The sequence below is a fragment of the Paraburkholderia sprentiae WSM5005 genome, assembly GCF_001865575.2.
Lineage (GTDB): Bacteria > Pseudomonadota > Gammaproteobacteria > Burkholderiales > Burkholderiaceae > Paraburkholderia > Paraburkholderia sprentiae.
Window position 1 is genome coordinate 284424 of the sequence record NZ_CP017561.2, and the last position, 55244, is coordinate 339667.

General features: G+C 63.4%; 58 protein-coding genes, 1 tRNA gene and 1 pseudogene (2 of these 60 cut by a window edge). 33 read left to right on the forward strand and 27 right to left on the reverse strand.

Features of this window, described 5'->3' with window-relative positions; translation table 11 throughout:
- Together BJG93_RS01365 and BJG93_RS01370 are read left to right on the forward strand one after the other, a co-directional pair.
- On the forward strand, window positions 1–594 hold the 3' portion of the coding sequence (locus BJG93_RS01365) for an NAD(P)H-dependent glycerol-3-phosphate dehydrogenase (protein WP_027199580.1). Its footprint begins 405 nt before the window's first position; only the last 594 of its 999 coding nucleotides appear in the window; the start codon falls outside the window, past its left edge; the stop codon is at window positions 592–594.
- 96 nt (window positions 595–690) lie between these two features.
- Window positions 691–1251, forward strand: coding sequence for an O-acetyl-ADP-ribose deacetylase (locus BJG93_RS01370; protein WP_027199581.1), 561 nt, complete (start codon window positions 691–693; stop codon window positions 1249–1251).
- Here the strand turns inward: BJG93_RS01370 and trmL are convergent.
- Window positions 1224–1694 carry a tRNA (uridine(34)/cytosine(34)/5-carboxymethylaminomethyluridine(34)-2'-O)-methyltransferase TrmL gene (trmL, locus tag BJG93_RS01375; protein WP_027199582.1) on the reverse strand — a complete coding sequence of 157 codons (471 nt, stop codon included), beginning with the start codon at window positions 1692–1694 and terminating at the stop codon, window positions 1224–1226. The two genes, BJG93_RS01370 and trmL, sit on opposite strands and share 28 nt — an antisense overlap.
- 18 nt (window positions 1695–1712) lie before the next feature.
- Window positions 1713–2414, reverse strand: a complete 702-nt coding sequence (locus BJG93_RS01380) for a ComF family protein (RefSeq protein WP_231337420.1) — start codon at window positions 2412–2414, stop codon at window positions 1713–1715.
- Window positions 2415–2579: 165 nt separating this feature from the next.
- Here BJG93_RS01380 and BJG93_RS01385 point away from each other — a divergent pair, with 165 nt between their 5' ends.
- The 8 genes from BJG93_RS01385 to BJG93_RS01420 all read left to right on the forward strand — a co-directional run bounded on the left by BJG93_RS01385 (window position 2580) and on the right by BJG93_RS01420 (window position 9950).
- The gene (locus BJG93_RS01385) at window positions 2580–3545 is read left to right on the forward strand and encodes a methyltransferase domain-containing protein (protein ID WP_027199584.1); all 966 of its coding nucleotides are present in this window, start codon (window positions 2580–2582) and stop codon (window positions 3543–3545) included.
- A gap of 386 nt (window positions 3546–3931) precedes the next feature.
- Window positions 3932–4408: a DUF2244 domain-containing protein gene (locus BJG93_RS01390; RefSeq protein WP_027199585.1), complete on the forward strand. Its 477-nt coding sequence runs from the start codon at window positions 3932–3934 to the stop codon at window positions 4406–4408.
- 64 nt (window positions 4409–4472) lie between these two features.
- The gene (coxB, locus tag BJG93_RS01395; RefSeq protein ID WP_027199586.1) at window positions 4473–6119 is read left to right on the forward strand and encodes a cytochrome c oxidase subunit II; all 1647 of its coding nucleotides are present in this window, start codon (window positions 4473–4475) and stop codon (window positions 6117–6119) included.
- Window positions 6120–6163: 44 nt separating this feature from the next.
- Window positions 6164–7777 carry a cytochrome c oxidase subunit I gene (gene ctaD, locus BJG93_RS01400; RefSeq protein ID WP_027199587.1) on the forward strand — a complete coding sequence of 538 codons (1614 nt, stop codon included), beginning with the start codon at window positions 6164–6166 and terminating at the stop codon, window positions 7775–7777.
- 124 nt (window positions 7778–7901) lie between these two features.
- Complete coding sequence (locus BJG93_RS01405) at window positions 7902–8036, forward strand: cytochrome oxidase small assembly protein (protein ID WP_027199588.1); 135 nt, start codon at window positions 7902–7904, stop codon at window positions 8034–8036.
- A 42-nt stretch (window positions 8037–8078) separates the two neighbouring features.
- Window positions 8079–8708, forward strand: a complete 630-nt coding sequence (locus BJG93_RS01410; protein WP_027199589.1) for a cytochrome c oxidase assembly protein — start codon at window positions 8079–8081, stop codon at window positions 8706–8708.
- A 50-nt stretch (window positions 8709–8758) separates the two neighbouring features.
- On the forward strand, window positions 8759–8968 hold the full coding sequence (locus BJG93_RS01415) for a DUF2970 domain-containing protein (protein WP_027199590.1): 210 nt from the start codon (window positions 8759–8761) through the stop codon (window positions 8966–8968).
- A 124-nt stretch (window positions 8969–9092) separates the two neighbouring features.
- Window positions 9093–9950, forward strand: a complete 858-nt coding sequence (locus BJG93_RS01420; protein WP_027199591.1) for a cytochrome c oxidase subunit 3 — start codon at window positions 9093–9095, stop codon at window positions 9948–9950.
- A gap of 189 nt (window positions 9951–10139) precedes the next feature.
- On the opposite strand, the gene BJG93_RS01425 is transcribed toward BJG93_RS01420, so the two are convergent.
- The gene (locus BJG93_RS01425) at window positions 10140–10349 is read right to left on the reverse strand and encodes a twin transmembrane helix small protein (protein ID WP_008921867.1); all 210 of its coding nucleotides are present in this window, start codon (window positions 10347–10349) and stop codon (window positions 10140–10142) included.
- A 111-nt stretch (window positions 10350–10460) separates the two neighbouring features.
- Between BJG93_RS01425 and BJG93_RS01430 the strand changes: the two genes are divergently transcribed.
- From BJG93_RS01430 to BJG93_RS01450, 5 genes are read left to right on the forward strand one after another with little or no spacing between them, the layout of a single operon-like run.
- A complete protein-coding gene (locus BJG93_RS01430; RefSeq protein WP_027199592.1) occupies window positions 10461–11177 on the forward strand; it encodes an SURF1 family protein in 717 nt (238 codons plus the stop codon).
- 52 nt (window positions 11178–11229) lie between these two features.
- The gene (locus tag BJG93_RS01435) at window positions 11230–11904 is read left to right on the forward strand and encodes an SCO family protein (RefSeq protein WP_027199593.1); all 675 of its coding nucleotides are present in this window, start codon (window positions 11230–11232) and stop codon (window positions 11902–11904) included.
- A 22-nt stretch (window positions 11905–11926) separates the two neighbouring features.
- Window positions 11927–13036, forward strand: coding sequence for a COX15/CtaA family protein (locus tag BJG93_RS01440; protein ID WP_027199594.1), 1110 nt, complete (start codon window positions 11927–11929; stop codon window positions 13034–13036).
- A 5-nt stretch (window positions 13037–13041) separates the two neighbouring features.
- The gene (gene cyoE, locus BJG93_RS01445) at window positions 13042–13947 is read left to right on the forward strand and encodes a heme o synthase (RefSeq protein WP_027199595.1); all 906 of its coding nucleotides are present in this window, start codon (window positions 13042–13044) and stop codon (window positions 13945–13947) included.
- A 4-nt stretch (window positions 13948–13951) separates the two neighbouring features.
- Window positions 13952–14581: an SCO family protein gene (locus tag BJG93_RS01450; RefSeq protein ID WP_027199596.1), complete on the forward strand. Its 630-nt coding sequence runs from the start codon at window positions 13952–13954 to the stop codon at window positions 14579–14581.
- Between the two features lie 75 nt (window positions 14582–14656).
- Here the strand turns inward: BJG93_RS01450 and BJG93_RS01455 are convergent, their stop codons facing one another.
- Window positions 14657–14947: a YciI family protein gene (locus BJG93_RS01455; protein WP_027199597.1), complete on the reverse strand. Its 291-nt coding sequence runs from the start codon at window positions 14945–14947 to the stop codon at window positions 14657–14659.
- A gap of 265 nt (window positions 14948–15212) precedes the next feature.
- Here BJG93_RS01455 and BJG93_RS01460 point away from each other — a divergent pair, with 265 nt between their 5' ends.
- On the forward strand, window positions 15213–16025 hold the full coding sequence (locus BJG93_RS01460) for a MetQ/NlpA family ABC transporter substrate-binding protein (protein ID WP_027199598.1): 813 nt from the start codon (window positions 15213–15215) through the stop codon (window positions 16023–16025).
- Window positions 16026–16102: 77 nt separating this feature from the next.
- Here the strand turns inward: BJG93_RS01460 and BJG93_RS01465 are convergent, their stop codons facing one another.
- Window positions 16103–17029: a bifunctional helix-turn-helix transcriptional regulator/GNAT family N-acetyltransferase gene (locus BJG93_RS01465; protein ID WP_027199599.1), complete on the reverse strand. Its 927-nt coding sequence runs from the start codon at window positions 17027–17029 to the stop codon at window positions 16103–16105.
- A gap of 366 nt (window positions 17030–17395) precedes the next feature.
- Between BJG93_RS01465 and BJG93_RS01470 the strand changes: the two genes are divergently transcribed.
- From BJG93_RS01470 to nagE, 5 genes are all read left to right on the forward strand, one after another.
- A complete protein-coding gene (locus BJG93_RS01470) occupies window positions 17396–18130 on the forward strand; it encodes a GntR family transcriptional regulator (RefSeq protein WP_027199600.1) in 735 nt (244 codons plus the stop codon).
- Between the two features lie 75 nt (window positions 18131–18205).
- Window positions 18206–19309 (forward strand): N-acetylglucosamine-6-phosphate deacetylase, encoded by a 1104-nt coding sequence (nagA, locus tag BJG93_RS01475; protein WP_027199601.1) that lies wholly within the window; start codon window positions 18206–18208, stop codon window positions 19307–19309.
- Window positions 19293–20309: an SIS domain-containing protein gene (locus BJG93_RS01480; RefSeq protein ID WP_027199602.1), complete on the forward strand. Its 1017-nt coding sequence runs from the start codon at window positions 19293–19295 to the stop codon at window positions 20307–20309. The genes nagA and BJG93_RS01480 overlap by 17 nt, the downstream gene beginning before the upstream one ends.
- An 11-nt stretch (window positions 20310–20320) precedes the next feature.
- The gene (gene ptsP / locus BJG93_RS01485; protein WP_027199603.1) at window positions 20321–22927 is read left to right on the forward strand and encodes a phosphoenolpyruvate--protein phosphotransferase; all 2607 of its coding nucleotides are present in this window, start codon (window positions 20321–20323) and stop codon (window positions 22925–22927) included.
- A gap of 133 nt (window positions 22928–23060) precedes the next feature.
- The gene (gene nagE, locus BJG93_RS01490) at window positions 23061–24878 is read left to right on the forward strand and encodes an N-acetylglucosamine-specific PTS transporter subunit IIBC (RefSeq protein ID WP_027199604.1); all 1818 of its coding nucleotides are present in this window, start codon (window positions 23061–23063) and stop codon (window positions 24876–24878) included.
- A 100-nt stretch (window positions 24879–24978) separates the two neighbouring features.
- Here the strand turns inward: nagE and cydB are convergent, their stop codons facing one another.
- The 4 genes from cydB to rpoH all read right to left on the reverse strand — a co-directional run bounded on the left by cydB (window position 24979) and on the right by rpoH (window position 29270).
- Window positions 24979–26115, reverse strand: coding sequence for a cytochrome d ubiquinol oxidase subunit II (gene cydB / locus BJG93_RS01495; protein ID WP_027199605.1), 1137 nt, complete (start codon window positions 26113–26115; stop codon window positions 24979–24981).
- Between the two features lie 31 nt (window positions 26116–26146).
- Entirely contained in the window at window positions 26147–27739 is a 1593-nt protein-coding gene (locus BJG93_RS01500) for a cytochrome ubiquinol oxidase subunit I (RefSeq protein WP_027199606.1), read from the reverse strand.
- Window positions 27729–27989 carry a cytochrome oxidase putative small subunit CydP gene (cydP, locus tag BJG93_RS01505; RefSeq protein ID WP_027199607.1) on the reverse strand — a complete coding sequence of 87 codons (261 nt, stop codon included), beginning with the start codon at window positions 27987–27989 and terminating at the stop codon, window positions 27729–27731. The genes BJG93_RS01500 and cydP overlap by 11 nt, the downstream gene beginning before the upstream one ends.
- 345 nt (window positions 27990–28334) lie before the next feature.
- Window positions 28335–29270, reverse strand: a complete 936-nt coding sequence (gene rpoH, locus BJG93_RS01510; protein WP_027199608.1) for an RNA polymerase sigma factor RpoH — start codon at window positions 29268–29270, stop codon at window positions 28335–28337.
- Window positions 29271–29616: 346 nt separating this feature from the next.
- On the opposite strand from rpoH, the pseudogene BJG93_RS01515 reads away from it, so the two are divergent.
- Together BJG93_RS01515 and BJG93_RS01520 are read left to right on the forward strand one after the other, a co-directional pair.
- A pseudogene (locus tag BJG93_RS01515) lies at window positions 29617–29717 on the forward strand (acyloxyacyl hydrolase); the annotation flags it as partial.
- Window positions 29718–29758: 41 nt separating this feature from the next.
- Complete coding sequence (locus tag BJG93_RS01520) at window positions 29759–30142, forward strand: nuclear transport factor 2 family protein (protein WP_027199609.1); 384 nt, start codon at window positions 29759–29761, stop codon at window positions 30140–30142.
- 69 nt (window positions 30143–30211) lie between these two features.
- On the opposite strand, the gene ybiB is transcribed toward BJG93_RS01520, so the two are convergent.
- The gene (gene ybiB / locus BJG93_RS01525) at window positions 30212–31183 is read right to left on the reverse strand and encodes a DNA-binding protein YbiB (RefSeq protein ID WP_027199610.1); all 972 of its coding nucleotides are present in this window, start codon (window positions 31181–31183) and stop codon (window positions 30212–30214) included.
- Window positions 31184–31415: 232 nt separating this feature from the next.
- Between ybiB and BJG93_RS01530 the strand changes: the two genes are divergently transcribed.
- Entirely contained in the window at window positions 31416–32114 is a 699-nt protein-coding gene (locus BJG93_RS01530) for a fumarylacetoacetate hydrolase family protein (RefSeq protein WP_027199611.1), read from the forward strand.
- A gap of 34 nt (window positions 32115–32148) precedes the next feature.
- Window positions 32149–32793 carry a maleylacetoacetate isomerase gene (gene maiA / locus BJG93_RS01535; protein ID WP_027199612.1) on the forward strand — a complete coding sequence of 215 codons (645 nt, stop codon included), beginning with the start codon at window positions 32149–32151 and terminating at the stop codon, window positions 32791–32793.
- A gap of 94 nt (window positions 32794–32887) precedes the next feature.
- Here the strand turns inward: maiA and ftsY are convergent, their stop codons facing one another.
- Complete coding sequence (gene ftsY / locus BJG93_RS01540) at window positions 32888–34048, reverse strand: signal recognition particle-docking protein FtsY (RefSeq protein WP_027199613.1); 1161 nt, start codon at window positions 34046–34048, stop codon at window positions 32888–32890.
- A 250-nt stretch (window positions 34049–34298) separates the two neighbouring features.
- Between ftsY and rsmD the strand changes: the two genes are divergently transcribed.
- Together rsmD and coaD are read left to right on the forward strand one after the other, a co-directional pair.
- Complete coding sequence (gene rsmD, locus BJG93_RS01545; protein ID WP_027199614.1) at window positions 34299–34913, forward strand: 16S rRNA (guanine(966)-N(2))-methyltransferase RsmD; 615 nt, start codon at window positions 34299–34301, stop codon at window positions 34911–34913.
- A gap of 108 nt (window positions 34914–35021) precedes the next feature.
- Entirely contained in the window at window positions 35022–35531 is a 510-nt protein-coding gene (gene coaD / locus BJG93_RS01550; RefSeq protein WP_027199615.1) for a pantetheine-phosphate adenylyltransferase, read from the forward strand.
- Window positions 35532–35730: 199 nt separating this feature from the next.
- Here coaD and BJG93_RS01555 read toward each other — a convergent pair whose 3' ends face one another.
- Window positions 35731–36078 (reverse strand): transcriptional regulator, encoded by a 348-nt coding sequence (locus BJG93_RS01555; RefSeq protein ID WP_026228530.1) that lies wholly within the window; start codon window positions 36076–36078, stop codon window positions 35731–35733.
- 93 nt (window positions 36079–36171) lie between these two features.
- Between BJG93_RS01555 and BJG93_RS01560 the strand changes: the two genes are divergently transcribed.
- Both BJG93_RS01560 and BJG93_RS01565 read left to right on the forward strand, forming a co-directional pair.
- Entirely contained in the window at window positions 36172–36729 is a 558-nt protein-coding gene (locus BJG93_RS01560) for a hypothetical protein (protein ID WP_034479824.1), read from the forward strand.
- Window positions 36730–37952: 1223 nt separating this feature from the next.
- A complete protein-coding gene (locus tag BJG93_RS01565) occupies window positions 37953–38342 on the forward strand; it encodes a hypothetical protein (protein ID WP_231337421.1) in 390 nt (129 codons plus the stop codon).
- A gap of 109 nt (window positions 38343–38451) precedes the next feature.
- Here the strand turns inward: BJG93_RS01565 and BJG93_RS01570 are convergent, their stop codons facing one another.
- The gene (locus tag BJG93_RS01570; protein ID WP_063828930.1) at window positions 38452–40422 is read right to left on the reverse strand and encodes a hypothetical protein; all 1971 of its coding nucleotides are present in this window, start codon (window positions 40420–40422) and stop codon (window positions 38452–38454) included.
- 271 nt (window positions 40423–40693) lie between these two features.
- On the opposite strand from BJG93_RS01570, the gene BJG93_RS01575 reads away from it, so the two are divergent.
- Both BJG93_RS01575 and BJG93_RS01580 read left to right on the forward strand, forming a co-directional pair.
- Window positions 40694–40882 (forward strand): hypothetical protein, encoded by a 189-nt coding sequence (locus BJG93_RS01575; RefSeq protein WP_154671880.1) that lies wholly within the window; start codon window positions 40694–40696, stop codon window positions 40880–40882.
- A gap of 469 nt (window positions 40883–41351) precedes the next feature.
- A complete protein-coding gene (locus BJG93_RS01580) occupies window positions 41352–41609 on the forward strand; it encodes a YfhL family 4Fe-4S dicluster ferredoxin (protein WP_027199616.1) in 258 nt (85 codons plus the stop codon).
- A 79-nt stretch (window positions 41610–41688) separates the two neighbouring features.
- On the opposite strand, the gene hisC is transcribed toward BJG93_RS01580, so the two are convergent.
- The 8 genes from hisC to BJG93_RS01620 all read right to left on the reverse strand — a co-directional run bounded on the left by hisC (window position 41689) and on the right by BJG93_RS01620 (window position 48946).
- Complete coding sequence (hisC, locus tag BJG93_RS01585) at window positions 41689–42768, reverse strand: histidinol-phosphate transaminase (protein WP_027199617.1); 1080 nt, start codon at window positions 42766–42768, stop codon at window positions 41689–41691.
- 50 nt (window positions 42769–42818) lie between these two features.
- Window positions 42819–43424: an aminoacyl-tRNA hydrolase gene (pth, locus tag BJG93_RS01590; protein ID WP_027199618.1), complete on the reverse strand. Its 606-nt coding sequence runs from the start codon at window positions 43422–43424 to the stop codon at window positions 42819–42821.
- A gap of 149 nt (window positions 43425–43573) precedes the next feature.
- Complete coding sequence (locus tag BJG93_RS01595) at window positions 43574–44191, reverse strand: 50S ribosomal protein L25/general stress protein Ctc (RefSeq protein WP_027199619.1); 618 nt, start codon at window positions 44189–44191, stop codon at window positions 43574–43576.
- Between the two features lie 163 nt (window positions 44192–44354).
- Window positions 44355–45311: a ribose-phosphate pyrophosphokinase gene (locus tag BJG93_RS01600; RefSeq protein WP_027199620.1), complete on the reverse strand. Its 957-nt coding sequence runs from the start codon at window positions 45309–45311 to the stop codon at window positions 44355–44357.
- Between the two features lie 62 nt (window positions 45312–45373).
- Window positions 45374–45450: transfer RNA gene (locus BJG93_RS01605), tRNA-Gln, on the reverse strand.
- 52 nt (window positions 45451–45502) lie between these two features.
- The gene (ispE, locus tag BJG93_RS01610) at window positions 45503–46384 is read right to left on the reverse strand and encodes a 4-(cytidine 5'-diphospho)-2-C-methyl-D-erythritol kinase (protein ID WP_027199621.1); all 882 of its coding nucleotides are present in this window, start codon (window positions 46382–46384) and stop codon (window positions 45503–45505) included.
- A gap of 88 nt (window positions 46385–46472) precedes the next feature.
- Window positions 46473–47105, reverse strand: a complete 633-nt coding sequence (gene lolB, locus BJG93_RS01615; RefSeq protein ID WP_027199622.1) for a lipoprotein insertase outer membrane protein LolB — start codon at window positions 47103–47105, stop codon at window positions 46473–46475.
- A complete protein-coding gene (locus BJG93_RS01620; protein ID WP_027199623.1) occupies window positions 47105–48946 on the reverse strand; it encodes a tetratricopeptide repeat protein in 1842 nt (613 codons plus the stop codon). The genes lolB and BJG93_RS01620 overlap by 1 nt, the downstream gene beginning before the upstream one ends.
- An 87-nt stretch (window positions 48947–49033) precedes the next feature.
- Between BJG93_RS01620 and mutM the strand changes: the two genes are divergently transcribed.
- A complete protein-coding gene (gene mutM, locus BJG93_RS01625; RefSeq protein WP_027199624.1) occupies window positions 49034–49864 on the forward strand; it encodes a bifunctional DNA-formamidopyrimidine glycosylase/DNA-(apurinic or apyrimidinic site) lyase in 831 nt (276 codons plus the stop codon).
- 67 nt (window positions 49865–49931) lie between these two features.
- The gene (mutY, locus tag BJG93_RS01630) at window positions 49932–50993 is read left to right on the forward strand and encodes an A/G-specific adenine glycosylase (protein WP_034479827.1); all 1062 of its coding nucleotides are present in this window, start codon (window positions 49932–49934) and stop codon (window positions 50991–50993) included.
- 68 nt (window positions 50994–51061) lie between these two features.
- Here mutY and BJG93_RS01635 read toward each other — a convergent pair whose 3' ends face one another.
- The 6 genes from BJG93_RS01635 to BJG93_RS01660 all read right to left on the reverse strand — a co-directional run.
- Complete coding sequence (locus BJG93_RS01635) at window positions 51062–51697, reverse strand: LON peptidase substrate-binding domain-containing protein (RefSeq protein ID WP_027199626.1); 636 nt, start codon at window positions 51695–51697, stop codon at window positions 51062–51064.
- A 42-nt stretch (window positions 51698–51739) separates the two neighbouring features.
- Window positions 51740–52633: an RNase adapter RapZ gene (gene rapZ, locus BJG93_RS01640; protein WP_027199627.1), complete on the reverse strand. Its 894-nt coding sequence runs from the start codon at window positions 52631–52633 to the stop codon at window positions 51740–51742.
- Between the two features lie 98 nt (window positions 52634–52731).
- Window positions 52732–53700 (reverse strand): HPr(Ser) kinase/phosphatase, encoded by a 969-nt coding sequence (gene hprK, locus BJG93_RS01645; protein ID WP_008921706.1) that lies wholly within the window; start codon window positions 53698–53700, stop codon window positions 52732–52734.
- A 79-nt stretch (window positions 53701–53779) separates the two neighbouring features.
- A complete protein-coding gene (locus BJG93_RS01650; protein ID WP_083421008.1) occupies window positions 53780–54295 on the reverse strand; it encodes a PTS sugar transporter subunit IIA in 516 nt (171 codons plus the stop codon).
- Window positions 54296–54636: 341 nt separating this feature from the next.
- Window positions 54637–54993 (reverse strand): ribosome hibernation-promoting factor, HPF/YfiA family, encoded by a 357-nt coding sequence (gene hpf / locus BJG93_RS01655; RefSeq protein WP_027199628.1) that lies wholly within the window; start codon window positions 54991–54993, stop codon window positions 54637–54639.
- A 169-nt stretch (window positions 54994–55162) separates the two neighbouring features.
- Window positions 55163–55244, reverse strand: the end of a protein-coding gene (locus tag BJG93_RS01660; protein ID WP_027199629.1) for an RNA polymerase factor sigma-54. It continues 1436 nt past the right edge of the window; the window shows 82 of its 1518 coding nt (coding positions 1437–1518); its start codon lies beyond the right edge, outside the window — the gene reads right to left on this strand; the stop codon is at window positions 55163–55165.

Consider the following 55244-nt stretch of genomic DNA (forward strand, 5'->3'; position numbering starts at 1 on the left):
TCCGGACCGAGCTTCGCGCGCGAAGTCGGACAAGGGCTGCCGGTGGCGTTGACGATCGCGAGCTCATCGGCGGCGTGCCGCGGACGCACGGTCGCGGCGTTCCATCACGGCGCGATGCGCATCTATACCGGCGACGACGTCGTCGGCGTCGAAGTGGGCGGCGCGGTGAAAAACGTGCTCGCCATCGCGACGGGCATCGCGGATGGCCTCGGCCTCGGCCTCAATGCACGTGCGGCGCTGATCACGCGCGGCCTCGCCGAAATGTCGCGTCTTGGCGTGACGCTCGGTGGACGCGCGGAAACCTTTACCGGGCTGACCGGCCTCGGCGATCTGATTCTGACCGCTACCGGCGATCTGTCGCGCAACCGCACCGTGGGCCTGCAACTCGCCACGGGCCGCGCGCTGGAGGACATCCTCGGCGGCCTCGGTCACGTGGCCGAAGGCGTGCGCTGCGCGAAGGCGGTACTCGCGATCGCACGCGCTCATGGGATCGAGATGCCGATCACGCAAGCGGTCTGCGCGGTACTGTTCGACGGCGTGGCGCCGCGCGATGCGGTCAGCGCGCTGCTGCGGCGCGATTCGAAGGCCGAATAAAGCCCTGGCGCTTAACCGTTGAGCGCGAGCTCGCGTTGAACGGCCGACTCACCTGGCTGTCCACGTCGTAAACGACGTTCGGATCAGCGAGGTACCATGCCCACCTTCAATCTCAGTCACGGCACGTGCACGCTCGAAGCGCGCGTCGTCGATATCACGACGCTCGCCGTCGATGCGATCGTCAATGCCGCGAATACGTCGCTGCTCGGCGGCGGCGGTGTGGATGGCGCGATTCATCGCGCGGCCGGCAAAGCGTTGCTGCGTGAATGCGAAGCGCTCGGCGGCTGCGCGACCGGCGACGCGAAGATCACCGCTGGCTACAAGCTACCCGCCAAGCATGTGATTCATGCGGTCGGTCCAGTATGGCGCGGAGGCGCGCATGGGGAAGCCGACCTGCTCGCATCGTGCTATCAGCGCTCGCTCGAAGTCGCGCGCGACGCGCATTGCACGAGCATCGCGTTTCCGGCGATCAGCTGCGGCCTCTATCGTTTCCCCGCCGACGATGCGGCGAGCATCGCGGTCGCGACCGTGCTCGACACGTTGCCGCGCACACCGCGCATCAGGCACGTGACGTTCGCGTGCTTCGACGACGCGATGTTCGCGCGCTACGAGGCCGAGTTCGAACGCCGTCAGGCGCCGCCTTCGAAGCCGGCTTGACGCCATGCTTCGAACACCACGATCGCCACCGTGTTCGACAGATTCAGACTGCGATTGCCGGGACGCATCGGCAGGCGCACGCGCTGGTCGTTTGGAAAGCGCTCGAGCACGGCGTCGGGCAGGCCGCGCGTTTCGGCGCCGAACACGAACCAGTCGCCCGCTTGGAACGCGTGGTCATGAAAGCGCCCGGCGCCGCGCGTGGTGAATGCGAACATCCGCAACGGGTCCGGCCTTTCTTTTGCGACGAACGCGTGCCAATCGGCGTGCACGTTCATTTCCGCATACTCGTGATAGTCGAGGCCGGCGCGTCGCATCTTGGTATCGTCGAGTGGAAAGCCGAGCGGCTCGATCAGGTGCAGCCGCGCGCCGGTGTTTGCGCACAGGCGAATCACGTTGCCGGTGTTCGGCGGAATTTCGGGTTCTACGAGAACGACGTTGAACATAAGGAGGGCACCTAAAAGCTAGTTTTTCGGAGTGCGCAGCGCGACGAAATTCGTGACCCGCCGCGCTCCCGCGGCCTTCAGCGTATGCGCGAGCGCTTCGAGCGTGGCGCCGCTCGTCATTACATCGTCGACGATGCCGACATGCAGGCCGCGCACGGTGCGCGCGACGCGAAACGCGCGCTCGACGTTCTGCCGCCGCGCATCGAGATCGAGGCGCGATTGCGGCGCGGTGTCGAGCGTTCGTTCGAGCAGCGTCGCGTCGCTGCGCACGCCGAGCGCACGGGCTAGCGGCCGCGCGATCTGCCACGCCTGGTTGTAGCCGCGTTCGACGAGGCGGCGACGGGCGAGCGGCACTGGCGCAATCACGTCGGGTCGCTCCGCCGCGTCGAGCCAGTTGTCCCGAGCGAGCCGCGCGAGGCGTTGCGCGAAGTCGTGCGCGAGCATCAGCCGGGCGCGGAACTTCAGGCCGACCGCGAGCGTATCGAGCGGTGCCTGGTAATCAGCGAGCGCGAAGCTGGCGTCGAACGGGGGCGGCTCGGCCACGCAATCCGCGCAGCGATACCGCGCCTGAGCGACCCAGCGTGACGCCGGCAACGGCACCGCGCAAACGGTGCAGCGCAGCCGGCTTTCGTCCCAGTAGGCCGTGTCGCAACCGTCGCACAACGTCTTGTGCGACAAATTGCCGCACAACGCGCACAGGTTCGGCAACGCGGCGTGCATGGCGCGTGGCCATACCGAATACAGCCCGCGCGCGAAACACTGCACCTGATTTCGGCACGACGAAGAAAATGACAGGAATCGCACGAGTGGGTGCCGGTGAAGCCGTTTACGCTGAATGGACGGGGACGAACGAGTATACTTCGAGCTCACGCCAGCACGACACACATGTCCCCAACATCCGCTCAATCTGGCCGTCCGGCCTACGATTCACAGCGCCTCAGGCGTATTTTCGACCGTCGCGCCGCCAGCTTCGACGAGGTTGCGTTCCTGCCGCGCGAGATTGCCAAGCGCATGCGCGAGCGTCTCGATTACATCAAGGTTGTGCCCACGAGCGTGCTCGACACCGGCTGCGGTGCGGGCGAAGACATCCCCGCATTGCGTGAACGCTTTCCCGCGGCGCCGGTTTTCGGCGCTGATCTGTCACACGGCATGCTCGTCCGAGCGCTGCGCCACGATGCCGGCGACACCAGTTGGCGGCGCTTTCTTCCCGCCTCGCTGGGCAAAGCGCTCGGCGCGCGCGGCCCACGCTTCGCGCAAGCCGATTTTTCCGCGCTGCCGTTCACGGCCGGCGCATTCGAATTCATCTGGTCCAACCTCGCGCTGCACTGGCACTCGCGGCCCGATCTCGTCTTCCCCGAATGGCAGCGCGTGCTGAAGGTCAACGGCCTGCTGATGTTCAGCACGCTCGGCCCGGATACGCTGAAGGAATTGCGCGGTGCCTACGCCGAGATCGAGGCCGCGCACGGCGTTGCCTCGCGCAGGCATGTGATCGACTTCGTCGACATGCATGATCTCGGCGACATGCTTGTCGAGGCCGGCTTCGAGATTCCCGTGATGGACCAGGAGACGCTGACGGTCACCTACAAATCGCCGGAGTCGCTGCTCGCGGACGTGCGCCGCTGGGGCGCGTATCCGTTCGAGCGCGAGCCGCGCGACGGTGCGCTCGCGCGCCGGTTGCACAAGGCCCTGCTCGCCGCGCTCGAAGCGCGCCGGCGCGCCGACGGCACGATCGCGCTGACCTTCGAGGTGATCTACGGGCACGCGTGGAAAGCAGTGCCGCGCACTACGGCCGAAGGACATGGCATCGTCCGGCTCGAGGACATCGGGCGGGGTCCGGCGAAGCGCGCGTAGCAGATTGCGGCGCTGTCATCAACTGCTCGCCGAGGGTGCCGTTGACGTGTTGCAAAAGCGGTAAAGAGCGCGTTCGTTATGCCTGGGATTTGCCCTCCGAAATGCCGGGCAAAATGGCGCGAAGGCTTGTCGCGCCTGGCTTTCGGGCCGATTGGGGCTTGCTTGTCGATGCTATGGATCGCGCCTATAATGCGTCAGTTTGTCACCCGAGGTTCCCACATTCGGGGTGGCAAGCCCGAGACGCAGGGCTGCAAAATGAAGTGATGCGGTAGGCGTTGGCGCGGTCGCAGAGTGCTGCTGGAGAGCAGTGGCGCCAGCGACGCCCGCAAGATGCATCCGGAAGTAAAAGAAGGCAGGCCGGAGGCGACGATTCGCAGGAGGCAGCGATGGGCGCATCAGATCATCTGCTGGCGGATTCGGAACCGGTCCTCAGGGACTGGACCATGAAGCGCAACTGCTCGATATCGCCGCGGCAGTTCGTCTGTCTGTACGTGTCGCTTGCGTTGTTCTCGTTGGCAATTGCTTTCGTGCTGTTTCTGGTCGGCGCCTGGCTGGTGTTGCCGTTCACCGGAATCGAATTGCTGGCGGTAGGTATCGCGTTTGCAATATATGCGCGACATGCTGTCGATTACGAGCGCATCCGGTTGTTTCCGAACCGGCTCGTAATCGAGCAGGTCAGCGCCGAGCAGATTACGCAGTTCGAATTCAATCCGTGCTGGGTGCGGATAGAGCCGGGCGCAACACCGCGCGATCAGATCAAGCTGGTCTCGCGCGGGCAGACGATCATGATCGGGCAACATCTCGCGCAAAATCGGCGCGCGCAGTTCGCGGGCGAACTGCGTATGTGGCTGGCACGTTGCTAGGTGGTGCCGGACACGCGGCGTTCAAGGGGGCGCGACACGCTGCCAGCGGGGTCGAGGGGTTTGAATGGAAAATTTGGGTAAGGAAGCTATGAAAACAATCAAGCGAGCGCTCATGAGCGTGCTGGCGACGAGCGGACTGCTTTTCGCCGGTGCCGCCCTGGCAGTGGGCGATGCTCCGGGCGGCCCCGCCGTCAACGCGATCAACCTCCAGCCGCCTGCAACCAGAATCGCCGAGGAGCTGTTCAGCCTCCACATGTTCATGCTGGGCCTTTGCACCGTGATTTTCATCGGTGTGTTCGGCGTGATGTTCTATTCGGTCTTCGCGCATCGCAAATCGAAAGGCCACAACGCAGCCAATTTCCACGAAAGCACCACCGTCGAAATCATCTGGACGATCGTTCCGTTCGTCATCGTCGTGCTGATGGCGCTGCCCGCCACCAAGACCGTCGTCGCGATGAAGGACACGTCGAACGCCGACCTCACGGTCAAGGTCACCGGCTACCAGTGGAAGTGGGGCTACGACTACGTGAAGGGTCCGGGCGAGGGCATCAGCTTCCTGTCAACACTCGCCACGCCGCGTGCGCAAACCGAAGGCCGCGAGCCGATCTCCACGCTGTATCTGCAGGAAGTCGACAACCCGCTCGTGGTCCCCGTCGACAAGAAAATCCGCATCATCACCACCGCGAACGACGTGGTCCACTCCTGGTACGTGCCGGCCTTCGGCGTGAAGCAGGACGCGATTCCCGGCTTCGTGCGCGACACCTGGTTCAAGGCTAATCGCACTGGCACGTTCCGCGGTTTCTGTACCGAACTGTGCGGCAAGGAACACGCCTTCATGCCGGTCGTCGTCGAGGTGCTGTCGGCCGACGACTACGCGAAGTGGGTCGACGCGCAGAAGAAGAAAATGGCAGCCGGCCAGGACGATCCGAACAAGACTTACACGATGGCCGAGCTGATGGAGCGCGGCGGCAAGGTCTACGCGGCGAACTGCGCGGTCTGCCACCAGCCGACCGGCAAGGGCGCGGGCGCATTTCCGGCGCTCGACGGCAGCAAGATCGCCAACGGTCCGATTGGCCAGCACGTGAGCCTCGTGCTGAAGGGCAAGAACGCGATGCCTTCATGGGCGCCGACGCTGAACGACGTCGAAATCGCCTCGGTGATCACCTACGAACGTAATTCGTGGGGCAACCACACGGGCGACATCCTGCAGCCGAAGCAGGTCGCCGACGCGCGCAACGGCAAGCTTCCGGAAGGCGGCGACCATCTGGCCAATGCAGGTGCCGCGGCAAGTGGCGCCGCTGCCGCATCGGGTGGAGCATCGGGTACGGAAGCGGCTTCCGCGCCGGCCGCATCGGGCAACGACGCTGGCGCGACCGCTTCGAATAACGCACAGGTCATGCTGCCGGCGAGCGTCTACTTCGAGACCGGCAAGAGCACGCTGCCGGCCGACGCGAAAGCGGCGGTCGACGCGGCCGCTGCCTACGCGAAGACGCATCCGGATGCGAAGTTCACGCTGTCGGGCTTCACCGACGCAACCGGCTCCGCCGACCTCAACGCGAAGCTCGCGAAGAGTCGTGCCGAAGCCGTTCGCGACGCGCTGAAAGCAGCCGGCATTGCCGAAGACCATATCATTTTGAAGAAGCCGGAAACGCTCACGGGCGGCACCGACGCGAAGGAAGCCCGGCGTGTTCAGATCAGCACCGCAGCCTGACGTGTTCATGGTCAGCACCGCAGAATTCGCTTTAGGAGATTGTCATGTCTAGCATCGGACACGATGTAGTCGCGGGCCACGAGCACGTGCACGGCGACCACGCCCACGAAACGCCGCATGGCTGGCGTCGTTGGCTGTTCGCAACCAACCACAAGGACATCGGTACCCTGTACCTGATCTTCTCGTTCACCATGTTCCTGTCCGGGGGCGTGATGGCGCTGATGATCCGTGCCGAGCTGTTCGAGCCGGGTCTGCAAATCATGCGCCCCGAGTTCTTCAACCAGTTGACCACCATGCACGGGCTGATCATGGTGTTCGGCGCGATCATGCCGGCGTTCGTCGGCTTCGCGAACTGGATGGTGCCGCTGCAGATCGGCGCATCGGACATGGCTTTCGCGCGGATGAACAACTTCAGCTTCTGGCTGCTGCCAGTCGCGGCCGTCTTGCTGGTCGGCTCGTTCTTCGCGCCGGGCGGCGCGACCGCCGCGGGCTGGACGCTGTACACGCCGCTCTCCACGCAGATGGGCCCAGGCATGGACTTCGCGATTTTCGCGCTCCACCTGATGGGCGCATCGTCGATCATGGGTGGTATCAACATCGTCGTGACGATCCTGAACATGCGCGCACCCGGCCTCACGCTGATGAAGATGCCGATGTTCGTATGGACCTGGCTGATCACCGCGTACTTGCTAATCGCCGTGATGCCGGTTCTCGCGGGCGCGATCACGATGGTGCTGTTCGATCGTCACTTCGGCACGTCGTTCTTCAACGCGGCAGGCGGCGGCGACCCGGTCATGTACCAGCACATCTTCTGGTTCTTCGGGCACCCCGAGGTGTACATCATGATCTTGCCGGCGTTCGGGATCGTCTCGCAGGTGATCCCGGCGTTCTCGCGCAAGCCGCTGTTCGGCTATAGCTCGATGGTGTACGCAACGGCGTCGATCGCGATCCTGTCGTTCATGGTCTGGGCGCATCACATGTTCGTGACCGGCATGCCGGTGACCGGCCAGCTGTTCTTCATGTACGCGACGATGCTGATCGCGGTGCCGACCGGCGTGAAGGTGTTCAACTGGGTCGCGACGATGTGGCGCGGTTCGCTGTCGTTCGAAACACCGATGCTGTTCGCCGTGGGCTTCCTGATCGTGTTCACGTTCGGTGGCCTGTCGGGTCTGATGCTCGCCATGGCGCCGCTCGACATCCAGTATCACGGTACGTATTTCGTGGTCGCGCACTTCCACTACGTTCTGGTCGCGGGGTCGCTGTTCGCGCTGTTCTCCGGCTGGTACTACTGGTCACCGAAGTGGACCGGCTGGATGTACAACGAAACGCGCGGCAAGATCCACTTCTGGGCGTCGATGTTCTTCTTCAACCTCGCGTTCCTGCCGATGCACTTCGTCGGTCTCGCCGGCATGCCGCGTCGTTATGCCGACTACCCGGCGCAGTTCACCGACTGGAACCAGGTGATCTCGATCGGCGCGTTCGGCTTTGGTCTGTCACAGGTGTACTTCCTGTTCGCGGTGGCGCTGCCCGCGTACCGTGGCGGCGGCGAGCATGTAGAAGCGGGCGACAAGCCTTGGGACGGCGCAACGGGCCTCGAGTGGACCGTGCCGAGCCCGGCTCCGTTCCACACGTTCGAGCATCCGCCGACGGTCGAGTAAGCGTGACCGGGCGAGGTGCCGGTTCCGGCGGCGCGCGGCATGCGGCCAGCGGAACCGGGCGCTTCGCGAGGCGGCTGTCGCGGGGCCGCCTCGCCAGTCAAGAACAGTATTCAGAAAGTCGAGCATGACGCGCAATCCACAGCAAAGACGTACGCCCGAGCAGATTCGCGCGGGCAACAGGCGGATCGGGCTGGTGATGTTCGCGATCGCCGCGGTGTTTTTCGCAAGCGCGATTCTGAAGCAGTGCTGGTTCAGCTAACGCCGCGTTCGCAGTCTGTTTGAAGGTTTGTTGAGGATTCAGATGTCGACGCGACCGCCGCCCGCCGAGACCGACCGCTCTTTCAACCGTTCGATGCTGGTCAAGCTGTTCGTCGTCGCTGTGATGATGTTCGGTTTTGGTTTCGCGCTGGTGCCGATGTATCGCGCGATCTGCCAGATCACCGGCGTGAACAACCTCGTGCAGCGCGACGTGTCGGTGCGCGAGGCGAAGAATGCGCAGATCGACACGAGCCGCACGATTTCGATCGAATTCGATGCGAACTCGCGCGGCCTGTTGGGTTTCAAGCCGGAGCAGCGCAGTCTCGACGTGCATCCGGGCGAAGTGACGACGGTCATGTACGACGTCAGCAACGAGCAGTCGCGCACGATCCGCGCGCAGGCAATTCCGAGCTACGCGCCGAAACAGGCGACTGAGTACTTCAGGAAGATCGAGTGTTTTTGCTTCACGCAGCAGACGTTGAACGCGAACGAGACGAAGCGGATGCCGGTGGTGTTCGTGGTCGACCCGAAGTTGCCGAAGGACGTGAAGACGATCACGCTGTCATACACGTTTTTCGAGTTGAACGCGCCGGCGGCGGCGAGCGTGGATGATGCCGCGCCGAAGGCGAATGCAGTGACCCACGCGGCAGCCACTCCCACGAAGCCGGCATGAAGCAGGGTTGACGGCGCGAGCCGCTGAGGAACGAAGGAAGACGAAGCCAGATGAACGATAACGGCGGCAGTCCGCGCAACAGCAGTTTCGCTCAGTCGATGCGCGCGGTGTTCTGGTCGTTTTTCGGCGTGCGCAAGCGCCGCGATCTCGAGGCCGACGCGACGCAGCTGAACCCGCTGCATCTGATCGCGGCGGCGCTGATCGGCGCGGCGATTCTGATCGGCGTGCTGATTCTGATCGTGCGCCTCGTGGTCGCTTGACGCGGTGCCGGGCACGGTGGCGGAGCAGAGCCCACGAATTAGAGAGAAGCGGTGCGGTATCGACGCGCCGCCGAAGATACAGCCGGAGATTCCGGAACAACTGGACTGAAGTGGAGAAACAAGAATGAGCGGTCAAAACGAGAGCCCGTACTATTTCGTACCGCATCCGTCGCGGCATCCGATCAGCGCCGCTACCGGGTTGCTGGTCATGCTCGGATCGCTTGCGGCCTGGATCAACGACCACACCTGGGCGCCGCTCGGCGTGCTCGTCGGTCTGCTGTGGCTGCTCTTTACGCTGTGGCACTGGTTCGGTGACGCGATCGCCGAGTCGGAAGGCGGCATGTATGGCAAGAACGTCGATCGCTCGTACCGCTGGAGCATGAGCTGGTTCATCTTCTCCGAAGTGATGTTCTTCGGCGCATTTTTCGGCGCGCTGTTCTATGCCCGCGAAATCGCGCTGCACCAACTCGGCAGCCTCGACTACAAGCTGATCTGGCCGGACTTTTCGGCGGTGTGGCCGAACAACGGTCCGGCCCAGCTCGTGTCGACCTACAAGTCGATGCAGCCGTGGCCGGTGCCGACCATTAACACGGCGCTGCTGCTGTCGTCGGGCGCGACGCTGACGGTATCGCACCACGCGCTGCGCGACAACCATCGCACCAAGGCGATCGCGTGGCTTGCGGCGACCCTCGTGCTGGGCGTGAGCTTCCTGTTCCTGCAGGGCTTCGAGTATTTCCACGCGTACAACGAGCTGAACCTGACGCTGGCTTCGGGCATCTACGGCTCGACGTTCTTCCTGCTGACCGGCTTCCACGGTTTTCACGTGTTCCTCGGTGGCACGATGCTCGCCGTCGTGTTGGTGCGCCTGATTCGCGGCCACTTCACGGCGGAACATCACTTCGCGTTCGAAGGCGCGGCCTGGTACTGGCACTTCGTCGACGTCGTGTGGCTTGGACTGTACGTCGTCGTGTACTGGCTGTAACGCGGTCAGAACCGCGCGCGCCGCTTGTCGGCGCAGGCGCGGGCGGTACGCGCAACGTCTTTCGGCGGCGCGCACGAGCAGTATGCAAGGCTGAATACAGCGCCGCCCTCGATCTGTCAGGGCGGCGTTTTGTTTGGCGGCGAGGAAATTTTGCCGCAGACGGATGCGCCGGCGACCTTTGCGCGAGCGTCAGCGCCCGTACGGAATCCCGGTCGACTGAATCCAGCCCATCCAGTGTGCGAACAGGATGAACAGGAACAGCGAGATCGACAGGCCCACCCGCGTGGCGAGCGACCAGACCATCCGCTTGGTCTTGCCTTTGTCGTGCATCATGAAATACAGCGCCGACACCATGCTGGCGATGATCAGAGCAAAGGCGATGGGAACGATAATGTGCATGGAACCGACTGAAACCGGAAAGCGCAGTGGCAAGATAGTCATTATCGCACCGCGCGCGGGCGTCTGCCGCACGTTCCCGGCGGCCCTGAACGCGATGCCGGAGCGCCTGCAATGAAGTTTCGCCTGATTCCCGCGCTGCTGATCCTGCTAGTCGTCGTCGTGACGGTGCGGCTCGGCTTCTGGCAGCGCGATCGCGCGCATCAGAAGGAAGCGCTCGAGGCGCGCATCACGCAATTCGAAAACGCGCCCGCGCTGCCGGTCAGCGCGGCGCCGCTTGCGCTGAAAGACGTCGAGTTTCATCGCGTGAAGGCGCGCGGCAGTTTCGTCGCGGACAAGGTCGTATACCTCGATAATCGTCCGTATAACGATCAGCCGGGCTTTTACGTCGTGATGCCTTTTAAGCTCGTCGACGGCGGCTACGTGCTCGTCAATCGTGGTTGGCTGCCGCGCAACCTCAGCAGTCGCGAGACCATCGCGCCGTATGCGACGCCGTCGGGCGAGGTCGAGATCGAAGGGATTGCGCGCGCCGACGCGTCGCGCGCGTTCGAACTCGGAGAGGGCGGCTCGGCCGCGCATCGTCTGATCCGGCAGAACCTCAGTGTCGGCGCGTACGCCGCGGAAACCGGGCTGCCGCTGCAATCGTTCGTGATCCAGCAAACCGGCGACGACCACGACGGTCTGGTGCGCGACTGGCCCGTGCCGACCAGCGGCGTCGAGCGCAACTACGGCTACATGCTGCAATGGTGGGGCATGGCCGCCGCCGCGCTCGCCTTCGGTCTCTATGCGGCGCGCCGCGCGGGCAAGAAAGAACACGCGCCCGGCGCGTGATGAAGTGAAGGCGCGGCCCCGCCGCCGTCCAAACATTGAAAGAGGTTCCGTAGTGTCGATTCGAACTCCCCGTTCGCCGGAAGTTGGCAAACCCACCGGCAAATCCGCCGCGGCCAAAGCGATGCCCGGCCAACCAAACGGCCCCGGTTCGTGGCGGCGCGGCCGCTGGGTGCTACTGCTGCTCGCGGTGATCTGCGCCGCGCCGATCGCGATCTCGTACTTCATGTACTACGTCGTCAAGCCGACCGGCGCCAGCACGAACTACGGCGCGCTGATCGAGCCGCAACGGCCGATCCCCGACTCGCTCGTGGTCACGCGCGTTGACGGCAAGCCGCTGAAGCTCGCCTCGCTGCACGGCCGCTGGCTGATGATCTCGGTCGACGACAGCGCGTGCGACAAAGCCTGCGTGACGAAGCTCTACTTCATGCGACAAATTCGCGCAGCTCAGGGCCCGGAACGCGACCGTCTCGTGGAAGTGTGGCTGCGCACCGATGCAGGCAAGGTCGCCGACGTGATACAAACCGCCTACCCCAACACCAACATGCTGATCGCCGATCCGGCGCAACTCGTCGGGTGGCTGCCTGCCGACACCGGCACGCGGATCACCGACCACATCTATCTGGTCGATCCGAACGGCAATCTGATGATGCGTTTTCCGAAAGACGTGAACCCGAGCAAGATCAAAGGCGACGTGACCAAGCTGCTCAAGTGGTCGACCATCGGCTGACGCCGCAACCAGGGTAAATGAGATGTTCGTATTGCAACTGGGCCTGATCGGCTTATGTATCGCGTTGTTGCCGCTGTCCTACGTATGGGTCAAGGCCGACGACGACAAATTCCGCAAGCTGGTCTGGCTCACCACTTTCCTGACGCTCGATCTCGTGATGTTCGGCGGCTTTACGCGCCTCACCGATTCGGGCCTCGGCTGCCCGGACTGGCCCGGCTGCTACGGCACGTCGTCGCCGTTCATCGCGCACGCGGCGATTGCCGCGGCCTATCAGGCGATGCCGAGTGGTCCCGTCAGCATGACGAAGGCGTGGATCGAGATGATCCACCGTTACTTCGCGATGGCGATCGGTGTGCTGATCATCGCTCAGACGCTGATCGCCTGGACGGCGCGCATCAAGCGTCGTGCGCTGCACGTGTCGCCGTGGTGGCCGACTTCGCTGCTGCTGCTGATCATCGTGCAGGGCGCGTTTGGCGCGTGGACCGTGACGATGAAGCTGCAGCCGATTATCGTCACCACGCATCTGCTGCTCGGCCTCGCGCTGCTCGGCACGCTCGGCTGGCTCGCTGCGCGCTTGACGCCGCTGCCGGCCTACGAGCCGGAGACTGCCCGCTGGCGTGCCGCGGCGCTCGCGGGCCTGGCGCTGCTGGTGCTGCAGATCGCGCTCGGTGGCTGGGTCAGCACGAACTACGCGGTGCTCGCGTGCACCGACTTCCCGACCTGCAACGGCCAATGGATCCCGCCGATGGACTTCGCGCACGGCTTCCATCTGTGGCGCGCGCTCGGCATGACCGGCGACGGCGACTTGATCACGCAGGATGCGCTGGTCGCGATTCACTGGACACATCGCACGTTCGCGTTCGCCGTGATCGGCTATCTGGTGTGGTTCGCATCGAAGATGCGCCGCTTCGAGTCGCTGCGGCGACCCGCGAACGGCGTGCTGCTGGTGGTGCTAATCCAGTTCATTACCGGGCTGTCGAATATCCTGCTGCAATGGCCGCTGCCGATCGCGGTCGCCCATAACGGCGGGGCTGCGGTCCTGCTGCTGCTGCTCGTTATGTTAAACTTTCGAATCGCTTATAGCCGTCCCGGCCGCGCCGCGTTCCCTGCGCGCGATGCCGCGCCAGCGTGACTCACATGGACAGCACGACACTCTCCCATACACCCGGCAGCCGGGTCTCCCAATACCTCGCCCTGACCAAGCCGCGCGTCACTCAGCTTGCGGTGTTTTGCGCAGTCATCGGTATGTTCCTGTCGACGCCGGGCATGGTGCCGTGGACCGTACTCATCGGCGGCACCGTCGGCATCTGGCTGTTGGCCGGCGCCGCGTTCGCCATCAACTGCCTCGTCGAGCAGCAGATCGACGCAAAGATGCGGCGCACGTCGTGGCGTCCGTCCGCGCGCGGCGAAATCACCACCCCGCAGATCCTACTGTTCTCCGCGGTGCTCGGCGGCCTCGGCATGTGGACGCTGTACACGTTCGCCAATCCGCTGACCATGTGGCTCACGCTCGCCACGTTCGTCGGCTATGCGGTCATCTATACGCTGCTGCTGAAGCCGGCCACGCCGCAGAACATCGTGATCGGCGGCGCGTCGGGCGCGATGCCGCCGGCGCTCGGCTGGGCCGCGGTCACGGGCCACGTGCCCGGCGACGCATGGATCCTCGTGCTGATCATCTTCGTGTGGACGCCGCCTCATTTCTGGGCGCTCGCGCTGTATCGCCGCAAGGACTACGAAAACGCCGGTCTGCCGATGCTGCCGAATACGCACGGCGAAAAGTACACGCGCCTGCACATCCTGCTCTACACGGTGATCCTGTTCGCGGTCACGCTGATGCCGTTTATCTCCGGCATGAGCGGCGTCGTGTATCTCGCGGCGGCGGTGCTGCTCGGCGCCGTGTTTCTCGCGTATGCGTGGAAGATCTACCGGGAGTATTCGGACGATCTCGCGCGCAAAACCTTCCGTTATTCGATCGTCTATCTGTCGCTGCTGTTCGCGGCGCTGCTGATCGACCACTACGCGCGCGTCGTGATCGGCGCATAACACCATGCTCATCAACCGCTTTGCGCGCGTCGCGCGCGCCGCTGTGATGGCTTGCGCGCTCGGCGCGGCACTTGCCGGCACGCTGCTCATGGCCGGGTGCGGCAAGCAGCCGCCGGCCTTCTCGAATCTCGACATCACCGGCAATACGCAATTCGCCAGCGATTTCTCGTTGCCCGACACCTCGGGCAAGATCCGCACGCTTGCCGACTACAAGGGCAAGATCGTCGTGCTGTTCTTCGGCTATACGCATTGCCCGGATGTCTGCCCGACGACGATGGCCGAACTGTCGCAGGCGTTGCAGCAACTCGGCCCGCAAGACGCGAAGCGCGTGCAGGTGCTGTTCGTCACCGTCGACCCCGAGCGCGATACGCCGCAATTGCTCGCGCAATACGTGCCGGCGTTCAATCCGAGCTTCGTCGGCCTGCGTCCGGCCAACGAAGAACAGCTCGCGAAGGTGGCGAAAGACTTCCGCGTCTACTACGCGAAGGTACCGGGCAAGACGCCCGACAGCTACACGATGGACCACACGGCCGCAAGCTACGTGTTCGACACGGACGGCAAGCTGCGTTTGTTCGCGCGCGATGGCCAGGGCGCGACGCCGTGGGTGCATGACATCAAGCTATTGCTTGATTGATGCGCATCGCAAGCCGGTTTTTATTGCAAAGCCGCTCATGCATCCGCTTCCCAATATTCTCTTCGCAACTCGCGCTCAAACCGGAACCGGCAGATTCAGCCCCGGCGCGAGACGCGTCGTCTTGAACTCCGTCACCTCATAGCGTGCGAGCTGCTGCTCGGCGAAAGGATCGCTCGCGAGAATGCGATCGAGCCTGTCGCGCTCGATACGCACCGCGAGAATGATGCCGCCGTCGCGCGGCACCTTTGGGCCAGCCGCCACGAAGATGCCCGCGTCGAACTGCTTGGCGAGAAACGCGCGATGGGCGTCGAGCGCGTCGTCGATGCGATCGAGCGAGGCGGTGTAGATAACGTTGATGACGTACATGGTCGTTTTCAGTGGCGGTTAAGTGAGCCGTGTCGGGCTGCGGCTTTGCATTATCGGTTAGCCGCCGTTTCTGCGTCGCGTTGACGCTCGCGCTTCGAATAACCTTATGCGGTAAGGGTATTTCCCAGCTTGCGGCGCATATGGAACAATTTGGTGCTTGGCCGACGGCGCACCGGTACCGACCGGGGCGCCGCCTGTTTTCATCCGGGTCCGGCACCGACCGGAGCCATCGACGCAAATGTCGATCAGCAACAGCGAGAATCACATGCAGCGCAGAAACATCCTCAAAGCCCTCACCGCAGTCGTCGCCGGTGCAACGATCCTGACCAGCTTCGGCGCGCACGCGGACGGCAAGGTCATCAAGGTCGGCACGATCGGCGGCCCGGACGCGCAGATCTGGGAAGTCGTCACCAAGGTCGCGAAGCGCGAAGGCCTGAACGTGAAGGTCGTCGAGTTCAACGATTACATCCAGCCCAACGCCGCGCTCGACGCGGGCGACCTCGACGCAAACAGCTTCCAGCACCAGCCGTACCTCGATAGCCAGATCAAGCAGCGCGGCTACAAGCTCGTCAACGCGGGCCTCACGTACATCTCGCCGCTCGGCGCGTACTCGAAAAAGCTGAAGTCGTTGAAGGACCTGCCGCAGGGCGCGAAAGTCGCGGTGCCGAACGATCCGTCGAACGAAAATCGCGCGCTGCTATTGCTGCAGGCGCAAGGGCTGATCAAGCTGAAGGCAGGCGCGGCCACGGGCGGCAACAACGCGACCCCGCTCGACGTCGCCGACAATCCGAAGAAGATCAAGTTCGTCGAACTCGACGCCGCGCAACTGCCGCGCTCGCTCGCCGACGTGGATGCCGCCGTCATCAACACGAACTTCGCGCTGGCCGCCGGCCTGCAACCGACCAAGGACGCGATCGCGCTCGAAGACATCCACAGCCCGTACGCGAACCTGATCGCCGTGCGCGCGAAGGACAAGGACCAACCGTGGGTCAAGAAACTGGTCGCGGCCTATCAGTCGGACGATGTGCGCCAGTTCATCAAGACGCAGTTCAAAGGTTCGATGGTGCCGTCGTTCTAAGCGACGCATTAGGGGCGATTGCGATGGCAATCGCATAGCATCGGCAAAGGCACTCGCCGGACAGGCGCGTGCCTTTTTTATAACTCCAGCTCCCACCTTTCGATCATCAGATCCTGGCCGAAGCGGCGTTGCGCCGCGCTGCTGGCCAGCTTGAATCCGGCGCGCTCGCACAGCCGACGCGGCTCCACCAATGCGCTCGCAGTGGTCAGCGTGAGCTTCGTGTAGCCCGCGCGCAGCGCGAAGCGCACGCATTCGCTGAGCAGCTCCGTGCCGATGCCGAGCCGCCGCATGTCCGGTTCGACCCACAGCAGGCGCAGGCCCGCAACCGTCGTCGAGACCCCGACGAGGCAAACCGAGCCGACCACCAGGCCTTCGTGCTCGGCGATCCAGCACTTCTCGCGCAGCGGATCGTTGCGCTGCGCGTACTCGGCGACGACGCCCGCGAGCAAGCCCTCGAACGTGTGATCCCAGCCATACTGCGCGGCGAACCACTGCGCCTGACGATGCACGAGCCAGCCGCATTCGCCGGCGCGCGGTTGACGCAGCCCGACGAGCTCGTGCTTCGGCTTGTCGCCGAGCAGGCGCTCGATCAGCTTCATCGCGCCGATCAACTGCTCCTGCGACAGCGCGCTGAGCCTGTCGAGCAGGCCGAGCGCCTCGTGGATGGCGGCGGCATCGAGCGGCGCGTAGGTCGCATGGCCGTGCTCGGTCAGCGCGATCAGCGACTGGCGCGCGTCGGTGTCCGACGGGCGGCGCGTAATCAGATTGCGTCGCTCGAAACTGGTCAGCAGGCGGCTCAGATAGCCGCTATCGAGCCCGAGCGCGCGCCCGAGCACCGATGCGGTTTGCGCGCGGGCGCGTGATAGCTCGTGCAGCACCCGCACCTCCGTCAGCGAGAACGTGCTGCGGGCCAGATGCTCATGCAGGGCACCAATGCATTGGGTATAGAAGCGATTGAAATGGCGGACGGCCTGAGCGCGCCGCAGCGCCTCGGAATCTGTCAAGGGGACTCCACGGGACTCTTTCATGGTATTGACACGCACTATATCGGCACGCCCCTTTTTTACAAAGCCAGCGCATCGCGGCGGCGCGCCGACTGGTACTAAACAGGTATTGATCGATGAGGCGTCTTTGATACCACTATGAGCGCGTTGACCGCTCGCTGGTATCGTCAAGCAAGCCCATACGGGTAAGTCCTGGTCCCCGAACTTCTGCCGACGCTGCCTACAAAACAGGCGCCAAGCCATGCACCGCAAGGCTTTGCGGCCATCCGAGCCGGCATGGAACCAGTCGATTGACTGGTATTATGTTGGTTATATAATGGGCTCTCATTTTCCAGGCCGTGCTGCTCGCGGCGTCCTTGGAGGCCCATGGAAACTCGCTGGTCCGCATTGATGCCTGACGCGCGCAACGTCACGCCGCTCTACCTGCAGCTCGCGCGCAACCTGGCGACGGCGATCCATTGCGGCGTGTGGTCGGCCGGCGAGGCGCTGCCCTCCGAGCGCACGTTGTCCGACGCGATCGGCGTGTCGCGCATCACCGCGCGCAAGGCAATCGAGCTATTGGTCGAGCAGGGGTTGATTCGGCGCTCGCGCGGCGCGGGCAGCTTCATCACGCCGCGCGTCGAGGATCCGCTGTCGCGTCTGACCGGCTTCACGAAGAAGATGCAGCAGCGCGGTTTCCGTCCGGATTCGGTGTGGCTCGAACGCGACGTGCGCGCCGCCAATCGCGACGAGCTCCTACACCTGGGCCTGTCACCTGGCGCGGCCGTCACGAGTCTGCGGCGGCTGCGGCGCGCGGACGGCATCGTGATGGCGGTCGAGCATTCCTCGCTGCCGGTCGCGATCGTGCCCGATCCGCTCGTGATCGGCGACTCGCTGTACAGCTATCTCGAACAACGCGGCGCCGCGGTGGTGCGCGCGTTGCAGCACTTTCGGGCGGTCAACGCGTCTAGCGAAATTGCCGCACTGATGGACCTCGAACCGCGCACCGCGCTGCTGGTCATTACCCGTATCGGCTACAGCGCGGATCAACGCGCGATCGAGCTGACCGACACCTATTGCCGCGACGACTACTACGACTTCGTCGCTGAATTGCGCACCTGAACTGCGCGGCCCGCGCAGGCCGCAGGTCTGGCGCACGCACATTTGCCGCATACGCATCACGCACCAGAGAGACTCATGCTGACCGGAAACATACTCACCACCGAAGGGTGGATCCACGGCACGCTCGAATACGAAAACGGCCGCATCATGGCGCTGTCCGGCGAGCGCGCCGATCCGTCGACGAACGACGCACCGTACATCCTGCCGGGCTTCATCGATCTACACGTGCATGGCGGCGGCGGCGCCGACGTGATGGAGGCTGGCGACGCGATCGAAACGATCACGCGCACGCATGCGCGCTATGGCACCACCAGCCTGCTCGCGACGACGATGACCGCGCCGCGCGACGAGCTGATGAACGTGGTCGCCGGGCTCGGCAAGGTCACGCGCGTGCGCACGCCGGGCTGCGCGCGCGTGCTCGGGGTGCATCTGGAAGGGCCGTACATCAACCCCGGCAAGCTCGGCGCCCAGCCCGACGCGGCGGTATCGGCGGTGATGGACGAGGTGCTCAAGTATCTGTCGATTGCGCCGATTCGTGTCGTCACGCTCGCGCCCGAGATCGCCGGCCACATGGAGATCATCTCCGAGATGGCGGCGCGCGGCGTGCGCGTGCAACTCGGTCATTCGCTCGGCACCTACGACGACGCGGTCGCCGCGCTCAAGCACGGCGCATGCGGTTTCACGCATCTGTTCAACGCGATGTCGCCGCTGCATCACCGCAACCCTGGGCTCGTCGGCGCCGCGCTCGCGCACGCCGAATACGCCGAAATCATTCCCGACCTGCTGCACGTGCATCCGGGCGCGATCCGTGCCGCGCTGCGCGCGATTCCGCGCCTGTACGTGGTGACCGACAGCACGTCGGCGACCGGCATGCCCGATGGCGAATACCGCCTCGGCAGCCAGCACGTGACCAAGTGTCTCGGCGGCGTGCGTCTGGCCGACGGGACGCTCGCGGGCAGCACGCTGACGATGGATCAGGCGCTGCGCAACCTCGTTTCGATCGGCCTGCCGATCGCCGATGTATCCCACCGTTTATCGCGCTACGCCGCCGACTATCTCGGCATCGAGGACCGCGGCCGCATCGCGCGCGGTGCGTGGGCCGACGTGGTCGTATTCGACCGCGAGCTGGCGCTGAGCGCGACCTACGTCGAAGGAGAAGCGATTGTCGAATATGCTTAAGGAAGCGCTCGCGTCCGCCGCAACGGTCGCTGAGCAGCTCAAGGACACCTCGCGCGTCGCGGCGCTCGCCGCGAAGCTCGCGCAACAGCCGCGCCATGTCGCGCTGACGGTCGCGCGCGGCAGCTCGGACCATGCCGCCAGCTACTTTGCGTCCCTGACGATGAGCCGCCTCGGCGTGCCGGTCGCGTCGCTGCCGATGTCGGTCGCGACGCTGCAGCAAGCGCCGCTGCAGGTGCGCGATCAGCTTGCGCTCGCGTTTTCGCAATCGGGCAAGAGCCCCGACCTCGTCGGCACGATGAGCGCGCTGCGCGCGGCCGGCGCATTGACGGTGGCCGCCGTGAACGCGCCGTCGTCGCCGCTCGCCGACGCGTGCGAGTGGCATCTGCCGCTCGTCGCCGGTCCCGAACTGAGCGTCGCGGCGACCAAGAGCTATATCGCGATGCTGTCGATCTCCGCGCAGCTGGTCGCGCATTGGCAGAACGACGCCGAGCTGCTCGGTGGGCTGGGTACGCTGCCCGATGCGCTGGAGCGCGCGGGCCGGCTCGACTGGTCGATGGCCGTGAAGGAGTTGCGCGGCGTCGAGCGGATGATCGTGATTGGCCGCGGCCTTGGCCTCGCGATCGCACAGGAAGCCGCGCTGAAGCTGAAGGAAACCTCCGGCATTCAGGCCGAAGCGTTTTCGAGCGCGGAAGTGCGCCATGGCCCGATGGAGCTGATCGACCGCGACTATCCGCTGCTCGTATTCGCGCCGCGCGGACCGGAGCAGGCCGGTCTGCTGCAACTCGCGCATGACATGCGCGCGCGCGGTGCACGCGTGCTGCTCGCGGCGCCGGACGACATTGCGGAGGCCTCGCTGCCGCTCGTCGCCACCGCACACGCGGCGCTCGATCCGATCGCCGCCATCCTGTCCTTTTACGTGATGGCCGCGGATCTTGCCGCAGCGCGCGGGCGCAATCCCGACGCGCCACGCCATCTCAACAAAGTCACCGAAACTCACTGACGAGAATGACGATGCGACGTGTCGAGAAGTCCAAGCTGATGAGCCATTCCGAAGATCACATCGTTTTGCTTGCACCGCTGACCGGTCCGGTCGTGCCGCTCGCGAAGGTGCCGGACCCGGTGTTTTCGGGCGGCATGTTCGGCGACGGCATCGGCGTCGATCCGCTCGAGGGCCGGCTCGTCGCGCCATGCGACGGCGTCGTCACGCATCTGGCGCGCACCGGCCACGCGGTGACGCTCGAAAGCGCCGAAGGCGCGCAGATTCTGCTGCATATCGGTATCGACACGGTCGGGCTGAACGGCAAGGGTTTCGCGCCGATGGTCGGGCAGGGCGCGCACGTGCGCGCCGGCGACGTGCTGATCGAGTTCGATCAGGATCAGATCGCGCTCAATGCGCCGAGTCTCGTGTCGGTCATCGCGATTGCGAATTCGGATGCATTCGAGATCATCGAGCGTGCACCGGCCGGCCACGCGACGGCCGGCGAAACGCCGCTAATGGTGCTGCGCGCGCGCGATGGCGTCAGCCATGACGCGGTGCGCGAGGCGAGCGCCGCGCACGTCATGGACGAAGCGCGCCGGCAGATCACGCTGACGCACCCGGGCGGCCTGCATGCGCGGCCCGCGGCGCGAGCGCGCGAAGCGGCGCGCGGCTTCGACGCGCGCGTCGAGGTGCGCTACGACGGGCGCAAGGCGCCGATCGAAAGCGTGGTGGGTCTGCTGGGACTCGGTGCCGGCGAAGGCGCGAGCATCGAGCTGCTCGGCGTCGGACCGCAGGCGCAGGCGGCGGTCGATGCGATCGCTGACGAACTGACGCGCGAAGCGCACGGCGAGGTCGAGCAGATGCGCGAGCAGAAGCCGGCGCGGCAAGCGACAACAGCGGCGGCAGTCGTTGCGGCGCCCGCTGCGGGCGAGCCGCTCGCGCCGAATACGCTCGCTGGCGTGTGCGCGGCGCCGGGCGTCGCGCTCGGCAAGCTGGTGCGCTGGGACGACGCGGATCTCGATCCGCCCGAACACGCGAGCGGCACCTCGGCGGCGGAGAGCCGTCTGCTCGACAAGGCGATCGCGACCGTCGACGCCGATCTCGACACGATCGTGCGCGATGCGTCGCAACGCGGCGCAGTCGGCGAGGCGGGGATTTTCGCGGTGCATCGTGTACTGCTCGAAGATCCAACGCTGCTCGACGCCGCGCGCGATCTGATCAGCCTCGGCAAGAGCGCCGGTTTTGCGTGGCGCGAGGCGATCCGCGCGCAAATCGGCATCCTCAGTAACGTCGAGGACGCGCTCCTCGCCGAGCGTGCCGCCGATCTGCGCGACATCGACAAGCGCGTGCAGCGCGCGCTCGGCTACACCAGTAGCGCGGCCCGCACGCTGCCGGACGAGGCGGTGCTCGCGGCCGACGAATTCACGCCGTCGGATCTGTCGTCGCTCGATCGCACGCGCGTGACCGGCCTCGTGATGGCACGTGGCGGCGCGACCTCGCACGCGGCGATTCTCGCGCGTCAGGCAGGCATCCCGGCGCTGGTCGCGGTCGGCGACGCATTGCATGCGATTCCCGATGGCACTCAGGTGGTGGTGCATGCGAGCACCGGTCGCCTCGCCTTCGCGCCGACCGAGCTCGACGTCGAACGCGCCCGCCGCGAACGCAGCCGCCTCGCCGACCTGCGCGAAGCGAATCGCCGCACGTCGCAGCAGGCAGCCGCGACCGCCGACGGCCGCGCGATCGAAGTGGCCGCCAACATCGCCACACTCGACGACGCAACCGCCGCCGTCGACAACGGCGCCGACGCGGTCGGACTGCTGCGCACCGAGCTCCTGTTCATCCACCGCGCGGCCGCACCGAGCGCGGACGAGCATCGTCAGAGCTATCAGGCGATCGTCGATGCGTTGCGCGGCCGTACCGCGATCATTCGTACGCTCGACGTCGGCGCGGACAAGGAGGTCGACTATCTGACACTGCCGCCCGAGCCGAACCCCGCGCTCGGTCTGCGCGGCGTGCGCCTCGCGCAGGTGCGCCCCGATCTGCTCGACGACCAGCTGCGAGGCTTGCTGGCCGTGCGTCCGGTCGGCGCGGTGCGCATCCTGCTGCCGATGGTCACCGACGCGGGGGAACTGATCCGCATCCGCAAGCGTATCGACGAGCTCGCACGCGAAGCGGGCAGGACGGAGCCGATCGAAGTGGGCGCGATGATCGAGGTGCCGTCGGCTGCATTGCTCGCCGATCAGCTCGCGCAGCACGCCGACTTCCTGTCGATCGGCACCAACGACCTGACGCAATACACGCTCGCGATGGACCGCTGCCAGCCCGATCTCGCGGCGCAAGCGGACGGCCTGCATCCGGCGGTGCTGCGCCTGATCGCGGCGACCGTCGAAGGTGCCGCGAAGCACGGTAAATGGGTCGGCGTGTGCGGCGCGCTGGCCGGCGACCCGCTCGCGATGCCGCTGCTCGTCGGTCTCGGCGTGACCGAGCTGTCGGTGGATCCGGTCTCGGTGCCGGGCATCAAGGCACGCGTGCGCACGCTCGACTATCAGCTGTGCCGCCAGCGCGCCCGCGATGCGCTGGCGCTGGACTCGGCGCAGGCGGTCAGAGCCGCGAGCCGCGCCGCTTGGCCCCTCGATTAAACCGTAACGAACTTGGAGAACCCCCGCGCCGCGCGCCCGGCAGCACGTCTGCCTTCGCGCGCGCAGCGATTCGCCAGCTGGCTGCACCACTCAACCAAGACGTACCCCTACGAGACAAAAACTGGAGATACCGATGGATGGAAATCCGTTTCTGAAGATTCAGCGCCTGGGACGCGCGCTGATGCTGCCGATCGCCGTGCTACCGGTTGCCGGCCTGCTGCTGCGGCTCGGCCAGCCCGACGTGTTCAACATCAAGATGATCGCCGATGCGGGCGGCGCGATCTTCGACAACCTGCCGCTCCTGTTCGCGATCGGCGTGGCGGTCGGCTTTGCGAAAGACAATAACGGCGTCGCCGGTCTCGCTGGCGCGATCGGCTATCTGGTGCAGATCGCGGTGATGAAGGACATCAACGACAAGCTCAACATGGGCGTGCTGTCGGGGATCATCGCGGGGATCGTCGCGGGGCTGCTGTACAACCGCTACAAGGACATCAAGCTGCCCGACTACCTTGCGTTTTTCGGGGGCAAACGCTTCGTGCCGATCGTGACAGGCGTGGTCTGCGTGGGGCTAGGCATCGTATTCGGCCACGTGTGGGAGCCGGTGCAGAACGCAATTGACGTGGCCGGCCACTGGCTGACGACGGCCGGCGCGTTCGGCGCGTTCGTGTTCGGCGTGCTGAACCGGCTGCTGCTCGTCACGGGCCTGCATCACATCCTCAATTCGCTGACCTGGTTCGTGTTCGGCACGTTCACGCCGGCGGGCGGCGCGCCGGTCACGGGTGACCTGCACCGCTTCTTCGCGGGCGACCCGACCGCGGGCACCTTCATGACCGGCTTCTTCCCGGTGATGATGTTCGGCCTGCCGGCCGCGTGTCTGGCGATGTATCACGAGGCGCCGAAGGAGCGTCGCGCGATGGTGTTCGGCCTGCTGTTCTCGATGGCGCTCACGTCATTCCTGACCGGTGTGACGGAGCCTATCGAGTTCAGCTTCATGTTCCTCGCGCCGGTGCTGTATGCGATCCACGCGCTGCTGACGGGGTTGTCGCTCGCGATCTGCTCGGCGCTCGGGATTCACCTCGGCTTCACGTTCTCGGCGGGCTTCATCGACTACGTGCTGAACTTCGGTCTGTCGACCAAGGGCTGGTGGGCGATTCCGATCGGCGTCGCGTATTCGGTCCTGTACTACGGTCTGTTCCGTTTCTTCATCCGCAAGTTCAACATGGCGACGCCGGGCCGTGAGCCCGCCGCCGCCGACGAACAGGTGGAGTCGTTCGCGGCCGGTGGTTTCGTCGCGCCGGTGGCCGGCGCGGACGTGCCGCGTGCGCGGCGTTATATCGCGGCGCTCGGTGGCGCGGCGAATCTGTCGGTCGTGGATGCGTGCACGACGCGTTTGCGTTTGTCGGTCGTCGATGCGAACAAGGTTTCGGAGAGCGAGCTGAAGTCGATCGGCGCGCGTGGCGTGCTCAAGCGCGGCACGAACAGCGTGCAGGTGATCATCGGACCGGAGGCGGACATCATCGCCGACGAGATGCGGGCGGTGATCGCGCAGGGTGAGGGCAGCGCGGTGAAGGCGGCGGATGCTGCTGCCGTGTCGGCGCCAGCTGATGGTGCTGCAGCTACCGTTGGCGCGCCGGCCGCGCAAAACGCTGAGCCGGCTCCCGACGCACAAGGCGGTCCGCTCGATCCCGATCCGCTGCGCTGGCTCGCCGTGCTCGGCGGTGCTGGCAACGTGGTGTCGCTCGATGCGGTCGCGGCGACGCGTCTGCGAGTGGTCGTGCGCGATCCGTCGGCGGTCGATCGTCAGCGCCTCGCGGCGCTCGATACCGCGTGGGTCTCGACGAACACGTTCCATATCGTCGTCGGCGAGGCCGCGCAGCGGTATGCGCAGAAGCTGGCCGAGCGCCTGTCGTCGCAAGGCGGTGGCGCGGGCGCGGCGCCGGTGCCGGCGTGATCGATTGATGGCTGTCGAGCGCTGTCGAGTCGCGCAGCTGTCGCAGCGCGGCATTAAAAAAGCGGCACCTCGTCCCGAGGCGCCGCTTTACCCGTGCCGCTCAATACATCGAATGATGGTTTTCCTTGATCGCCGCGGCGGTCACCTTGCCGCGCATCACCCGATATACCCAGCCCGTATAGAGCAGGATGATCGGCAGGAACACGATCACCGCGAACAGCATGATCTCGAGTGTCATGCGGCTCGACGTCGAATCCCACAGGGTCAGACTGCTGCGGCCGTCGAGCGACGAAGGCATGATGAACGGGAACATCGAGAAGCCAGCGGTCAAAATCACGCCGATGACCATCAGCGATGTCGACAGAAACGCCGTCGCCTCGAAGCGCGAACGCGCGAGCAGCGCCGCGAGCACCCCGCCGACGAGCCCCGCGAGCGGCGCAATCGCCATCCATGGATAAAGCGCGTAGTTGGTCAGCCATAACCCCGGCGCGCCGATCACGGTCTTCATCAACGGATTGGAGACGGCGTCGAACGGCGGCGCATCGACGATCTGATAGCCGCCGATCATCGTCGCGACGAGCGCGCCCGCGACCACGAACAGCACCACCACGCACAGCGCCGCGAGCCGCAGCGCCTTCGACGCGCGCTCGTGGACCACGCCATCGGTCTTCCACTTGACGAACGCGGCGCCGTGCGCAGTCAGCATCGACACACTGACAAGACCGGTCAGCAACGCGAACGGATTGAGCAGGCCAAAGAAGCTGCCGTGATAGGTGACGCGCAGATCGGTATCGAACGAGAACGGCACGCCTTGCAGCAGATTGCCGAATGCGACGCCGAACACGAGCGCCGGCACGAAGCCGCCGATAAAAAGGCCCCAGTCCCACGCGGTGCGCCAGCGCGGGTCGTCGCGCTTGCCGCGATAGTCGAAGCCGACCGGGCGGAAGAACAGCGCGAACAGCACCAGCAGCATCGCGAAGTAAAAGCCCGAAAACGATGCCGCGTAGGCGAGCGGCCACGCGGCGAACATCGCGCCGCCCGCGGTCACGAACCACACCTGGTTGCCTTCCCAGGTTGCGCCGACCGTGTTCACGACGATGCGGCGCTCGGAGTCCGTTTTGGCGATGAACGGCAGCAGGATCGCCGCGCCCATGTCGAACCCGTCGGTGAGCGCGAAGCCGATCAGCAGTGCGCCAATCAAGACCCACCAGATCAGTCTGAGAGCTGCGTAGTCCATCGGGGTTCCTCCGAAGCGGTGTAGCCGTGAGTTACGCGGCCGTGTTCGAGAGCGACGGCGTCACCGGCTGTTCGGTCTCGTGGTAATAGCGGCCCGTATGCAGCGACGAAGGGCCGAGCCGCGCGTACTTGAACATCAGCATTATCTCGATGACGAACAGCCCCGTGTAGAACAGCACGAAGCCGCCAATGCTCAGATAAAGATCGCGTGGCGTCAGCGTCGACGCGGCCAGATTGGTCGGCAGTATGCCCGCGATGCTCCACGGCTGGCGGCCCATTTCGGCGACGATCCAGCCGAGCTCGGCGGCGAGCCACGGCAACGGAATCGCGATGACCGCCCAGCGCAGGAACCAGCGACGCTTTTGGAGCAGCAGCGTGCGCTGCGCGCAGAACCAGAATGCGAGCACGAAGGTCGCGAGGAATAGCAGGCCAAGGCCGACCATCACGCGAAACGAGTAGAACAGCGGTAGCACCGGCGGAATCGTGGCTCTGGCCGCGGCGGCGATCTGGTCTGGCGTCGCGTCGGTGACGTTCGGCGTGAACTGCTTGAGCAACAGGCCGTAGCCGAGATCGTCCTTGTACTTGTCGAAGGCGGCATGCGCTTCGTCGCTCGCGTCGCCTCCCTTCAACCTTTGCAGCGCCGAATAAGCGAGCATGCCGTCCTTGATGCGACCTTCGTTTTCGGCGATCAGGTCGCGCAGGCCGACCACGGGCTCGTCGAGCGAGCGGGTCGCGATGATGCCGAGCGCATACGGCACACGGATCGCGTAGTCGGTGCGTTGCTCCTTCTGGTTCGGAATACCGAATATCGTGAACGGTGCCGGCGCGGGCGCGGTCTCCCATTCGGATTCGATCGCGGCGAGCTTGGCCTGTTGGACTTCACCGGTGCGATAGCCGGATTCGTCGCCGAGCACGATCACGCACAGCGCCGACGCGAGACCGAAGCCGGCGGCAATCGCGAACGAGCGCAGCGCGAACTCGGTGTCGCGGCGCCTCAACAGATACCACGACGACACGCCGAGCACGAAGATCGCCGCGGTCACATAGCCGGCCGACACTGTATGCACGAACTTCACCTGCGCGACCGGATTGAAGATCACCGAGCCGATGCTGTCGAGCTCCATACGCATCGTCTGGTAGTTGAACTTCGCGCCGACCGGATTGTTCATCCAGCCGTTGGCAATCAGGATCCACAGCGCCGACAGGTTCGAACCGAGCGCGACACAGAACGTGACGATCAGATGCTGGATTTTTGACAATCTGTTCCAGCCGAAGAAGAACAGGCCGACGAACGTCGATTCGAGGAAGAACGCCATCAGTCCTTCGACGGCGAGCGGCACACCAAAAATGTCGCCGACGTAATGCGAGTAATAGGCCCAGTTGGTGCCGAACTGAAACTCGAGGGTGAGGCCGGTTGCGACGCCCATTGCAAAGTTGATCGCGAACAGCTTGCCCCAGAACTGCGTCATGTCCTTGTAGATCTGCTTGCCGGTCATCACATAGACGGACTCCATGATGACGAGCAGCCAGGTGAGACCGAGCGTGAGCGGCACGAACAGAAAGTGATAAAGCGCCGTGATGGCGAACTGGAGCCGCGACAGTTCTACGACTTCGCTAACGGGCATGTCGATTACCTCGGGACGGATGCGGGACAGGCACCGACAGCAGCGCCTGCGCGACCTGCTCAGGCGGCAGCATCATGTGCTCCGCCTGCGGATGATTGAAGAATGTGAACTTGAGCGTCATCAGCAGTGCGAACTTGATGGCGAGGATGATGGCGATATCGCGCGCCAGCGTTGGACCGCGCACCCACCTGGTGAACCGGCCGCGCCAGCGCGACCGGACAGTGCTGCTGCGATTGAGGGCTATGGTCATGATCGGTCGAAGACGACTTCACGCCGGTGACTCCGGCCGGATCCAGACCGCCATGGCCGTCAGGCAGTCTGGCGAATGCATGCCGATTGTAGGAGATGAACCTTGCGCGCTCAGGTTTAGCCATGCGGCGTCAGGTCGCGAAACTTGCCGCGTTCGCGAAGTATTGCCACCGGACTTGCGATACGTCAAGAAAGGCTTACCGGCCTCGCTCGTGAGACCGTGGGTGTGCCGCCACGAACGCGCGGCCGCGCAAACGGAAGAATGGACGAAAACAATGAAAAAAGCCCCGCCGTCTTGCAAGGGCGGGGCTTTGAGCGCCAGTTACGCGCGCATGGGTTCGACGCTTTATGCGTATTCGGTCAGCGCGCCGCGCATCTTCTTCATCGCGCTGGCTTCGATCTGGCGGATGCGTTCGGCCGAAACGCCGAACTCGTCGGCCAGCTCGTGCAGCGTCGAGCCACCTGAGCCGTCGTCGGCCACCTTCAGCCAGCGCGCTTCGATGATGCGGCGGCTGCGCGGATCGAGCGCGTCGAGCGCGCTTGCGATGCCGTCGCTTTGCAGCCGGTCGCGCTGACGGGAAGCGAGCACGGCGGTCGGCTCGTTGTGCGAGTCGGCCAGATAGGCGATCGGTGCGTACGATTCCTCACCGTCCTCGACCTGACCTTCGAGCGCGATGTCGCCGCCCGACAGACGCGTTTCCATTTCCGCGACCTCTTCGCGCTTCACGTTCAATTCCTTGGCGAGACCGTCGATCTCGTCCGGCGTGAACGCGCCGAGACCTTGCTTGTGGCTGCGCAGGTTGAAGAACAGCTTGCGCTGCGCCTTGGTGGTGGCGACCTTCACCATGCGCCAATTGCGCAGGATGTATTCGTGGATCTCAGCCTTGATCCAGTGCATCGCGTACGACACGAGGCGCACGTTTTGCTCCGGATCGAAGCGCTTGACCGCTTTCATCAGGCCAATGTTGCCTTCCTGGATCAGGTCGGCGTGCGGCAAACCGTAGCCGAGGTAGTTACGCGCGATGGACACGACGAGTCGCAGGTGCGACAGCACAAGGCGGCGCGCCGCCTCCAGATTGTCGTGTTCGCGAAACTCGGTGGCGAACTGGCGTTCTTCCGCCGGCGTCAGCATCGGAATCCGGTTGACCGCCTGAATGTAGGCGTCGATGTTGCCCAGTTGACCGGACAGCAGCGAGAAATGCGAGAGCGCCAGTGCACCTGCCGGAGCGGCCTTAGCCGACGACGGGCTCAGAGTACTCGGAAGGGTCATTGCATGGCTCACGTGTGAAGCTCCTTTGGAATCAGACAAATAGCGGACTCAATAAACGACTTCAGCGATGGATGTTAGCACTCTGATCCGCCGAGTGCTAATGATTAGAGGTCGCAGCGCTATCTAAGTTCCCGAAAATCCTATTGAGTTTCGCCTTTCGATAGTCATCATACGCTATATTTGGCTTGCCGGTTTGACCCATACAAAATAGCAATCGGGGCCGCATCGTTCACATATTCGGCTTGGTTCTGCCTGTTTATAAGAGAATAACTTCGTGTCTCACTGCATCGCTCGTGCGATTGACGCTCTTGAACTTGCGCGGAAAGTAAAGCAAGCAGTCGCTTAATAATCGCCACCTCACGACGCCGGCTATCGCTTCGGTGCGAGTCCAATGGCGGTATCAAAGAGCCGAATCCTGGTATAAATTTCAGCCAGCTGTGTTTGCAGTATCACTTCTGACGGTGGCCGCCTGCGGCTTACGGTGTGCGAGGGTCTATGCAATGGCGGCAAAGATGATCGAAGCGATTCGCGGGCTCGAGCGAGAGCGTTTTCGCGCGATGGTCGACGGCGATGGACAATCGCTCGACACACTGCTTGCGGACAACGTGAGCTACGTCCACACGAACGGCAAGCGCGAGACGAAACGGCAATTCATCGACGGCATCGTCGCGGGGCGCCGCCGTTATCGGCAAATCGAGGTGCAGTCGCAGGACGTGTTGCCGGCCGGGCGCGAGACCTACGTGGTCACGGGCCGCGCGCTGATCGAGATGGAGGCGAACAACGGCGCGCTGCTGTTTCCGATTGCCTATACCGCGATTCATACGCAGGAAGACGGGCAGTGGCGGCTGATCGCATGGCAGGCGACGCGTTGCGCGCTGGAGTGAGATTTGACAGAGCCCGACATGCCTCGTGAGCGTGCCCGCGGCGGCAGCGCAACGGCAACCCGCGCGCCGTCAGCCCGCCGTCTTCGCGATGTCGACGATCAGCTCGACCTGCCGCTCGATCGCGCCCGGCACCGGCGCTTCGCCGCGCAGCACGGTCGCGATCCAGGCGGCCGTGGTCGCCGCGTCGCGGGCCTCGGGCAGTTCCACGTCGGGCGCATCGGCCGACGAGCGTTCGTGCGGCAGCCGCGTCTCGCAGATGCCATCATGCAGCCAGTCGACCTGCACCTGCCGGCGCGTATCGGCGACCGCCTCGCCTTCGGTGCCGCGCGCGAGCAGCGCACCGCCGACGGCCGCATCGGGGTGCGCGATGAACAGCTGCGTGAGGCTGTCGCGATACGGCGGATGCGTGTAATTGACGAGCCGCAGTCCCGCGGGCGCGAATGGCTGCAGCAGCTTCACGAGCGTATGCGTCGAATTGCGCACACCCATGCGCCGGCGCAGCGCGAGCAGGCGCGCGAGCTGGGGCGCGAGTACCTCGATCGATGCGAAGGCGACGCGCCGCTCGTCGAGTCCAGCCTCGATCTGTGCGTGCGACTGCGCATGGGCGATGCGCAGATGCGTGAAAATTTCCGCGCTCGTCACGCGACCCGGATCCTCGGTGACGCCATGCACGAGCACCGGCACCCCTTCGCGCGCGAGCAGCAGCGCGAGCAACGGCACCAGATTCGGCTGCTTGCGCGCGCCGTTATACGACGGAATCGACACTGGCCGAAACGTGCCGGGCGGCAGCCGTACCGGCTCGAACGACGCGTGTGCGACAGCCAGCATCGCGGCGAGTTCGTCGGCGCTTTCGCCTTTCACGCGATAGGCGAGCAGCACCGCGCCGAGTTCGAGATCGTCGACGCGGCCGTCAAGCATTGCGGTGTAGAGCGCGCGGGTGTCGTCGGCGCTCAGCGCGCGCGCGCCGTTCGGCCCGCGGCCGATTTCCTTGATGAAGCGGGCACAGGGGAAGCGGGCAGTGGTATCGGTGGAGTCGGTCATCGGGCGCAAGAGGCGGGTCGGGTGCCGCGCTAGGGCGGTTGCTACACCATTTGGGGAGCTATTCGGTGTGAGTATCGCATTCTATGGCGAGCGGGACGAACAGGAACGAAGCGGGAACGAAGCGGGAACACAATGACGCGCAACAGCACGCCTACGCGCCCTCGCACCGTGTCGCGCGTTACACTCGATGTTTCTCGCCGCCTGGCGGCGCCCATCGGAAACGGAGAACGGGATGAGTTACGTATTTGCACCCGCGCCGCGGGTCGCGGTGCCGGTCGTAGGGTCGAGCGAACAGTTCGCGGTGCGGCGCATCTATTGCGTGGGACGCAACTACGAGGCGCACGCGCGCGAAATGGGCCACGACCCCGACCGCGAGCCGCCGTTCTTCTTCACGAAGCCGTCCGATGCGATCGTCTACGTCGCGCCGGGCACGACCGGCGAATTCCCGTATCCGTCGCAAACGAAAAACGTCCATTTCGAAATGGAAATGGTCGCGGCGATCGGTGAGGGCGGCAAGGACATCCCCGTCGAGCGCGCGCTCGACCACGTTTACGGCTACGCACTCGGTCTCGACATGACGCGGCGCGATCTGCAAGGCGAAGCGAAGAAAATGGGACGTCCGTGGGATACCGGCAAGGGCTTCGATCACTCGGCGCCGCTCGGCCCCATTCATCCGGCCGCGACGGTCGGTCACATCGGCAAGGGCGCGATCTGGCTATCGGTGAACGGCGAGGACAAGCAGCGCGCGGATGTGTCGCAGCTGATCTGGTCGGTGGCCGAGACGATCGCGTACCTGTCGACGTTGTTCGAACTGCGGCCCGGCGATCTGATTTTCACCGGCACGCCGGAAGGCGTCGGCGCGGTCGTGAAGGGTGATCTGATGAAGGGCGGCGTGGACGGACTCGGCGAGTTCAGCGTACGCGTCGTCTGAGACGGCTTGCGGGCAGGTGGAGGAGGCAGACGACATGAAGCTCTACAGCTATTTCCGTAGCTCGGCGTCGTATCGCGTGCGCATCGCGCTGAACGTGAAGAACCTGCCGTACGACTACGTGCCCGTGCACCTCGTGCGCGAAGGCGGCGAGCAGCTGAAGCCCGAGTATCGCAAGATCAACGCGGACGGTATCGTGCCGACGCTCGCGGACGGCAGCCATTTGCTGCCGCAGTCGCTCGCGATCATCGAGTATCTGGAGGAGACGCATCCCGAGCCGCCGCTGCTGCCGAAGGCGCCGCTCGACCGTGCTTATGTCCGCTCGGTGGCGCTGCAGGTCGCATGCGAGATTCATCCGCTGAACAATCTGCGCGTGCTGCGGTACCTGAAGCACACGCTGCGAGTCGAGGACGACGCGAAGGACGCGTGGTACCGGCACTGGATCGACGCGGGCTTCGCGACGCTCGAAACGTACCTCGCGGGCGACGCGCGCACTGGCAAGCTGTGTTTCGGCGACACCCCGACGATCGCCGACGCATGCCTGATTCCGCAGGTGTTCAACGCGCAGCGCTTCAAGGTCGACACCGCAAAGTTTCCGACGATCCAGCGCATCTACGATCACGCGATGCAACTCGACGCGTTCGCGCGCGCGGCGCCCGGCGTGCAACCGGATGCCGAGTGACGGCGGGATGGCGTGATGGACTGACACGTCGATGGTGGCTTGAAACGAAAAAAGGGCACTCGACGGAGTGCCCTTTTCCCTATGTTCGCCGCGGTCAGCCGCCCAGCAGCGCGTCGGAAAACTCCTCCGCGCTGAACGGCTGCAGATCTTCGACCTTTTCGCCGACACCGATGAAATACACCGGAATCGGCCGCTGCCGCGCGATCGCCGCGAGAATGCCGCCTTTCGCGGTGCCGTCGAGCTTGGTGACGATCAGACCGGTGACGCCAAGCGCGTCGTCGAACGCCTTCACCTGCGTGAGCGCGTTCTGGCCGGTGTTCGCGTCGATCACGAGCAGCACTTCGTGCGGCGCGCCGTCCTGCGCCTTGCCGATGACGCGCTTCACCTTGCGCAGTTCTTCCATCAGATGCAGCTGGGTGGGCAGGCGGCCGGCCGTGTCGGCCATCATCACGTCGATCTTGCGCGCACGCGCAGCGCCGACCGCGTCGAAGATCACCGCGGCAGGATCGCCGCTTTCCTGCGCGACCACGGTTACATTGTTGCGCTGGCCCCAGATGGCGAGCTGCTCGCGCGCGGCGGCACGGAAGGTGTCACCGGCGGCGAGCAGCACCGACTGGTCAAAGCTCTGCAGATGCTTTGCGAGCTTGCCGATGCTCGTGGTTTTGCCTGCCCCGTTGACGCCGGCGATCATCATCACGAGCGGCTGCGCGCGGCCGAGCATCAGCGATTTTTCGAGCGGCGTGAGCAGCTCGACGAGCAGCGCGCGCAGCGCGGTTTTGACCTGCTGCGGCTCCGTCAGGCGTTCGCTGCGCACTTTTTCGCGCAGCGCTTCGAGCAGGAATTCGGTCGCCTCGACGCCGGCGTCCGACATCAGCAGCGCGGTTTCGAGTTCCTCGTACAGGTCTTCATCGATCTTGGCGCCGACGAAAATGCCGGTCAGATTCGAACTGGTTTTCGCGAGTCCGCTCTTCAGGCGCGTGAGCCACGAGCGCTTCGCGCCAGCGTCCTGCACGGGCGGCGGAACGATTTCCACGGTGTTCATCGCGGCGTCTTGCGGGTCGGGCAGCGGCTCGATGAAGGTCGTGACCACAGGCGGAACGGCGGCCGGGCCAGGCTCGGCGGGTTGGACGGGCGCAACCGGCTCGACCGAGGCGGCCTCGGCCGCGGGCGTCGCGCTGCCTTGCGCCGCCAGCGATTCGTCCGCGGCGGTATCGGACTCTTTCGAACCCTTGAATCGTTTGAAAAAGCTGAACATGATCTGACGTATTGGAGAGCGCGCCGATGCGCGCAGCCGGCATGGGACCGACGAAGCGGTGGGCAGCGCCGGGATGCGAAAAGCCTGGGCGCTGGCAGCCGCACATTTTATCAGGCGTGCCGCGGCGCGTCGTATCGGCCGCTCGGCCAGGCTGGACGCGCGCCGGCCCTGTGGTAACGTGGGCGCTCCGGCCCGCGCGCATCGGCGTCGCGGGCGTGTTCATCACTTAGCTCAAATCGCACGATTCTGCATGCCTCGTTTAGCACCTTCGCGCGCCGCTGGCGCCTCGTCCAAAAGCGGCAAGCCGCATGCCATTCGCATCATCGGCGGCGACTGGAAACGCACGCCGCTGCCCGTGCTCGATCTGGACGGCTTGCGCCCGACGCCCGACCGCGTCCGCGAAACGCTGTTCAACTGGCTCGGCCAGCGCCTGGACGGCCAGCACTGCCTCGATCTGTTCGCCGGCAGCGGCGCGCTCGGCTTCGAGGCCGCGTCGCGCGGCGCGGCGCGGGTGCTGATGGTGGAGCGCCATGCGCGCGCCGCCGGCCAGTTGCGCGCGAACCAGCAGCGGCTCGATGCACGCATGATCGAAATCGCCGAGGCGGACGGCTTGCGGCTTGCGGCGAGTCTCGCGCCCGGCTCGTTCGACGTCGTGTTCCTCGATCCGCCGTTCGATGCGGATCTGCTCGGCAAGGCGCTCGCAGTGGCCGCACCGCTCGTGCGCGCAGACGGCTATCTGTATGTCGAGGCCGGTGAAGCGCTCGAACCGGCCGCTCACGAGCCGCTCGCGGGCTGGGCGGTCGTGCGGGAGGGCAAGGCGGGCGCTGTGCACTTTCATTTGCTGCAGCGCGAAAATAAGGAATAATGCGCGTTCCAAAAAAGGGCCGGGCGGTTTATCGTCATCCGCGCCGGTGCCAAATGCGTCGCGTGGACGCTTGGACGTGCCGTTTCGTCTGAAGAGAGGAGAAGTCTTATGGTAGTCGCCGTGTACCCGGGCACGTTCGACCCGCTGACGCGCGGTCACGAAGACCTCGTTCGGCGCGCGTCGAGCATTTTCGACACGTTGGTGGTGGGTGTGGCCGACAGCCGAGCCAAGAAGCCGTTTTTCACTCTCCAGGAGCGTCTCGCTATTGCCCATGAGGTGCTCGGCCACTACCCGAACGTCCAGGTAATGAGCTTCAAGGGGCTGCTCAAGGACTTCGTACGGACCAACAACGCGCGGGTGATTGTCAGGGGCCTGCGCGCGGTGTCGGACTTCGAATACGAGTTCCAGATGGCGGGCATGAACCGCTATCTGCTGCCCGACGTCGAGACGATGTTCATGACGCCGTCCGATCAGTACCAGTTCATCTCGGGCACGATCGTGCGCGAGATCGCGCAGTTGGGCGGCGACGTCAGCAAGTTCGTGTTTCCCTCGGTCGAAAAATGGCTGAAGGAGAAAGTCGCATCGCTGGACCCGCAGGACGGCGCTCAGGCGACGTGAGTCTGAGTCGCGTGAACGGCCGGTTTTGACGGATCAAAACCGGCCAGGCCCCGGTGATCAGCGACGAGCGCATCAGTTGGCTGTTCTAAGCAATGTTGAATTGCGTCTTATTGACGGCGAACGTCGACACCGATGCACCTGCTCCAAACGGCAGCTTCTTCTAGCCGGATAGGGCCGACCTGAACGACGCACAGCAAGGTCAGCTACCCTTCGCGGCTTTGGTGAATGCCTCGGCAAGTTTGTCAAAGTGTCGGAGGGCCGCGGGCGTTAGCTCGACCTGTTTGCGGCGAGCGTCTTCGGTGTCGTTGAGCAGGAGCCAGCCCTTTTCGCGCATTGAGGTGATACGGGCATGCAAGGTCGCCGGCGACCCGAGCGCACTTTGAGCCATCATGTCTCGAACCGAGAGCCGCTCGTTTTTTTGCCTCATGCGAGCAACAAACTCCAGGATTTTTTCTTCGAGCGGATCGAGCGCAGGAAGTGAGGGAAGACCGCGCAGTGCTTCGGTCAGTTGAAGAAATCGAAGATAGATATCAGCAGGGCGGGTCATGACCATCGCTCCAACGAAAACGCCGCTCATCCGAGCGCGGAAAGCGAACCGTGATGCTGCCCAGCGGCAACCGGGCTTCCCCATTTTATCTTCATGTCTAGCTTACGTTTACATTTCCTCTCAGTCGCAGGCACGGCCATCGTGTTCGTGTTCTCGCTCTGGATCAATCAGGAACTCTTCACGCATACCGAGTTCGTCAGGGGCGTGAACTGGATCTACCTGCCGTCAGGCGTCAGACTGCTGAGCACTTTGCTTCTGGGCGGCGATGGCGCAATGGGCTTGCTCCTGGCGAGTTGGCTCGTCGACTTCTTCTACTTCTTCCCGCACGACCCTGTTCGATCCATCGCCGGCGGAATCATCGCTACGGTGGCCCCTTATGCGGTGTATCGCCTCGCGAGGGAGTGGTATGGATTGAATGCTTTGCTGACCAACCTCACAGCCAAGCGACTACTCATACTAGCGCTCGCTTATTCGATCGCGAATCCGCTGTTGCATCACATCTGGTTCGCGTTGCAGGGGAACACGCACGACCTTGTTCAAAGCTTCTTCCTGATGTGCGCCGGCGATCTGGCCGGCGCGCTCATCGTGTTGTACGTCGTGAAGGTCGTTCTCGCGCTGCTGCGGATACAAGGAGCTTCGCGCGCCGGATAGGGGCGCGACGTGCTCGTAGAGGCTCGCCCAGTCGACCGCGAGTAGCGGAATCGTCGGGTCTTTCCGATACCAGTACGCAACAAACCGCGCCCATCCCCCGAGGAATATTCCCTTGCCGGAACTCAGCAGGCACGGAGGGCGCGCGACGGGGGGAACCAGCATGCGCGGCGTTCGCGCCGCCAAGATTTCAAGCGCATCCGGCGATTTGCGTGACGCCTCCAGCGTGTCTTCACCGTCGCACAGGTATCGACGCACCTCTTCCGCTACGCGTGTGCTACGAAGTTCCAGGTAAGAGGCGCGAACTTCATCGAGTAGTGAACGAGGCACCCACGGATAATGGGCGCCACCTGGTCCTTCCAGCGCAGCGCGCCTGACGAAGTCAGGAAGCGCGCCCAACGTTGTCTCGCTGCCGAGCAACGCATCTTGAAAGGCGGGATAGCACGCGAGCCATGGAGCCGGCGCGCGTTCCACTGGCCGGCGCGCCGATGCCCACCGGATCGTGTGGACAGCGCCTTCGGTTCCAGCCTGTTCTCTCCGATTCATCGCTATAAAAACCATATCAATATGGGCGTTGCACTATATTCTTGTCGCGCCTGACATAAAGCCTTGCATGGGTTATCGGTCGCGTCGCGCCGAACTTTAGGGCATCAACTGGATTTTCCTGTCGTTCGGTGTTGGGCTTCTCACCACGTTGCTGGTTGGGTTCGATGGTGCAATCGGCCTGCTGCTGCTTGCCGGATTACCGACTTTCCGTACTGGTTTGCGCATGACCGGGTGCGCAATAGCTATTCCCACGTGTGGAATCGCATGTTCAGCATTCAGTCGGCGTTAAACAGCGCAGACACCAGGCAATTTGCAACTAAGCCTATCTGATCGAGGAGCGACGCGGTTTATGATCCCGGCGTGCGATTGCACGAGCGTGCGGGAGGCGGAAAAGCCTTGATGATTCGCTCGATGATAAACATGGAAGGGTGGTTTACTGCAATGTCTAGCTTACGTTTGCATTTCTGGTCGATCACTGGGACTCTGATCGCGTTTTTGGTCTCGCTGTGGATCAACCAGGAGGTGTTTACTCACACCTCTTTCGTTCGAGGCATAAACTGGATTTTCCTGCCATCCGGTGTTCGGCTTCTCAGTACGTTGCTGCTGGGGTTCGATGGAGCCATCGGATTGCTGCTTGCTGGTCTGATTACCGACTGTCTGTACTGGTTTCCCATGACCCGGTGCGTGCAATCGCAGGCGCCTTTCTCGGGTCTCTGGCACCGTATCTGGTCTACCGTTTTGCGCTCGAGTACTACGATCTGCGTGCATCACTGACGAACCTGACGCCGAAGCGGCTACTAGTTCTGGCTGTCGCCTATTCGATAGCGAATCCGCTGTTTCATCACCTGTGGTTCGCGCTGACCGGTACGACGAGGAACTGGTCCGAAAGCTTCTTGAGCATGTTTGTGGGCGATCTGACTGGCGCGCTAATCATGCTGTATTTGATGAAAGGGATTCTGGCCTCGTTGCCGAAACAGCCGAACAATTCCCGCATGTCGAATGGCATGTTCAGCATTCGGTCCGCGTTAAACAGCGCATATACGAACCAGTTGGCAACCAAGCCTTCCTGATCGCGTGCACTGGAAATGCCGACCTCCGCATGGTCGAAGAGATGACAGGGAAAAGCGGCGTTCTCTAAAACAAACGCCGCTTGCACTCGATATCAGATGCTTCGTAGGATCAGTCGCTATATCCCCAATACGCTCCGAGCGAGATCGGGCCATAGTGCGAATCCAGTTCGACGTTCCGATCGTTGCCAGAAGAGAGCGCGGCGAAAGAGCAGGCAGTCGTGCAACCTTGAACGCCGTTCTGATCAACGCCGGCCGTCACCGACGTGGAATAGATCCCCGAAGCTGCGTAGCCGGTGCCTTGCCCGTAGCCCATCATGTTGTCAGTCGGCGCCGAGCCTTGTGTGCTGAATATGGCATCCGTTACAAGCGGCGCGACATTGAGGCCGTTGACGAGATTCGACCAGGACAGATTGACTGAACTCAGTGCTCCGGCCTTTGAGCCGCTTGGATTGAGCAACGAATTGGCCGTGTCCGCCGATATCGTTTGCCACGGGATGCTGGCGCCGTTAGATGCGGCGATGTTCGGCGTAGGATTGACGACGCTGGTCTGTCCGATCTGTGCGCCAGACGCATCGTAGAAGGTCACGGTATAAGTGGCGAACTGCGGTACGGAGCTCACGTCGATGGGCTGCGACTCGTACTTCTCCCCGAGGTTCTGGGTGCTTGGTACGAAAGTGCCCGTAACTCCTGGCAAGGTCTGCCATGACCATCGGTGACCGTACGCTTGCGTGTCGGAGGTCAAGCCGCCGGTCGGCACGCTCGTTTGAGGAGCGCGGGCAATCGACAGCAGACTCGTGCCGGCTTGTGCCGGCAGCACATAGTAGATCGTTCCGGTGATCCCTGGGCCGGTAACAGACGCCGAAGCGAGGTTTGCCGGGTTAGGCGTGCCCGCCGCACCGAGCGGGATCATGATTTGAATTCCGGACTCGTAGCGCGATACGTTCGAAGGCCAGGTATCGTTGTCGAGTGTCTGCCGTCGCTGGATAAACGATTGGATATTGACGTTGTATTGCTGCTGGTTGCCGATGATGTCCCAGCCGTTTGCCGTCTGCTGCGCAACCGTGTATTCGAACCCCGCCGCGCCGCCGGATGTTGTATAGGGAAGAGCGATCAACGCTTGCTGAGCTGCGGCTGTAAAAAATTCGAGGATTTTGGGCACTCCCAGCGTAACCCCGGACGCCGCAAGGGATGGATGCGCGAGCGGGAAACTGGTGAACCCGTTCTCCTTATAGTTCGGGTCGACGGCTTGCGAGCACGATGCTGACGAACCGGCTAGACACTGCGTAAGAGCCGCATACGTCGTGCCGAGCAAATTGCCCGTCGCGGGCGGCACCGGTAGGGGTGCAGTTACGCTTGCGCTCGAATTCAATACCAAGTTTGCGGACGAATTCGGATTGGCGTTGGAAATCAATTGAAGACCGCCAGAGGACCCGGTCGCGGGAATGACCTGTACGGCATCGATCACTGCATCAGGGCCAGTCTGGTTTGTAGTGAAAGGCGTGCCAATCGGATCGAAGCTTTTCCAATCAACATTGTTGGCACTCAGGATGCCTGATACGGCCGCATTCAGGGTTTTTACAGCACCAGCGACAGATGCAGGCGTAACAAGCGTTGACAGGGTTTTGCTATCGGCCAGGTCGAACGGATTGCCGCTTTGCGTCATCAGCGCCGAAACAGCGGTTGTCAAAGTCGTGACGTTAGCAATGACCGGGCCGGATGAACTGGTAGGGACACTTGCCACGACAGACATGAGCGGTTGTGTGGCTCCGGCAGGATCCGTAGCAACGATGGCAAACGGTGCGGTGAGCCCGGCCAGCGGCACCTGATAATTGCCGTTGGCATCCGCCGTTGCCAACACGCTCTTGCCGGTCGTATCGGTGACAGTGACGTTGGCGCGGCTAATGGCTCGGCCGACTGCGACGGTTCCGCTCAATGATGTGGGTGCAACTGCGGCCGGAGCGCTGCTACTTGCCGACGGCGAATTGGAACCGCCACCACCACCGCACGCGGCAAGCGTTGCGGCAGCAACTGCGCACAGAGTCAAACGTGCGATCCGAGGTTTTCGAAGAGAAGCTTTCATAATTTGTTATCCTAATTGAACTAATTGCCCTGCCTGCTGTGGACGATGATTTGATTCAGATCGGATGGTTGCCCGTTGATTTCATGCCGGCTTTCCTTCTTTGTTAATCTGCTCAGCCCGTTGTCAAGTGACGGGGATTTTCAAAACGTTATAAAAAACATATCGATGCGGGCGAGAACAGGCACGCTCGTTTGTGTGGTAACGGCCGTCGGGCAGCGAACTTTAGGGCTAGATAAAAATTTTTGCGGGTTGAGGCAACGAACACGTCAGCGTGGCAAGTTCGTCGCTTGCCGTCTTCGGGCAGGTTGCCAGCAAGGCGCTCAAACAAAACGAGCCAATCAACTGCAAGCAGCGGTATGGTCTTGTCGTCGCGGGACAAATAGGCGAAGAAGCGCTGCCAGCCGTCGCGATCTCACATCAAGCCGTGTTTTTGCCACAAACAGGAATGCGTCGACGCTGACCGCCAAGGTGGTCCTCGCTTTCCGAAGTCGCGGGTATTTCACGAGTCGCGAGAAGACTTGGCTGAACGTTTGACTCCAGCGATGAAAGGAGGAGCCGATGATTGACTGGTCGGTCTGTTGACTTGACTCTGTGCCGATTGATACGACGCCGAGCGTTGGGCTGACGACTACAAGCTTTACCGATAGCAGTTCACCTTCCTCGCGAAAAAGCGGAAAATTCGGAAAAACTGCTCCGTCCCTAACCCGAGTCCGTTCTAGCTTTCCCGAGGGTAATCGAGTACCTCGCGTGCGCTGGGTCGAACCGGCTGCTCATGGTCCCCCATGCTATCTGGACTTTGCGCTGCTCAATTTGCAACGCCTATGCAACTCAGCCGCACACGCAAACGTGACTCTGGGCCATCATGCGCGACCGTCGATAGGCTGAAAAAGCTATAATGTATTGTTTTCTCTAGGAAAGTTGGTGGCAGCATGGCCTTGATGATTACCGACGAGTGCATCAATTGCGACGTCTGCGAGCCCGAGTGCCCGAACGACGCGATTTCGATGGGCCCCGAAATCTATGTGATCGACCCCAAGAAGTGCACCGAATGCGTCGGTCATTTCGACGAGCCGCAGTGCATTCAGGTGTGTCCGGTCGAGTGCATTCCGCGTGATCCGAACCACCGGGAAACGCGCGAAGGCTTGATGGCAAAATATCACGCGTTGCAGGCTGCCAAGGGCGGCTGAAGTTCGCAGATGACGCACAAGAGAAAACGGCGAAGGCTTGTGAGCCTTCTCCGTTTTCTTTTGGGGGGCGGCGTTTCCGTTATCCGACGTAAGTGCTGAAAATGCCGCGCAGTGCGTCGAGCAACACATCGCATTCAGCGTCGGTGCCGACCGAGATCCGCAGATATTGGTCAATGCGCGGAGCGTTGAAATGCCGCACGAAAATTTCCTTTTCCCGCAACTGCGACGCGAGCGTCGCGGCGTCGTACCGTTCATGCCGCGCAAACAATAGATTCGCGGCCGACGGTACCACCTCAAAGCCGAGCGCGGTCAATTCCGCCGCGAGCCGTTCGCGGCTCGCGATCACCTTTGCACAGCATTCGCGAAACCACGCGTCGTCTTCGTAGGCTGCGGTAGCCGCGGCCTGCGCGAGGCGGTCGAGCGGGTACGAATTGAAGCTGTTCTTCACGCGATTGAGCGCATCGATCAGCGCCGCATCGCCGAACGCAAAGCCGACCCGCATGCCGGCGAGCGAACGCGACTTCGACACTGTCTGCACGACGAGCAGATTCGGATAGCGGTCGATCAGCCCAATCGCCGACTCGGCGCCGAAGTCGACATACGCTTCGTCGATGACCGTGACCGCATCAGGATGGCTCGCGACGAGGCGTTCGATTTCCGCGAGCGGCAGCGGCCGGCCGGTCGGCGCGTTCGGATTCGGAAACAGGATGCCGCCATTGGGCACCGCGTAGTCGTCGACGTTGATCGCGAAGCGGTCGTCGAGCGGGACGGTCCGGTAGTCGACCTCGAACAGCTTCGCGTAGGTCGGATAGAAGCTGTATGTGATGTCGGGAAACAGCAGCGGCTTGTCATGCTTGAGCAAAGCCTGAAACGTCAGCGCGAGCACTTCGTCCGAGCCGTTGCCCGCGAATACCTGATCGGCGCGGATGCCGTGATACGCGGCGACCGTTTCGCGCAGCTTGCGCGCGCTCGGATCGGGATAGCGGCGCAGTGCGTCGGCCGTGTCACCGAGCTCGCGGCGTATCGCGTCTAGCACGCGCGGCGACGGCGGATACGGATTCTCGTTGGTGTTCAGCTTCACCGGATGCGCGAGCGCGGGCTGTTCGCCCGGCACGTACGGGGTCAGACGGTGAACGATGTCGCTCCAGTAGCGGCTCAAGCGATTCTCCTCGCGAGGTCGATTGCGGGTCTCGATAGAAATGGCGCGCGTTAGCTGTTGTTGCGATGCAGTTGCATCATCGCGCGTTCCAGCTCGCCTTTGATGACCTGCGGCATCACCGCGAGCGCACGTTCGATCGACGCGTCGATCACCTCTTGCTCTTCGCGCCGCGGCGGCTTCAGCACATAGTTCGCGACGTCCGGCTTCGCGCCGGCACGCGCGCTTTCGGGGATCAGATCGCGCGGATGGCCGATGCCGATCCGCAGCCGCCAGTATTGCTGCGACGACAGATGCGCGCTGATGTCCTTGAGCCCATTATGGCCGCCGCTGCCGCCGCCGAGCTTGAGCTTGACGCTGCCGGGCGGCATGTCGAGCTCGTCGTGCGCGACGAGGATCTCGTCGGGAAGGATCTTGAAGAACTGCGCGAGCGCGACGACCGATTGGCCAGAGCGGTTCATATACGTCTGGGGCTCGAGCAGATGCACTTCCTCGCCATGCAGCCGCGCCTTTGCGTAAAAGCCGTGGAAGCGCCGCTCGTCGCGCAGCGTCGTGCTTGCCTCCCGCGCGAGTTGATCGACCAGCCAGAAGCCAGCGTTGTGACGCGTCGCGGTATATTCGGCGCCCGGATTGCCGAGCCCGACGATCAGCTTGATCATGATTGCGTGAGTCCACCAGGTCCGGAAGGGAAACGCTGCCGGACTAAAAAAGCCGAAAAAAAACCCGCCAGGGCGAACCTCGGCGGGTCACATCGACCGTTTCATCGGAAACGGATCGAGAGGATTGCTTGCTCCGAACCGGAAGGCTCTTAAGCAGCCGGCGTTTCGCCGCCTTCAGCAGCAGCAGCGTCTCCAGCGATTGCGCCAGCCGGAATCGTTGCAGCAGCGACCACCGGGTTTTCCGCGTCGACGTGGGCGACGAGCGCCACACCTGCCGGCAGCGGGATGTCCTTCGCGTGAACCGATTGACCTGCTTCGATCTTCGCGAGGTCGACTTCGATGAATTCCGGCAGTGCCGACGGCAGGCACTCGATTTCGATTTCGTTGAGGATGTGCGAGATCACCGCGCTCGACAGCTTCACTGCCGGGTTGGTTTCCTGGTTCAAGAAGTGCAGCGGCACCTTGGTGTGCAGTTTCTTCGACGCGTCGACGCGCTGGAAGTCCACGTGCAGCACGAGCTGACGGAACGGGTGGTATTGCACGTCACGCAGCAGGACCTGTTGCGACTTGCCAGCCACTTCCAGATCGAGGATCGACGAGTGGAAAACTTCTTTCTTCAGCGCGTGCCACAGGGCGTTGTGATCGAGTTCGATCAATTGCGTGTCAGCACCAGCGCCATAAACGATACCCGGGGTCTTGCCCGAGTTACGCAGGCGGCGGCTCGCACCCGTACCTTGCAGGGAACGCTCGAAAGCGACTACTTTCATGTTGAATCTCCAATGCACTGCCCGCGACCAGGCAGTAAACACAGGGCCTCGAAGCCGTGATGGCTGAGGCCCGGGATAGCGGCACGAACCTTCGTTCGTTCATGCCGATTGTGCAAAAACGCCGCGTGTCGCATGAAGCGGTACGCGGCGTCTTCACAAATGCTTAACTTTCAGCGAACAGCGACATCACCGAATCGCCGCGCCGGATGCGCGAGAACGTTTCGGCTAGCAGGCCGGCGCTCGTCAGCGAACGGATCTTCGCGCAGGAACGGGCTTCTTCGCCGAGCGGGATCGTGTCCGTGACCACGAGTTCGTCGAGTGCGGAAGCGGCGATGCGTTCGCCTGCGCCGCCCGACAGAACCGGGTGGGTGGCGTACGCAAACACCTGCTTCGCGCCACGTTCCTTCAGCACCTGCGCGGCCTTGCACAGCGTGCCCGCCGTGTCGACCATGTCGTCCATGATCACGCAGGTGCGGCCTTCGACTTCACCGATGATGTTCATCACTTCGGCGATGTTCGCCTTCGGGCGGCGCTTGTCGATAATCGCGAGATCGCAATTGAGCTGCTTCGCCAATGCACGGGCGCGCACCACGCCACCGACATCCGGCGAAACGACCAGCAGGTTCTCGTAGTTCTGCTTGCGCAGATCGCCGAGCAACACGGGCGTTGCGTAGATGTTGTCGACAGGGATGTCGAAGAAGCCTTGAATCTGGTCGGCATGCAGATCCATCGTGATGATCCGCTCGACGCCGGCAATTTCCAGCATGTTCGCTACGACCTTCGCCGAGATGGCGACGCGCGCCGAACGCGGGCGACGATCCTGTCGGGCATAACCGAAGTACGGGATGGCTGCGGTGATCCGGCCTGCGGATGCGCGCTTGAGCGCATCGACCATGATCATCAGTTCCATCAGATTGTCATTTGTCGGTGCACAGGTGGATTGCAGGACGAAGACATCCTTGCCGCGCACGTTTTCCTGAATCTCGACCTGGATTTCACCGTCCGAGAAACGGCTGACCATTGCTTTGCCGAGGGGAATACCGAGATTTTTGACGACTTCCTGTGCAAGCGCCGGATTTGCGTTGCCAGTAAAAACCATCAGGCCGTCATGGCTGCTCATCGTGCACCTACTTCAGGCTGGGGGCGGGAGAAATGCGAACTTCAGCGAACTACGAGAATTTTTGGCAGGGGAGAAAGGATTCGAACCTTTGCATGCCGGAATCAAAATCCGGTGCCTTAACCAGCTTGGCGACTCCCCTACACTAACTTTGAGCTTCGCCTAACGTGGAGTTTCGTTCGACGACGCGTAATTTATGACGCGAAAGCAAAGAGTGGATGCTGATCCAGGCCCGCTGCTACTGCACTGTTCCATTCGCCGGGCAGTTTGGCTTGCGCCGCTTGCGCTTCAGCTTTACTACGGAACGCTGCAAAAACACTTGCGCCCGATCCGGACATCCGCGCTGGAGCGATGTTTTCAAACCACCGCAACACTTGCGCGACTTCCGCGTACTTTCCTACGACAACCTGCTGCATGTCATTCCGGCCGAAGCTTTCAGGCCAGTCAGTGTTGCAGCTGTGTTCTGCAGGAAAGTCCGTAATTATGAGAGGCTTTGTATCTCTTGTCAACGCTTTTTCGGAAAAAATCGCTGCAGTCGGAACTTGCACTCTCGGCGTCACTACCAGGAAGTGACGCGGCGGCAATTGTACAACGTCTAAGGATTCTCCGACACCTTCCGCAAACGCGTTTTTCCCAAATACGAAGAATGGCACGTCCGCGCCAAGCTTCAACGCGAGATCCTGCAATTCCTGACGCGGCAGATCGAGCTTCCATAGGCGATTGAGCGCGAGCAGCGTCGTCGCCGCGTCGGAGCTGCCGCCGCCGAGGCCCGCGCCCATCGGCAGGCGCTTGTCGATTTCGATATCGACGCCGTCGCGCGAGCCCGTATAAGCCTTCAGCAGCGTCGCGGCACGCACGGTCAGGTCGTGCTCGGACGGCACGTCGGCGATTTCGGTGCGCCGCGTGATGAGACCGTCGTCGCGTCGCGTGAAGTGCAGCATGTCGCCCCAGTCAAGCAACTGGAAGACCGTTTGCAGCGTGTGATAACCATCCGGCCGACGGCCGGTGATGTGCAGGAAGAGATTGAGTTTCGCTGGCGCGAGACAGTCGCGCAGCGAATTGCTTGTTTCGATCATGAGTGAAGGCTACATGCGCCACAGTGGCGCCAAACGGGTAGCAGGGTTGCGTGAGCGAATGCCGGGCAAAAGCCCGGGCAACGACAACTTATTGATCCAGCACGAGCTTGATGTCGAGCGGCGGCTCGGAGCGACTCAGATTGAGGCGCTTGACGCCGCTGGCTGGCGCATTTGCATAAGCCAGATAGTCGATAGTCCAGCCGTCCTGGGTGATCTGCTTCAGGCGCGACGGTTGCTCCGGATCCTTTTCGGTCTCCGCGCGCGACGTCGGCGCCGGCGACGGCTGCAGCCAGTAGCGCAGCCCTTCGACCGGCAGCGCGAAGCCGAGCGCGTTCTGCATTAGCGTCGAAACGTTATCAGCGGTGAGCGGCGGGCGGTTGGGCAACTCGAGCGTGGCCGAAGCCGGCGACGATGTCACGATGGCCAGCGTCTGGCCGAGCGGATTGCGCAATTGGAGCGTGACTGTGTCGCCCGTCTCCTGCCACGAGAAATTGCCGTAGGCGTTGCGCTGCTGGCCGTTCTGATCGTTGTACTGGATCGCGAAGCGGCCCTGATATGAGCGGCTCGTCTGCGCAGTGAGTTCGGTCGCGGCGTTCGACGTGGACGGCCCCTGCGGCTTCACCGACGCGCAGCCAGCCAGCGCGACAACCGCTGCCGCAGCGAACCCGAGCGCCGCGGCGCGCGGCGCCCCGGAAAAAGAAATCAAACGGGAAAGACGCATTAAAGATTGTTTACCTGAAGACGTTGCAACGTTTTGACGAGAGTCTCGTTGTCGGGTTCGAGCTTGCGCGCCTCGCGGAAGGCGGCGCGCGCCTGTTCCTGCTCGCCGGCCTTCCACAGCACCTCACCGAGGTGTGCGCCGATTTCGGCGTTGGGCTGGAGACTGTAGGCCTTGCGTAGCAGCTTGATCGCGTCGGCGGTGTTACCCATCCGGTACTTGACCCAGCCGACGCTGTCCATGATGAACGCATCGTTCGGTGCAAGCGCCGAGGCCTTCTCGACCAGTTTGTCCGCCTCCGGCAGGCGCTGGTTACGATCCGCGAGCGAATAGCCGAGCGCGTTATACGCCTGCGGATTGTCCGGTTGCGTCTGGATCAGCTTGCGCAACTGCGCTTCCATGATGTCGTAATGGCCGGTCTTCTCGGCGGCCATCGCGTAGTCGTAGGTGAGGTCGGGGTCGTCGGGAAAGTTCGCCGTGGCTTGCTGAAGGCGCTGTTCGGCCTCGGGGTAGCGCTTCGCGTCGAACAGGATCGCCGCATCGGTGCGCGCGATCAGCGCCACATCACGCGGATCGGAACTCTGCAAATTGGCGAGCAACTGGCGCGCCTCATCGGTCCTGCCCTGCTTCGCAAGCAGTTGCGCGCGTGTGATCTGCGCGGCCAGGTATTGCTGACTCGCCGGTGAGATCTTGTTGAGCCAGTCGCTTGCGGCCGTTTCGTTCTTCTGTTCGAGCGACAGCTGCGCGAGATATATGTACGCCTGGCCCGCATCGGCGCCCGGCGTCTTCTCGGCCTGCTGCGCGTACTGCACCAGATAGGTCTGCGCTTCGGCGAGATTCTTCTGCTGGATCTTGATCAGCGCGAGCGCCATCAACGGTGTCAGATCGTTGGCGTTTGCCTTGCGCATGATTTCGAACTGCTTCTGCGCGTCGTCGAGACGGTCGCTCGCGAGATACATCTGCGCGAGCGCAAGTCGCGCGTCATGCGATTTCGGATTCTGCTGCACGTACTTTTCGAGCGACGCGATGCCTTTCTTACGCTCTTCCGGGCCCATCTGCGACAGCATCAGCGCGGCCGGCAGATAGTCGGGCTTGATCGTGAGCGCCTGCTCGAGCGACTGGCGCGCACCCGGCGCGTCGTCGGCCAGCAACTGCTGGCGCGCGACGGCCAGTTGCGCTTCCGGCCGATTCATGTCGTTCTTCAGCAGGTCCTGCAACACGTGCAGGCCACCGACTCGGTTCGGGCCGCGCGACAGCAGCAGTTGCAGCGCGAGGATCGCGCTGCCGCGATTTTCGTCAGGCACTTTCGCGAGTTCTTGCGACAGGATCGGCGACGCATCGTCGGGCTTGCCCGACAGCACGAGCAGGGACGCGTCGATCTGGGCGGCGCGTTCCGAGCTCGGCGCGTACTGTTGCCACAGTTGTGCGGCGGCCAGCGCGTCCGATGGGCTCTGCGCGGCCAGCGCGATTTCGGTGGCACGTTGCGCCATGCGCGGGTCGTGCGTGTCGCGTGCGAGCGCGAGGTAGGTTTGATAGGCGGGTGCCGGCTCGTCGCGCTGCAGCGCGATTTCGGCGGCCAGCACCTGGAAGACGATCTGGCTCGACAGCGGCACGTCGGGCAGCGACTTTTCGTCTTCAGACGTTGCCGGACCCAGCGGGTCCGGCAACGTGACCGACGTGTCGTCGGAATCTGGCGACGGGTCCTGCGCATGCGCGGGCAAAGCGGCCAGCGCCCACCATGCAAGCGCGGCTGCACCGAGCATCCGGCGAGCGGAGACGCCGGGCGGCACGTTGGACACGCGCGCGCGGCGCTTCAAAAGCAGCTTCACGAAGGACACGTTCATGGAAATCCGTTCAATGTTTCAGTCGATTGTAACGCGCTCGCTACAATACGCGCACAACCACTCACGCAAGTAGCAGACCAATCAGCCATGCCAGAGTTGCCAGAAGTCGAGGTTACCCGACGAGGGATCGAACCGTATGTGTCCGGGCGCAAGGTTGAGCGTGTCGACGTGCGCACGGCCGCGCTGCGCTGGCCGATTCCGGCCGATCTTGCGAAAACCTTGCGCGGTCATGTGGTACGCAAAGTCGAGCGGCGCGGCAAGTATCTGCTGTTCGAAATCGACGCAGGGTGGTTCATCGTGCACCTCGGCATGACCGGTACGTTGCGCGTTCTGCGTCACGTGCCGCATCCGCCGGCCGCGGCGAAGCACGATCATGTCGACTGGATCTTCGACGACTTCATCCTGCGCTATCGTGATCCGCGCCGCTTCGGCGCGGTGCTGTGGCATCCGCGCGAAGACGGCGACATCCTCGACCATCCGCTGCTCGCAAGCCTTGGCGTCGAGCCTTTCTCGCCGGCGTTTTCGGGCGCGCTGATGCATCGGTTGACGCGCGGGCGCAAGGTGTCGGTCAAGCAGGCGTTGCTGGCGGGGGACATTGTGGTCGGCGTGGGCAACATCTACGCGTCGGAAAGTCTCTTTCGCGCGGGCATCCGGCCGACCACCGCGGCGGGCCGCGTGTCGCTCGTGCGTTATGGACTACTGGCCGACGCGGTGCGCGTGACGCTCGCCGCCGCAATCGACAAGGGCGGCAGCACGCTGCGCGATTTCGTCGGGAGCGACGGCGAAAGCGGCTATTTCCAGCTCGACTACTTCGTCTACGATCGCGCGGGCCTGCCGTGCCGCGTGTGTGGAACGCCCATCAAACAGATCGTGCAGGGACAACGCTCCACGTACTTCTGTCCCACCTGCCAGCGCTAGATTCTCGATGCCTTCCCGCCTGACTCCAACGACCAGCGCGTCCGACGCCGCCCCCTCGTTTCCGCCGATGCCCGATTTTGCCGCGCGTCTGATCGCCTGGCAGCGTCAGCATGGCCGCCACGATCTGCCGTGGCAGAACACGCGCGATCCGTATCGCATCTGGCTGTCCGAAATCATGCTGCAGCAGACCCAGGTGTCGACGGTGATTCCGTACTACACGAAATTTCTCGCGCGTTTCCCGGATGTCGCCGCGCTCGCCGCCGCCCCCTCCGATCACGTGATGGCGCTATGGGCCGGCCTTGGCTACTACACGCGCGCGCGCAATCTGCATCGCTGCGCACAGGTCGTCGTCGAGCAGCACGGCGGGACGTTTCCGGCGTCGGTCGAGGAGCTCGCCGAGTTGCCCGGCATCGGGCGCTCGACGGCCGCGGCGATCGCGTCGTTCGGGTTCGGCGCGCGCGCGACGATTCTCGACGGCAACGTGAAGCGCGTGCTCGCGCGCGTGTTCGGCGTCGTCGGTTTTCCGGGAGAGAAGAAAGTCGAAAACGCGATGTGGATGCTCGCGGAATCGCTGCTGCCGTCCAATGCGTCGAACGCGGAGCTCAGCGCGTACACGCAGGGCTTGATGGATCTTGGCGCGACGTTGTGCGTGCGCGGCAAACCGGACTGCACGCGCTGCCCGTTCGCGCCGGACTGCGTCGCCAACCTCACCGGCCGTCAGCGCGAATTGCCGACTGCGCGCCCGAAGAAAGCCGTGCCGACGCGCCGCACGTGGATGCTGGTGCTGCGCGACGGCAATGCGGTGATGCTCGAGCGGCGTCCGCCGTCGGGCATCTGGGGCGGACTGTGGAGTTTGCCCGAAGCCGCCGACGAAGCATCGCTGGCCGAACGGGCGCGCGCGTTCGGCAGCGACGGAGCAGTGTCACCGCTTGCGTCGTTCTCGCACGTATTCACGCACTTCAAGCTCAATATCGAACCGCGGCTCGCCGAGCTCGATCGCGGTGTCGGCGCCTTGGCCGCGCTCAACGATGCGCACACCGCCTGGGTTGCGCTCAGCGATCTCGATTCGTTCGGCGTGCCGGCACCCGTGCGCAAGCTGCTCGACAGCCTGCATGGTTCGTTGATCTAGTGGAAGGGGGAGGCGGCACTGCGCGCACAACCCGCGTTGCGCGCGGCCTTGGTCACGACTTCAGAATTTCACAGCAACTGATGCTGCTGCATGTAGTGATGCACGACGTCGATGCGGGCGCCGGCATCGGTTAATTCCATTAGCTTTTGCCGCGCGCGCAGCGCGATCGGTAGCACCTCGGCGAGACGATTCGACACCCACGACGGATCGTCTAGCCGGAACGGCTCCGCGAACGGTAGGCTGTCCGGATCGCGTTCGCGGATCGTTGCAATGATCCGCTCGAGCACTTCGGCGCACGCGCCAAATTTGGCCAATAGCTCGTTGCCTTCGAGCGGGAGATCGTCGGCGAGCGGCTCGGCCATGCCGACCAGCAGGCCGTCCGCTTCGACGCGATGTGACAGCAGACGAAAGCGCTTCGTGCCGCGCGCGCGAATCAGCAGCATGCCGAATGCTTCGACGTCGCACTCGTCGATTTCGGCGAGACAGCCGATCGTTTCGGGCACCGAAGGTTCTTCCTCGCGGGCGACTTCCGCGCCGCTTTTCAGCATGCACACGCCGAACGGCGCTTTTTCACGCAGACAGTCGCGCGCCATGTCGAGGTAGCGCGCTTCGAAGATTTTGAGCGGCAGCAAGCCATCGGGAAATAGCACCGTATGCAGCGGAAACAGCGGCAAATCGGCGTACACAGTAGGCGTAGAGGACATGGCGCAACGCTTCGGGTTAATAAGGCCGCGCAATGCGGCCGGTTAAGCCACCAGCTTCGATGATTCGCCGACGTCGACCGGCGCATCGCGATGCCGCACAATCACATTCGCCGATGTTGCGAGACGCGCGGCAAGCGTCTCCGCGATGAATACTGAGCGGTGCTGGCCGCCCGTGCAACCGATTGCGACGGTCAGATAGCTGCGATTGTCGTCGCGGAAATGCGGCAGCCACTTGGACAGATACTTCTCGATGTCGTCGATCATCTCGTGGACGACCGGCTGGGCATCAAGAAAATCCATCACCGGTTTGTCGAGGCCGGTGAGCGGCCTCAATTCATGATCGTAGTATGGGTTCGGCAGGGTGCGTACGTCGAATACGAAATCCGCGTCGAGCGGTACGCCGCGCTTGAAGCCAAACGACTCGAACATCAGCACGAGCCCCGCGTCCTCCTGCTCGATGAAGCGCTTGACCCATGCGCGCAGCACATTCGCGCGCAGATTGCTCGTGTCGATCTGATGGCCGAATTCGGCAAGTCCCGCAACCAGTTCGCGCTCGCGTTCGATCGCTTCGGCGAGCGACGTGAGCAGGCCCACGTCCGCGTCGTGCGCGGGCGAGCCGGACAGCGGATGGCGGCGACGTGTTTCGGAAAAGCGTTGAATCAGCGACTGCGTGCTCGCGCTCAGGAACAGCACGCGCACGTCGTGCGAACGCTTGAGGTCGTGGATCATCGCGGGCATTTCGTCGAGCGACGAACTGGAGCGCGCGTCGATCGCGACCGCGAGACGATCCTGGCCGTCCGCGGCGAGGTAGGTGGCGAGTTGCTGCAGAAAACGCGGCGGCAGATTGTCGACGCAGTAATAGCCCGCGTCTTCGAGCGCGTTCAGGGCAACCGATTTGCCGGAGCCGGAGATACCGGTGATCAGGATTATGCGCATGGAGTCGTCGAAAGCGTAGATTTCATCATAGCATCTGGCCTCCATGCAGGTGCCCGCGACCTGCCTTCTGCGGGCGCTTCATGACCCTGCGGCCGGCTTCAGATCAGCTTGCCGGGAAACTGGCTATCGGGGTCCTGCATGGCGAGACGTTGCCGATCCATGAAATCGCGCAGCGTGTCGATGCCGCGCAGTTGCAGGATCGTATTGCGCACAGCCGCTTCGACCAGCACCGCGAGGTTGCGGCCCGCAGCCACCTGGATCGTTACCTTGCTGATCGGCAGGCCGAGCACGTCGACGGTCTGGCTTTCCAGCGGCAGACGCTGGAATTCGCCGTCCGGGCGGCGCACCAGTTGGACGATCAGTTTCAGCTTCATTTTGCGGCGCACCGCCGTTTCGCCGAAGATCGTCTTGATGTCGAGCAGACCGAGGCCGCGAACTTCAAGCAGGTTCTGCAGCAGTGGCGGACAGCGTCCTTCGACGAAGTCCGGGCCGAGGCGAACGAAATCGACCGCGTCGTCGGCGACGAGACCGTGGCCGCGGCTGATCAGTTCGAGGCCGAGTTCGCTCTTGCCGAGACCCGAGTCGCCGGTCAGCAGCACGCCCATGCCGAGGATGTCGAGAAACACGCCGTGCAGCGTCGCGCGCGGGGCGAGAATGCGCGACATGTAAAGACGCAGACTATCAATGACCGCGGCCGCCGAGGTCGGCGTGGTGAACAGCGGCGTCGACGAGCGCGTGCAGCGCAGCACCAGTTCGGGCGGCGCCGCGACTCCCCCCGCGACGACGAGAAACGGTGGCTCCAACGCGATCAGCTCAGCCATGTGGCGCGAGCGGTCTTCATCGGTCTGGCGCTTGTAATAGTCGATTTCAGCGTCGCCGAGCACCTGGATCCGGTTCGGGTGGATCAGGTTCAAGTGGCCAACGAGGTCGGCGCTCGACGTGGCATTGGCGACCGATTCGGAAGAAAAGCCGCGCTCCCAGCCTTCATGCCCCGTGAGCCAGCTGAGTTTCAGCATGGCGGCGTTGTCGTCGAAAATGCTCTGGGCGTTGATGCTGGACGTATCCATGAGTCAGTGACTCCAGTTGAGCCGCTTGCCGGGCCTTACCTGCGTGTGCGCGCGCGTACGAACTGCCGCCGCCGTTGCGTCAAGGTTGCCACTGGGTCAGCAGGCGATGCAACGATTCGCGGTCTTCTTCAGTGTGCAGCCGCTCGCGGGCGTCGCGATCGGACAGCAACTGGGCGATCTCGGAAAGAATTTCGAGGTGCTGTTGAGTGGCCTGTTCGGGGACGAGCAGGAAGATCAGCAGCGAGACCGGCTGGCCGTCCGGCGCTTCGAAGGGGATGGGTTCCGCGAGTCTGACGAATGCGGCGAGCGGCTGCTTGAGGCCCTTGATCCGCCCATGCGGAATCGCGACGCCTTCGCCGAGCCCGGTCGAACCGAGTCGTTCTCGCGCAAAAAGATTGTCTGTGACAGTACTGCGGGCAATGCCGTTCTGGTTCTCGAAGATCAGGCCCGCTTGCTCGAACACGCGTTTCTTGCTGGTGACCGATAGTCCGATGACGACGTTCTCGAGGGGAAGAAATTTGGCTAAACGATTCATGTTGACAGGCGAAAACGTGGCCTGAGTTCTCCCCACCGGGGCGGTTGAGTGGCGTTCCATTCGTTCGATGCTGGCGAAGACGGGCGGTGAGAGTCGATCGCTAAAGCCTGACGCTTCGGCCGGCCGCACTTCATCAGAGCTGGCTTGACCCCGATGGTAACCGGAACATTATAGAACAGGGTGACCGTCGATGGTGCGGCGCGCCATCTATGCATATCAGGTTTTTCACCGCTTGCGGCCTAGCACGTGTCGCGCTGCGCAAATGTCTGCGGGAACGGTTGAAATCGGGCTCGACGACGGGCTCCGGCGGTGAGCGGAGGCCGGGCGCTGAAACGAAAAACCGCCCGGTCGCGGGCGGCTTGACGAGTTTAGGGGGAGTTAGGAATTCCCTCTAATTTCTCCTATTGCGGCGGCACGTCCAGTTGCGGCGCCGGCTGATACTTGATCGCTTCGTGCTGATGGCCTTGCAGACGATCCTTGTGGCGTATCACCTGCCTGTCGAGCTTGTCGATCATTAGATCGATCGCAGCGTACAAATCACTGTCACAACTCTCGACGAAGATATCCTTACCCTTCAGATGGAGGTTGATTTCCACCTTTTGACGCTTGTCCTTTTCCTTATGGTTGTCGACCGAGAGGACCACACTGCCGTCGATGACCTGATCGAAATGTCTTAGCACCCTGTCCAGTTTGGTGATCACGTATTCGCGCAACGCAGGCGTTACTTCGAGGTGGTGTCCACTGATCTTGAGATTCATAGTGCTTCTCCAAGCTAATGGCCGCTTGGTCCACACAATGACGAAGGTCCGGTCGATCTGACGGCTTGCCTATGTCGCCCCCGGTGACGGACATCTGGCAGGTCGCAGCGGCCGGCCTGTCCGCCAGGTGCGGAGCGGCCGGTAAATGCCCGCTGCCAAACGCGGCGGGCTACAGAGACTTGCGCAGGTTGACTGCCGGGATCTTGAGCGCCTCACGGTATTTCGCAACGGTGCGCCGTGCGACCACGAAG

Bases quoted from the DNA above. Each gene is read 5' to 3' on its own strand.
- BJG93_RS01370 (WP_027199581.1), top strand. From the start codon at position 691: ATGCCCACCTTCAATCTCAGTCACGGCACGTGCACGCTCGAAGCGCGC.
- trmL (WP_027199582.1), bottom strand. From the start codon at position 1,694: ATGTTCAACGTCGTTCTCGTAGAACCCGAAATTCCGCCGAACACCGGC.
- BJG93_RS01380 (WP_231337420.1), bottom strand. From the start codon at position 2,414: ATGCACGCCGCGTTGCCGAACCTGTGCGCGTTGTGCGGCAATTTGTCG.
- BJG93_RS01385 (WP_027199584.1), top strand. From the start codon at position 2,580: ATGTCCCCAACATCCGCTCAATCTGGCCGTCCGGCCTACGATTCACAG.
- BJG93_RS01390 (WP_027199585.1), top strand. From the start codon at position 3,932: ATGGGCGCATCAGATCATCTGCTGGCGGATTCGGAACCGGTCCTCAGG.
- coxB (WP_027199586.1), top strand. From the start codon at position 4,473: ATGGAAAATTTGGGTAAGGAAGCTATGAAAACAATCAAGCGAGCGCTC.
- ctaD (WP_027199587.1), top strand. From the start codon at position 6,164: ATGTCTAGCATCGGACACGATGTAGTCGCGGGCCACGAGCACGTGCAC.
- BJG93_RS01405 (WP_027199588.1), top strand. From the start codon at position 7,902: ATGACGCGCAATCCACAGCAAAGACGTACGCCCGAGCAGATTCGCGCG.
- BJG93_RS01410 (WP_027199589.1), top strand. From the start codon at position 8,079: ATGTCGACGCGACCGCCGCCCGCCGAGACCGACCGCTCTTTCAACCGT.
- BJG93_RS01415 (WP_027199590.1), top strand. From the start codon at position 8,759: ATGAACGATAACGGCGGCAGTCCGCGCAACAGCAGTTTCGCTCAGTCG.
- BJG93_RS01420 (WP_027199591.1), top strand. From the start codon at position 9,093: ATGAGCGGTCAAAACGAGAGCCCGTACTATTTCGTACCGCATCCGTCG.
- BJG93_RS01425 (WP_008921867.1), bottom strand. From the start codon at position 10,349: ATGCACATTATCGTTCCCATCGCCTTTGCTCTGATCATCGCCAGCATG.
- BJG93_RS01430 (WP_027199592.1), top strand. From the start codon at position 10,461: ATGAAGTTTCGCCTGATTCCCGCGCTGCTGATCCTGCTAGTCGTCGTC.
- BJG93_RS01440 (WP_027199594.1), top strand. From the start codon at position 11,927: ATGTTCGTATTGCAACTGGGCCTGATCGGCTTATGTATCGCGTTGTTG.
- cyoE (WP_027199595.1), top strand. From the start codon at position 13,042: ATGGACAGCACGACACTCTCCCATACACCCGGCAGCCGGGTCTCCCAA.
- BJG93_RS01450 (WP_027199596.1), top strand. From the start codon at position 13,952: ATGCTCATCAACCGCTTTGCGCGCGTCGCGCGCGCCGCTGTGATGGCT.
- BJG93_RS01455 (WP_027199597.1), bottom strand. From the start codon at position 14,947: ATGTACGTCATCAACGTTATCTACACCGCCTCGCTCGATCGCATCGAC.
- BJG93_RS01460 (WP_027199598.1), top strand. From the start codon at position 15,213: ATGCAGCGCAGAAACATCCTCAAAGCCCTCACCGCAGTCGTCGCCGGT.
- BJG93_RS01470 (WP_027199600.1), top strand. From the start codon at position 17,396: ATGGAAACTCGCTGGTCCGCATTGATGCCTGACGCGCGCAACGTCACG.
- nagA (WP_027199601.1), top strand. From the start codon at position 18,206: ATGCTGACCGGAAACATACTCACCACCGAAGGGTGGATCCACGGCACG.
- ptsP (WP_027199603.1), top strand. From the start codon at position 20,321: ATGCGACGTGTCGAGAAGTCCAAGCTGATGAGCCATTCCGAAGATCAC.
- nagE (WP_027199604.1), top strand. From the start codon at position 23,061: ATGGATGGAAATCCGTTTCTGAAGATTCAGCGCCTGGGACGCGCGCTG.
- cydB (WP_027199605.1), bottom strand. From the start codon at position 26,115: ATGGACTACGCAGCTCTCAGACTGATCTGGTGGGTCTTGATTGGCGCA.
- BJG93_RS01500 (WP_027199606.1), bottom strand. From the start codon at position 27,739: ATGCCCGTTAGCGAAGTCGTAGAACTGTCGCGGCTCCAGTTCGCCATC.
- cydP (WP_027199607.1), bottom strand. From the start codon at position 27,989: ATGACCATAGCCCTCAATCGCAGCAGCACTGTCCGGTCGCGCTGGCGC.
- BJG93_RS01520 (WP_027199609.1), top strand. From the start codon at position 29,759: ATGGCGGCAAAGATGATCGAAGCGATTCGCGGGCTCGAGCGAGAGCGT.
- ybiB (WP_027199610.1), bottom strand. From the start codon at position 31,183: ATGACCGACTCCACCGATACCACTGCCCGCTTCCCCTGTGCCCGCTTC.
- BJG93_RS01530 (WP_027199611.1), top strand. From the start codon at position 31,416: ATGAGTTACGTATTTGCACCCGCGCCGCGGGTCGCGGTGCCGGTCGTA.
- maiA (WP_027199612.1), top strand. From the start codon at position 32,149: ATGAAGCTCTACAGCTATTTCCGTAGCTCGGCGTCGTATCGCGTGCGC.
- ftsY (WP_027199613.1), bottom strand. From the start codon at position 34,048: ATGTTCAGCTTTTTCAAACGATTCAAGGGTTCGAAAGAGTCCGATACC.
- rsmD (WP_027199614.1), top strand. From the start codon at position 34,299: ATGCCTCGTTTAGCACCTTCGCGCGCCGCTGGCGCCTCGTCCAAAAGC.
- coaD (WP_027199615.1), top strand. From the start codon at position 35,022: ATGGTAGTCGCCGTGTACCCGGGCACGTTCGACCCGCTGACGCGCGGT.
- BJG93_RS01555 (WP_026228530.1), bottom strand. From the start codon at position 36,078: ATGACCCGCCCTGCTGATATCTATCTTCGATTTCTTCAACTGACCGAA.
- BJG93_RS01560 (WP_034479824.1), top strand. From the start codon at position 36,172: ATGTCTAGCTTACGTTTACATTTCCTCTCAGTCGCAGGCACGGCCATC.
- BJG93_RS01570 (WP_063828930.1), bottom strand. From the start codon at position 40,422: ATGAAAGCTTCTCTTCGAAAACCTCGGATCGCACGTTTGACTCTGTGC.
- BJG93_RS01580 (WP_027199616.1), top strand. From the start codon at position 41,352: ATGGCCTTGATGATTACCGACGAGTGCATCAATTGCGACGTCTGCGAG.
- pth (WP_027199618.1), bottom strand. From the start codon at position 43,424: ATGATCAAGCTGATCGTCGGGCTCGGCAATCCGGGCGCCGAATATACC.
- BJG93_RS01595 (WP_027199619.1), bottom strand. From the start codon at position 44,191: ATGAAAGTAGTCGCTTTCGAGCGTTCCCTGCAAGGTACGGGTGCGAGC.
- BJG93_RS01600 (WP_027199620.1), bottom strand. From the start codon at position 45,311: ATGAGCAGCCATGACGGCCTGATGGTTTTTACTGGCAACGCAAATCCG.
- ispE (WP_027199621.1), bottom strand. From the start codon at position 46,384: ATGATCGAAACAAGCAATTCGCTGCGCGACTGTCTCGCGCCAGCGAAA.
- lolB (WP_027199622.1), bottom strand. From the start codon at position 47,105: ATGCGTCTTTCCCGTTTGATTTCTTTTTCCGGGGCGCCGCGCGCCGCG.
- BJG93_RS01620 (WP_027199623.1), bottom strand. From the start codon at position 48,946: ATGAACGTGTCCTTCGTGAAGCTGCTTTTGAAGCGCCGCGCGCGCGTG.
- mutM (WP_027199624.1), top strand. From the start codon at position 49,034: ATGCCAGAGTTGCCAGAAGTCGAGGTTACCCGACGAGGGATCGAACCG.
- mutY (WP_034479827.1), top strand. From the start codon at position 49,932: ATGCCCGATTTTGCCGCGCGTCTGATCGCCTGGCAGCGTCAGCATGGC.
- BJG93_RS01635 (WP_027199626.1), bottom strand. From the start codon at position 51,697: ATGTCCTCTACGCCTACTGTGTACGCCGATTTGCCGCTGTTTCCGCTG.
- rapZ (WP_027199627.1), bottom strand. From the start codon at position 52,633: ATGCGCATAATCCTGATCACCGGTATCTCCGGCTCCGGCAAATCGGTT.
- hprK (WP_008921706.1), bottom strand. From the start codon at position 53,700: ATGGATACGTCCAGCATCAACGCCCAGAGCATTTTCGACGACAACGCC.
- BJG93_RS01650 (WP_083421008.1), bottom strand. From the start codon at position 54,295: ATGGAACGCCACTCAACCGCCCCGGTGGGGAGAACTCAGGCCACGTTT.
- hpf (WP_027199628.1), bottom strand. From the start codon at position 54,993: ATGAATCTCAAGATCAGTGGACACCACCTCGAAGTAACGCCTGCGTTG.